This window comes from Corynebacterium pilosum DSM 20521 = CIP 103422 (assembly GCF_000373805.1).
In the GTDB taxonomy this organism is placed as follows: Bacteria; Actinomycetota; Actinomycetes; order Mycobacteriales; family Mycobacteriaceae; genus Corynebacterium; species Corynebacterium pilosum.
Genome location: NZ_KB892444.1, coordinates 1 through 48,179, shown reverse-complemented (window position 1 = coordinate 48,179; position 48,179 = coordinate 1). Strand labels below are relative to the sequence as shown.

The window sequence follows — 48,179 nt, the reverse complement described above, 5'->3', positions numbered from 1 at the left end:
CAGAGGCTGAATACAGCCACCAGGCCATGCGCATCGTGCTGGCCACCACCGTGTGGATGGCCGTGTGGTGGATGACGGAAGCGATCCCGCTGGCTGCGACGGCCCTGATCCCGATTGCCGTCTTCCCGCTCGCTGGGGTGGCATCATTTTCTGATGTGGGTTCGCCTTATGCGTCCTCCACAATCTTCCTCTTCCTGGGTGGCTTCCTGCTAGCCCTTGGTCTGCAGCGCTGGAACGTGCACCGTCGTATTGCGCTGGGTGTTGTTCTTCTGGTGGGTACCTCGCCGAAGCGCCTGGTCTTGGGCTTCATGCTGGCCACCGGTTTCATGTCCATGTGGGTCTCCAACACCGCGACCGCGGTCGTGATGCTGCCGATCGGTATTTCCGTGCTGTCTTTGACCGCGGACACCGTGGGCGGCTGGCGCTACCAGAAGAAGTTCGCAACCGGCCTGATGCTGGCCATCGCTTATGCGGCGTCGATCGGCTCCCTCGGTACCCTGATCGGCACCCCGCCGAATGCCCTGCTGGCTGGCTACATGAAGGAAGCACACGACATCACCATCGGCTTTGGCCAGTGGATGATGGTCGGCGTGCCCGTGGCGCTGGTCTTCACCATTATTGCGTGGCTGGTATTGGTGACCGTGTTCAAGCCGGAAATGGACGAGATCCCAGGCGGCAAGGAACTGATCCGCGAAGAGATCAAGAAGATGGGCCCATGGACCCCGCCGCAGATCATCGCCACGATTATCTTCGTTGTCGCAGCAGTTTCCTGGGTTGTCATCCCGCTGGTAGTGGACAGTTTCGCGCCAGACTTCCCTTACAACGACGCCATCGTCGGCATCATCGCTGGCTTGCTGATGTTCACCCTACCTGCCGATCCTAAGACCGGCGTGCGCGTCCTCGACTGGAAGACCGCCAACGAAGTTCCATGGGACGTGCTGCTGCTCTTCGGCGGTGGCCTCTCCCTGTCCTCCATGTTCACAGCCACCGGCCTGTCGCTGTGGATTGGTGAGCAGGCGAAGGCCCTGGAGGTCCTGCCAATCTTCCTGCTGATCGGCGCCGTGGCACTGTTGGTCTTGGTGCTCACCGAGTTCACCTCCAACACCGCAACCGCCGCAACCTTCCTGCCGATCATGGGTGGCGTGGCCGTGGGTATCGGTCTGACTGGCGACGGCAACGACATGAACGTGCTGCTGCTGACCATCCCAGTCGCCCTGTCCGCAACGTGTGCGTTCATGCTGCCAGTGGCAACGCCGCCGAACGCGATCGCATTCGGTTCCGGTTACGTCCGCATTGGCGACATGATCAAGGGTGGTATCTGGCTCAACCTCATCGCGGTTGTTCTTATCACCCTGGCTACCTACTTCATCGCGGTGCCGGTATTCGGGCTGACATTCTAGCCAGGTTCTAATCTGTGGCACCCCGGTAAACTGCGCGTGAACGGCTGGCCTGACCAGCCGTTTTTGCGTTCTATGGAAGTGGGTGTAAAGTTACAACTCGTTGCCAGCACGGCTGGTGGCGGTTAGCGCCCGTAGCTCAACGGATAGAGCATCTGACTACGGATCAGAAGGTTGGGGGTTCGAATCCCTCCGGGCGCACAAACAAAATCTCGCGACATTGCTTGGATAAACCAAGCGGTGTCGCGAGATTTTTCTTTCTGGTGCTGCGGGCGGCTGTGGGGCGCCACCCCGTTTTGCAAACTGCTGAACCTAAACTGTTGGAACTGGGCGGTTTTCAAGGCCTGGGGCGCCGAAACGCCCCTGTTCCAACATTCCAGCTCCAACACTTTGCGGTGTGGAGTCACAGCGGGCAGGAAACCAGCCCTAGAAGATCTCGATCCGCCCGCCCAGATCCTCTGCCTGGACCAGCTGGCGCACCCACCCAGGGCCACCCGGGTGCAGGCGCATCACAGGGCGCGAGGAGATCTTCACCGGGGACACGGACTCACGACGAGCCCCTGAACGGGCCTCCAGGCGGGTGTGGGCGCGGTGGCCGGCATCGACAAGCTCAGTGATGTTTGGCTCGTCGGAGTCGAGGTTGTCACGTGCCTCCTGCAGGATCCCGATCATCTCATCCAGCGAGTACACGAGGGCCTTGGCGTTGGTCTCGCACATGGCGCGCACCAGCTCGGGCGCGGTTCCGGCCACGCGGGTGGCATCCTTGAAGGAGCCCGCCGCCAGCGACTGCGCCAGAGTACCGCCGTTATCGCCGACGATCGACAGAGCCTCCGCCACCACGTGTGGCAGGTGGGAGACGCGCCCCACGGCCTCGTCGTGTTTGCGCACGGATACCGGGATGGCCTCCGCTTTCGCGCCCAGGATGATCTGGACGACATCGGTGAACAGAGAGATCCACTCAGAAGGTACCGGGGTGCCCTGCTCTTCGCATTCGAGCGCGTAGTCGTAGGTGACCACCCACGCGGCACCGGTGAACAGGCCTTCGAGGGAGCTGCCCCAACCGGACTTTTCGGTGCCGGCCATGGGGTGGCCGCCCACGTAGCGGTTTTCTAGGCCGCGTTCGCGAACAAGGTCGTAGACAGGTTTCTTGACGCTGACCACGTCGGTAATACCGCACGTTGGGGCGTGTTCGACGATGGCGTCGAGGACTTCGGCGACGGCGTGCATGGGCACGGCGATGACGATTGTGGCGGCAACTTCTTCAGCGCGTTGCAGAACTTCCTCGAGGTTGTCGGAAACTTCGAAGCCTTCTTTGACGGCTGAGCGGGTGCCTGATACGGAGCGGTTATAGCCGAATACGGTGTGCTTGGCCTTGACCAGGTCGCGCATGAGCGAACCGCCGATCAGGCCGAGGCCCACAATGCAGATGGGACTGGATACAGGTCGAGAACTCACAGTGACAATGATGTCATAAACCGACTAGTCTCACTAGACATGGATACTTCAACGGGCTACCCGGATGGATTCGCCGTCACTGTTTCGTGGGTGGATGGTTCGTGGAACGTGCGTTCTTTCAAAGACACGTTCACCCGCTTTTCTCATGCCGTGGATACGGTGCGTAATTTGCGCAGCGAGGGTGCCGCGTTGGCGTTGCTCAACGTTGAGGAAGAGTATCTTGTCATCGTGCGCCCCGGCCCGGACCGCGTCCATGCGCTGTTGTCGGATGTGACGATGGCCGTTGACGATGATTATGCCGCCGATATTTGCGATGAGTTGGGCATCGATATCCCGGACCTGGATCCGGACGAGCTCGATGACATCGACGGCTGGGCGGATGGTGATTTCGACATCCTCGATGATTTGGGCGTGTCCGAGGAGCTGCTGAGCGTGCTTGTCGACGATCAGGATTCGGACCCCTCAGAGATCATTGAGCGCATCGCCGAGGAACTCGGGATCGCCGACCAACTTGATGTGGCACTCTAAACTTTCCCAGCCGCAGCGCCGTGCCGACGACCGCATGGCGCGCGCCCTCGAAGTTGCCCGTAGCACCCCAGAACGCGACGTGCCCGTGGGTGCCGTCATTTTCTCCCCCGATGGCAGAGAGATAGCTACCGGGGTTAATCGTCGTGAAGCGAACAATGACCCCACGGCGCACGCTGAGGTAGAAGCGATCCGGGCCGCCGCTGAAGCCCTGGGCACGTGGCGGTTGGACGGCTGTGAGCTTGTGGTCACGCTGGAGCCGTGCACGATGTGTGCCGGCGCGATTATCGGTGCCAGGGTGGACAGTGTGGTGTTTGGGGCGTGGGAGCCGCGGACGGGCGCTGTGGGTTCGACCGTGGACGTGATGCGCGATGTGCAGCAGTTACACCAGGTGCAAGTGCGGGCGGGGGTGCGTGCCGACGAGTGCGCCGCACTCTTGACCGATTTCTTTGACAGCATGCGGTAACTAAATCGTTATCATGCGTTGATCTTTAATTATGTACGGTGGGGTACATAACATTGAACAAACGTAGAAAAGGAGATCAAAATGGCTGATGTTGATAACCAGTTTGAAAAGGCCGGCGGCAAGATCAAGGAAGGTTTTGGCGAGGCTACCGATAACGATTCTGTGAAGAACGAAGGCAAGGCTGACCAGACCAAGGCTGACCTGAAGGACAAGGTTTCTGAGGCTGGCGACAAGGTCAAGGACGCAGCTAACAAGGTTATTGGTTCCTTCCAGGACGACAAGGACAACAAGTAATTTGGTTACTTGGGCACTGAACCGTTAATCTACTTGACGGTAGTGTGTCCGAGCGGCCGAAGGTGTTCGACTCGAAATCGAATGTGGGTAAAACCACCGCGGGTTCAAATCCCGCCACTACCGCCAAATAGTTGAAAGCCTCTGACCTGCAGGTCGGGGGCTTTCTTCCATTTATCCCCTAAGATGGGGTGTCAGCAAAAAGACATACCAAGTGAGGAAGTTGAAAACTCCGTGGCCAAACTTCTCTTCCGGCTAGGTCGCTGGTCGTACAAGCAAAAATGGCGTCTAGTTATTGCCTGGTTACTTCTGCTCGTCGGTGTCGCCGCCGCAGGTTTGAGCTTGGCGAAGCCTTTCACCTCGAACTTCTCGATCTCGGGCACGCCATCGATCGAGGCACTTGAGAACCTTTCGGATAACTTCCCCGACCAGACCAACCCGGTGACAGCGCCCGGGGTGAACCTTGTGTTCAAGGCGCCCGAGGGGGAGAGGCTGACCGATCCGCAGAATTCCGCGGCCGTCGACGATGTCATCGGCTACCTCGAAGACAACCTTGAGATGAAGGGCACGGAGCGCTTCGGCAACCCCGTGGATGTGTCGCCCGCCATGAGTGAGGCCATCGTCGAGATGGAAACGGAGATGGGCCTGCCGGAGGAGACCGCGCGCCAGGACGCCGCGAACGTCGCGATGCTTTCCGACGATGAGACCATCGGCTACACCACGTTCAATTTCGACGCGGAGTCCAACTACACCGTTGAGCAGTCCGATCGCGACATCGTCACCGAAGCCATGGAGATCGGCCGCGACCAGGGCTTGCAGGTAGAAGCCGGCGGTGCCGGTTTTGGCGACCCGATTGAGATCAAGACCACCAGTGAGATCATCGGTCTTATCGTGGCGTTTTTCGTCTTGATCTTCACCTTTGGTTCCCTCGTTGCCGCCTCGATGCCGGTGATTACAGCCGTGATCGGCGTTGGCATTGGCGTGCTTTTGATCGTGATGACCACCCACTGGGTGGAGCTCAACGAAGTCACCCCAGTGCTGGCCGTCATGATTGGCCTGGCAGTGGGCATCGACTACTCGCTGTTTATTTTGTCGCGCTACCGGCAAGAAAGGCAGCGCATGCCAGGGCCCGAAGCTGCCGGTATGGCGGTGGGCACCGCCGGCTCATCGGTGGTGTTCGCCGGATTTACAGTGTTCGTGGCCCTGGTGGCGCTGGCGATCGCCCGGATCGAATTTTTGACGTGGATGGGCCTGGCCGCCGCCGCTACGGTGCTGATTGCCGTGCTGGTGTCCCTAACATTGACGCCGGCCTTCCTGGGCATCTGGGGCGATCGTGCCTTCGGGGTGAAGATCCCCGGCGTGGCAGGCAACCCGCGCCGCGGTAAGACTGCGGGCAAGGACCTGAACAAGAACTCCCTGGGCCGCAAGTGGATCAACTTCGTGCGCCGTTTCCCGGCGCTGGTGATGGCCGTTGTCGTGCTGCTCCTCGGCGCTTTGTCGGCCCCAGTGCTAAACATGGAGCTGTCGCTGCCGTCGGACTCCACCAGTAACAAGGACACCACCCAGCGTAAATCCGCAGACCTTATGGCCGAAGGTTTCGGCGAAGGCGTGAACGCCCCCTTCTTGGTGATCGTCGACGCGCACAACGTCAACCCTGAAGCACCCGTCCTGCAGCCGTACATGGCCGCGATGGAGGACGTTGAGCCGGTCGAGGCGGCCGCGATGAGCTCCTTCATCTACACGGTGGGCGAGATGAAGACGGTCAACGGGGTGAAGCACGCCCAGCTGATCGACGCGAACGACGACATGACTGCCGCCCAGATCCTGGTCACCCCAACCACCGGCCCGGATGATCAGCACACGGTCTCTGTGGCGGAGGCGCTGCGTTCCCAAAGCGAGCAGGTCACTGATGCTACAGGCGTTGAGATTGGCCTGACCGGCCTGACCGCCGTCCAGATGGACATCACCGAGGAGCTGGAGGGTGCGATGCCGCTCTACCTCGCAGTCGTGGTGGGCCTGGCGATCATCCTGCTGCTGTTGGTGTTCCGCTCCATCATGGTGCCTGTGGTCGCAGGCCTAGGCTTCCTGCTCTCCGTGGGCGCTGCCTTCGGCGTGACCGTGTTGGTCTGGCAGGAGGGCCTGTGGGGCCTGGTGAATACTCCGGCACCGCTGCTGTCCTTCATGCCGATCTTCCTCATCGGCGTCACCTTCGGGCTGGCGATGGACTACCAAGTCTTCTTGGTTACCCGCATGAAGGAGCAATACACCAAACGCGGTGGCCGAGACTACGAGAAGGGCGTGATCGCCGCCGTCGAGGAATCCACCGTGGAAGGTTTTGTCCAAGGCGCGCGCGTGGTCACTGCCGCGGCCGTGATCATGATCGTGGTCTTCGTGGCCTTCATCGACCAGCCGCTACCGTTCATCCAGATCTTCGGCTTCTCACTGGGTGTGGGCATTCTTTTCGACGCCTTCTTCATCCGCATGGGACTCGTCCCCGCCACCATGTTCCTCATGGGCCGGGCCACCTGGTGGATCCCCGGCTGGCTGGACAAGATCCTGCCCAACTTCGACGTCGAGGGCGAGGCTCTGGAGCACGAGTACGAAGCAAAGCTTGAGCAGAAGCAGGCAGAGGCGCAGTCAGACTCCGAGGAGGACAGTCACCCGTCTACACTGGTCAACTATGACTGAGCACCCCACCGCGCCCACGCCGGCCCAGGATGAAACCCAGCACGACGATCTCTCATTCACCCTCGGGGCTCGCCTAGAGCAGCGCCCCGGCCGCAACGGCCGCGCCGGCATGATCCACACTCCGCACGGCGATATCCAGACCCCGGCATTCATCCCGGTGGCCACCAAAGCGACGGTGAAGACGCTCACGCCCGAGCAGATCCGCAACACCGGTGCCCAGGCGATCTTGTCCAACGCCTATCACCTCTACCTGCAGCCCGGCCACGACATCGTCGACGAGGCCGGCGGCCTTGCCCAGTTCACGAACTGGCATGGGCCCACCTACACAGATTCCGGCGGTTTCCAGGTGATGAGCCTGGGCGTGGGTTTCAAGAAGGTGCTGGCCATGGATACCGCTAACCTCACCCGCGAGGACATCCGCGCGAAGGATAAGGAGCGCATGGCTCATGTCGACGACGACGGCGTGAACTTTAAGAGCTTCATCGATGGCTCCTCGCACCGTTTTACCCCTGAGTTTTCGATGCAGATCCAGCACGGTCTTGGCGCGGATATCATGTTTGCGTTCGATGAGCTGACGACCCTCGTCGATACGCGCGAGTACCAGGAGGAATCGGTGGAGCGGACCCGCAGGTGGGCGCAGCGCTGCATCGACGAGCACACCAGGCTCACGCGTGAGCGCCCGCACCGCCCGAAGCAGTCGCTGTGGGGTGTTGTGCAGGGTGCACAGTATGAGGATCTTCGTCGTCACGCGACGCGTGGCCTGCTGGAGCTGGACCGCAACGCGCGCGCCGAGGGTAAGCGCGGTTTCGGTGGCTTCGGCATCGGTGGCGCGCTCGAGAAGGAGAATCTGGGCACGATCGTGGGCTGGGTCACCGACGAGCTGCCGGATGAGAAGCCACGCCACATGCTGGGAATTTCGGAACCGGACGATATTTTCCTGGCGGTGGAAGCGGGCGCGGACACGTTTGATTGTGTTGCGCCGACGCGCCTGGGCCGCCGCGGCGGGGTCTATACCTTGGATGGGCGCCTCAACCTGACCGGGGCGCGGTTTAAGCGCGATTTCACGGGTGTCGACGAGGAGTTCGGCGGGTACGTCTCAGAAAATTACTCGCGGGCTTACATCCACCACCTGTTGAAAGCGAAAGAATTCCTGGCTGGCACCTTGTGTACGATGCACAACCTGGAATTCATGATTCGCCTGGTGGACAATATTCGCGAATCGATCCACCAGGGGCGTTTCGAGGAGTACCGGGACCACTTCCTGGGCCGCTACTACCACTCGAAACGCTAGCTGCTACGCCGGGGTGCAGACCAGTTCTTCCTGGGCCACGTTTTCCCGCTTGCGCACCCACGCGATCACCGCGTATGTGATGGGCAGGAGCAGAACCTCCAGCAACGTCTTCCAGACAAAGCCGACGATCACGTAGTTCAGGAAGTCGCCCGCCGTGGCAATGCCGATGACAGACGCGGCGATGGTGCAGAAAATGAGGGTGTCGCCGAGCTCGCCGACAGCCGTGGAGCCGATGAGGCGCGCCCACATGTTGTCCGCGCCCAGCTTCTCCTTCATCTTCACCAGCACCCACGCGTTGAGCAGCTGGCCGACGAGGTAGCCCGCCAGCGACGCCACCACAATCTGGGGGACCAGGCCCAGGATTAGAGAAAATTCTTCTTGGTGCGGGTAGAAATCGGCTGCGGGCAGCCAGATTGCTATATAGAAAGCGATGACGGCGAGGATCGTCGTCGCAAAGCCTGTGAAAATCGCCCGGCGCGAAGCCTTAAACCCGTAGACCTCGGCCAACACGTCGCCTAAGACATAGGAGAGTGGGAAGAGGAAGAAGGCGCCGTCGGTGATCAGCGGGCCGATCTCCACGCCTTTGGAAGCGGTGATGTTGGAGATCAGGAACACGGCCACGAACATGGCCACCACTACTGGGTAGGGGGAGCGCGTCACGTACTTGATGTCGTTCATGCTGTCATTCTGGCACAGTCCTGCGTTAACGTTGGGGTATGACCTCCACTGCTGCCGGACGATACGCCCCATCGCCAAGCGGGGACCTCCATATTGGCAACCTACGCACGGCAACGCTCGCGTGGCTTTTCGCCCGCTTGAGCGGCCGGCGGTGTGTGCTGCGCATCGAGGACATTGATACTGAGCGTTCGTCGATGGAGTCCGCTTACCGGCAGATCGAGGACCTTGAGGTGCTTGGCCTCACCTTTGACGGGGAGGTCCTCTTCCAGTCCGACCGTTTCGCCGCCTACCAGGAAGCCTTGGACACTTTGTCAACGCGCGGGCTGATTTACGAGTGCTATTGCTCCCGCAAGGAGATCCGCGAGGCCGCTTCCGCACCGCACGTTCCGCATGGCATGTACCCAGGCACGTGCAGGGCGCTGTCCGACGAGCAACGCGCGCAGCGTCGTGCCGAACTATCGGCCCAGGGCCGCGTTCCTGCGTTGCGTCTGCGCGCGGAGGTGGACACGTGGACGGTACACGACGAGTTCGCTGGGGAGATCACTTCGCGTATCGACGATGTCATCGTCAAACGTGGAGGGAACCAGAACCAGAGCCACGACTGGGCCTATAACTTAGCCGTCGTGGTCGATGACGGTTTTCAGCATGTTGACCAGGTGGTTCGTGGTGATGACCTGCTGATGCAAGCACCCGCGCAGGGCTACCTAGCGCACGTGTTGGGACTACCGCAGGTCACTTATGCTCATGTGCCGTTAGTGCTGAATTCTGAGGGGCAGCGCCTAGCGAAGCGTGACGGCGCGGTGACACTGCGTGAACTCTGCGAGGATCAGGGTGCTGGTGTGGGGGCTGTCATCGAGTGGATTGGTGCGTCAGTGGGGGTGCCTGGGGCCCAGTCGATGCAAGAGGTCGCCGACAGGTTTAGCCTTGATTCTTTCCCGCGTCGTCCGGTTACATGGTCTGGGGTGGATAGCTAATTAAAACCTCCGTTTGGGGGTGGCCTCACCTTTCTGTGTCTAGGGTTCCTGTGACGTGGGTAAATGCTGTTTCTTGATGGTTGTTGGCGCTCTCGTCGGATGTGAAAACTAGACGAAAACCTAAGGTATCGTTAGACTTTCCTCAGGTTCACTTAAGGGGAATGAGTGGGCATTTCGAGTGAAGTTTTAGGGTTCATCCCTGTGAGAGAAAGGTAATATCGTGGAGATTACTTCCACCGCACCGGCGAGGAGGAGTGGCCGCACGACCGTGACTGTGATCATGACCGTGCTCGCCATGATCGCCTCGGCGCTGCACGCACCGGCCGTTGGCGCGCAAGAAGCGCAGCGTTATGCGCTAGAGTATGAGAAAACCGCGGACAACACGGTGATGATGTGGCTTGATGAGAATCAGCCTATCGTCCGGGCCGACGGTACCGTGGTCTACTGCTATAACCGGCAGAAAAAGTACCCGATGGATAGCGAGAAGTGGGCGGAGGAAGGCGTATTCACCGCCACCAAGACCATCGCTACCGGGGAAGTCTTCGAGAATTCGGCAGACAATCCTTTGTCTAAGACTAAGCCGAAGCTGCTCGGTGAAAAGTCGCTAGAGGACAATGTCCTCGAGGTATTGGAGACTGGCTACCCGACCGACGTGTTGGGCCTGCAGGAGCGCTACGGCCTGACGGACGCTCAGTTCTACAGCGTTACTCAGCACGCGATCTGGTACTACACAGATTCTGCCGTGGGCGCAGGGTCCAGCCGTTCCTTCACCGCGGAAATGCGCAAGGTGTTCAATATTCTGGTCCAGTCGGAGTCCGCGGAGTCTGAGCGTGCAACGACCCCAGAGAACTTGGCGCTGGAGATGTACGTATCCGTAGACAAGAAGCTGCAGAACCTTCTTTCCACCTTTCGCGTTGATAGCGAGACCGGCGAGGAGCTCGAAAAGCCCGAGCCAGTAGAGGGTGGCGAGAGCGGCTCGGATAGCAGCAGCATCGAAAGCGGCAGCGTTGCCGTTGGCGGAAGCAGCATCATTGGCGGAAGCAACACGGCTGGCGGTAGCAGCGGCTCGGGCGATAGCGGCTTGGGCAGCAGCGAAAAATTGATTGACGGCATCCTTGGCAGCAGCGGCTCCGTAGGCGGTTCCTTGGGCAGCAGCGGTGCTGGTGAGAGCAGCGGCTCGGATGGCAGCGGTACCGAGGGTGGCAGCAGCGATTCGGCTGATGGCAGCCTGGGTAGCAGTGGCTCCGGCGACGGCTCCTTGGGAAGCAGCGGCTCGGATGGCAGTAGCACCGAGGGTGACTCGGCTAACCCTGTAGGTTCGTCCTTCCTTGCGAAGTGCGAGGACTCCACTTCGAGTGTCACGAACCCAGTGGCATGGCTTATCCCGCTTGGCCTGCTTATCGCAGTAGGCGGTCAACTGAGCGGTGTCTTCGGACCGCACATCGATGCACTTCTCGGTAAATTCAACGCAGGGTTCGGCAAGAACTTCCCAGACTTTGGCGTCGGCGGCAGCTCCGTTGATAAGCCAAGTTGGGTTGGCGAGATCGAGGGGCAAATCGCTGCCATCAACCAACAGCTGAACAAGATCGACCCGGCCCTCGGTTCTGGAATCGTCGGTGGCCTACTGGTCGCGATCGGCCTAGGAGCTACACAGGCGGAGTGGGACATCTGCGGTGTCGAGGGCCAGATTGGCTCTTCTGGTTCGAGTGAAATTGACGAGGGCTCCGAAGAGGACTCTCCCTCCTACGAGGATTTTGATGGCGGTTCGCGGTAAAGCTACGCGCTAGATGGCGAAAATTCAGGCATGGGCTTCGGAACTTTTCCGGGTCCGTGCCTTTTCGCATTGTCAGGCGAAGTGAAGAAGGGTTAAGCAGAAAAAGTGTGTCCACCGGTGACACGCCGCAAAGACACACATTTCTTTACTTAACCCCTTAACCCGGCCGCGAGGCACTCCACGGGTCTATCGGAAGAGATTTTTCCAAGGCCTATATGCGCACTGCTGATGGTACGAACTCGCCGCGCATGTATCGCTTCGGCACCGAGGCTCTAGGCCGTTGGGAGCTGCCACCTGGGGTGCACAACTCCATGAATTCTCCACCCTCTACCGCACCTGGATGAACGAAAAGACCAAGGTCAAAGATCCCGCAACAGGGCGCCGGACAAGCACCTGGACACATGCAAATGTACGCAAGGCATACAACAGCCTTCATCACTTATGGCGCAGTAACCTGCTGTTTGTCTACCTCGACCCACCCGACAACGTGCTAGATAAACACCGCATCAAATCCACCACCAACAGCCTCGAAGGCGGGATCAACGCACAATTAAAACTCCTCACGCGCACACATCGCGGCAGAANTGGTGAACACCAACGCCGAATGCTGGATTGGTGGCTGTACTTAAAGACAGAATTGCCTGACGATCCAGTAGACATCGCCAGGCAATCCAACTGGGGACAGGACCAACTCGCCAAAGTCTCACTCCTGACCCACAACGAGAACCACGCCGACCACGAAACAGGACGACCGGCCCTCTACGACAACGCTATCGACACCGAGTACACACATTCAATCGGCATCCAAAAAGGCCAGATCTAACCCCACCTACGACACGCCGACCCAGACACACATTTTGACCCTTAACCCCCTTAACCCACCCTTAACCTCCTATGGAGGCAAAGCAAATGCCCCGAAGCTGTGTGCTTCAGGGCATTTGTTCTGCGGAGGATGTGGGATTTGAACCCACGAGGGGATCGCTCCCCGCACGCGTTCCAGGCGTGTGACATAGGCCGCTAGTCGAATCCTCCTAGTGACGTTAACGTCGGGTTCTTAGCTTAGTTCATCGTTGTATATTGGACAAAACGGCAGCTCAGGGCCATCATCGTGACTCTAAAATGGCGTATTTGGCATTGCGGACTGACTTGGCTAAAGTGAGGGGCAGGATCTCACGCGGTGTATATCTTGTGAACTCCCCCAGGGCAGGAATGCAGCAAGGGTCAGCGAGCTCTAACAGGTGCGTGAGGTCCCTTTATTTTGCCCTGATCCGGGGTGGGAGCCGGGGTGAGTTCTCGTGGTTAGTGGTTGAGCAACGTCAACCTTTCCTTTTGTTTGGGGCCTCACTTTAAAATGTTGGACCTAAAATGTTGGAACTGGGGTGCTAGGGCTCCAAAGAGGCTCAAAACGGCCCTGTTCCAACAGTTGAGCTTCGACAGTGTGGGCGTCGAAACGCACCGAAGCCTCAAATGGTTGTTGCGCGGACCTGCTATGCGCCGTTGCGTCGTCGAGCTTGTTGCCAAATCGGGGTGTGTCTCGCCCGCTGATAGCCCAGGCGAGGGCGGGGACTGCCCACCCTCTCGTGTCCAGCCAGCGCCTCAGCCACGTTGGCAATAAAGCCGGCTGGATCACGAAGGATATCCTGCGGAGAGAATCGCAGCACCCAATAACCGTGGTTTTGAAGGTATTTGTGGCGCGCTGCCTCTTTGCGGAGCGTCTCGGCCACGGAGGCATCATCTTTGTACTTGATCCCACCATCGATCTCGATCGCGATAACCCCGTTGACCACGATGTCGATATAAAAGGGACCCACACGCACCTGCAGTGTGATGTTTCGATAACCTGCCTCCAACAACAACGCCCGCGCCCAACTTTCAAAAGCGGATTGAGAGATGTCAACGGCGAAGTGGATCGCCAACCTGGCCTGCGCTACTCCGCGGACACGCCCCATGCTGGCTAGGGTCGCGGAGAGCTCCTCCTGGCTGTAACCGTGCGCGAGGGCCCAGTCGCAGGCGATCAACCCTTCAGTGAAACCACGGAGGCGGGCGATGTCAATGACGGTCCGGAGCGCCGTGGTAGTCCGACACGTCAGCACGGTCTGTTGCTCATGCTCGCGCACGATGATGCCGTGGTACCTCACTCCAGGTTTTCTGTCTCGTTTTGCGGTGATTCTGCCTTTAGGATTCGTAATCTCAACGTGTTCGTCCGTAGTCGACACCACCCAAATTCCTAAGATCCGGCCCGCCGATCTGCCAATGAGCACGCTCTTTTGAGCTTCGCTGCCAACAGCGAGTGCTTCGAGGGTGCGTTTCTGGTGCCATGCAAGCTGCGAGTGGAGTTGCTCGGGGTAGTAGAACGACCCGTGGAGGTGGACAAGGTTACCTGTGTGAATCGCGTTGAGTTGCGCGGTGTCGTGGAGTTTGAGTCTTCGCGTATCGACGAGGGCCGCTGCAAGTTCTTTGAGGGTTAGTTCTTTGTGCATACCCTCTTAGACTTGGAAAAGGGTGGTTCCGTTCCCTTTCGCTCAATATTGCTTTACTGCTGAAGCTGAACTGTTGGAACAGGGGGCTGCGGACACGGTTTCGTCACTTTTTGCCCCAGATCCAACAGTTCAGGTTCGACAGTTTGGGCCTGGCGGGCACAATGGGGCGCCGCGGCATAAACAAAGGCCGGCCTCGCACCTGGTGGGGTGGGAAGCCGGCCTCTGTAGGTGCCGAACTGGCGGCTAGCCGTCGTGGCGCAGGAACTTCAACGCGTAGTCGAAGATCTTGGTCACACAGAAGTCATCTTCAGCGCCGGTCGACGCGGTGATGAGCAGCTCACGGAGCTCTTCGGTGGACTTGTCCTCGATCAGGTTCTTCTCTTCGCTGTCTTCGAGGTAGGTCTTGAAGTGTCCAACCAGCTTTTCCTCTGGAACGTCCTTGAAAATGTCCCACAGATCAACGTGTGCCATTAGTACTTTTCTCCTTCTAGGGTGTCTGCCGGGTGGCGGGGTAATTAGATGTCCAAGACCAGCTTCTCGCCAGCGCAACCGCGGGACACACAGGTCATGATGGAGTTGTTGGCCTGCTTCTCCTTGGCGGTCAGCACCTGGTCGCGGTGCTCAGCGTCACCGGAGATGATGCCCACCTCACAGGTACCACACAGACCCTCGCGGCACTCTGCGTAGAGCTCGACACCCGCGTTTTCCAGGGTTTCCAGGAGGGTCATGTTCGCAGGAACCTCGTACTCGACACCCGTGGAGTTCAGCTCAACGCTAAATGCCTTGTTCTTCGATGGGTCCAGCAGCGTGGTTGCGGTGAAGGACTCACGACGAACAGTGTCCTCTGGCCAATCCTTGGTGACCTCGAGAACCTCGTTGGTGAAGCGGTCTGGGCCACAGGTCAGCAGCTGAACGCCCTCTTCGTAGCGGTCTGCGAACTGAGAGATATCCATGCGGTTATCTTCGTCGGAGATGTAGAGGTGAGCGTTAGCGCCGTGGTCACGAACGATGTCCTCCAGGTAGCTCATCTTGGTCTTGGAAGAACCGGAGTAGTGCAGCTCGTACTCGATGCCTTCGCGCTTTGCCTCGTCGGCCATGGCCAGCATCGGGGTGATGCCGATACCTGCACCAACCAAGATCAGCTTCTTGGTGTCAACACCGAAGCGGAAGTTGTTACGAGGGCCGCGGACCTTGACGATCGAACCTTCGTTGACGTTTTCGTGGATCCACTTGGAACCACCGCGAGACTCGTCCTCAAGTTGGACTGCAATCTCCCAGGACTTAGGGGTCATGCGGACCAGGGAGTACTGACGGTTCAGGCCACCAGCATCGATCTCGATGTGTGCACCAGAGAATGCCTGTGGCAGGTCGATGTCCTCAAGTGGCTCCAGGGTGATGGAGCGGATCTTGTCGGTGACGTCCTGGACCTTGGTGACCTTCATCTCGCGGGTCTTCAGTTCGCGGGATGGGCCGTTGTAGATGATCTCTGGGTTCTCGTCGGAAATCTCGCCGTGGCGCTCAGGGTTCTTCTCTGGGTCCCAGGTGACCTTGATGGTCTGTGGGCCGCGGAAGGACACGGATGGCAGGCGGCCGAAGTCCTGGTTCGGATCCATCTCGATGTGTGGCAGGCGCTTGAGCAGCTGCTGCAGCAACATCTGGATCTGGAGACGTGCCAGGTTGCGGCCCATGCACTGGTGGATGCCGTAGCCGAACAGCAGGTGCTTGGTCACGTTGTCGCGGTACAGGTCGAAGGTGTGTGGATCCGGGAACATCTCTGGGTCGCGGTTTGCCGCAGAGGTGACCAGCAGGACGCGCTCGCCAGCTGGGATCTTCACACCGCGGACCTCAACCTCGTTGAGGGTGCGACGACGCCATGCGTGGGAACCACCGTTGAGACGGAAGGACTCTTCGATAGCGTTCGGGATCAGCTCTGGCTTCTCCTTGAGCAGGTTCCAGAGGTCTGGGCGCTCGGAGAGCAGGTAGATGAACAGGTTCGACGCCGAGTTCGCGGTGGTGTCGTGAGCAGCGGTCACAGCGGACATGGTCTTCGAACGCAGGTAGTACATCGGAACAGACTCTGGATCCTCGCGGTGTGCGCGGATGGAGTGAGGAACCCAGCCGGTGCCTGGCTCTTCTTCCTCTGCCAGCAGCAACTTGTTCAGCACGCGCTGGGAGTGCTGCCAGAACTTACCGTTGGTCACGGCAACGTTGGCCTGCTGCTCCAGGGTCGCCTTGCCCCAGGTGGCAGTGGCGTGGCCGAGGGAGTAGCGGTGGATCTTCTCCATGTCGTCGGCTGGGATGCCCATGAACTTCAGCGCCACGGTCAGTGGGGAGATGTGGAGCAGGTTCTTGAAGATGTCGGTCTCGCCGTCATCGATGAACTCATCGATGTAGGAGTCCACGGTCTCGCGCACCATTGGCTCCAGCTTGCGCAGCTCGTCGACCATGAATGGCTGCTCAAGCGCACGGCGACGAGGGTTGTGAATTGGCTCGTCGGTGTTCACGATGGTGTCGCGGAAGTCGTAGCCGTAAGAGTCCAGCACTGCCTGGTTCTCGTCGGAAAGCTTGACCGTCTTCTCCAGAGCGGTGTGCGCGGTGTAGTTGTCGGTGTCCTTGAAGATCTTCAAGCAGTCTTCGTAGCGGGTGACTACCCAGTAGCCGGTCTTGTGGGAGTAGAAGACTGGCTGGTTCTCGAAGGCGTACTCGGAGTGCTTCCAAGGGTCGTCGACGAATTCCTGGCTGAGGAAGTCGAAGTCTGCGTCCGCACCCTCGCCTGGGGTGCCGAAGATTTCCAGGGCCTCTTCAACAGAGAGGGTGTCCATCTCGCCGTTGAGGTAAGGGCACTTGGTTTCTGCCGCATTTGGGTCGTTTGCCTGGCCAGCGTTGTTCAGCTGGTCAATCATGTTGTTCACGTCGGTCATGATGTACGCCCCTCCTAATGGGGTTGTGTTCTGTACGCCAAGAAGGCGAAGTGTTGTGTCCTGGGTTACAGCCATGACCCTAAGGTGAGGTTCGGGCCATTACAAGAGGGATTTTGTGACCTGTCCGATAGATTGCCCCCTTTTGGGTTTAGAATAGAACTACCTTTATTTGTGAATGTTGCTAGTGGGGGTGCTTGCAAAGTGTAAATGCACTGTTCGGGCGGGTTTCGGGGGTAGGGTCCGGACACGAGCGGACATTTCGGACAAACCGGCGGAGATTAGCCGCCCCAGGGTAGGTCCTAGGGTGTGAGCTCGGGTTACGGGAAGACGCGGATTAGCCCTCACGAGGCCAGCAATCCGGCGCAGCTGGCGGTGTGCCCTCACCTGTACGCGTCCGGCTGTTCTCAGAACTGGCATCGCGGGAGCATATACTTCGGCGCTACGATGGTCCCCATACGTTTCAGATCACGCTCACGACGAGAACAAAGGAAACCACCACATGTCTCTGTTGAACCTAGACGCACAGGCTCTCGACGAGCTGTCCACTCAGGTCCGCGAACAGTACGAGCAACTCAAGGCATCCGGACTCAAGCTGGACCTGACCCGCGGCAAGCCTTCCGCGGGGCAGCTGGATCTTTCCGACGAGCTACTGGGCATGCCCGGTGCCGGCACCTATACCTCTAGCAATGGTGAGGACGTGCGCAACTATGGCAACCTCACCGGCATCGTCGATATCCGTGCGATCTGGGCTGATCTGTTGGGCGTGGACGTGGACAATATTTATGCCGGTGACTCCTCCAGCCTGAACATCATGTTCGATCTGGTCACGTGGTCCTACCTCTTCGGTAACAATGATTCTGAGCGTCCGTGGCGTGAAGAGGAGACGGTGAAGTGGATCTGCCCAGTTCCGGGCTATGACCGTCATTTCACCATCACGGAGAAGCTCGGCTTCGAGATGATCAACGTGCCCATGTTGGAAGACGGCCCGGATATGGATGCCGTCGAAAAGCTCGTCCAGGACCCGCAGGTCAAGGGCATGTGGACCGTACCCGTCTTCGGTAACCCCACGGGCGTGTCCTTCTCTGAGGAGGTCGTCGACCGGCTCGCTGCGATGGAGACTGGGGCGCCTGATTTCCGGATCGTGTGGGACAACGCCTACGCAGTGCACACGCTTACCGACGAATTCCCCACCCTCTACAACGTGCTGGAGAAGTCGGCTGCTGCCGACAATCCGAACCGTTTCTGGGTGCTTACCTCCACCTCGAAGATCACGCAGGCAGGCTCTGGCGTGTCCTTCTTTGCCTCGTCGAAGGAGAACCTGCAGTGGTACTCCTCGATCGCAGGCGTGCGTGGCATCGGCCCGAACAAGGTGAACCAGCTGGCACACGCGAAATTCTTCGGTGACGCCGACGGTGTGCGCGCCCACATGGCAAAGCATGCTGACATCTTGGCGCCAAAGTTTCAGGCCGTGCTGGAGATCCTGGAGAACCGCCTCGGCGAATATGAGGTCGCTCGTTGGACGCACCCGACCGGTGGATACTTCATCTCCTTGGACGTAATTGATGGCACCGCGACCCGGGTGTGGGAGTTGGCGCGTGATGCGGGCATCACGTTGACTCAGGCTGGTTCTTCCTTCCCGCTGAAGGAGGATCCGAACGATCGCAATATCCGCCTGGCACCGTCGTTGCCGCCGCTGGACGAGGTGGAGCAGGCGATGGACGGCGTGGCCACCTGTGTGCTGCTCGCGGCTATTGAAAAGCTACAGGGTAACTAGGTGACGGGCGAGGAGATAGCAGTCTGGCTCTCCAATATCTATGGAGAGCTCGGCCTTGCTGATATCGACGGCCGTCGCGTCGCTTTTTCTACACTTGAGGACGGTGCACGCGCCGCCACGAGTTGCGGGTTTTCCACAGTAGACACTGGCTTGGTCATTGAGAGGGACCAGACGACGGAGGTGCGCGCGGAACTCGTCGTGACGTCCTCGTCGGCAAGCGATGTTGAGCTCGCCTCCGCGCTCCTTGCCGCGTGCGACATGTTGCAAGAAGCAGCTGGTGGGATTCCGGGGCAGCCGGGCACGCTGCTGCCGGGACTGGTGGAGCGTTCCCATCTAGCCGAAGTATCGGGCGGTGGACGGACGGTGCGCCACGGCCTGTTGCGCGAACCGCGCCTATTTGAGCAGGGCACCCCGAATTTCACGGAGCCAGGCCGGATGACATTGCTGCTGGAGCTGGTGTTGCTGACCGACGAAGAATTCGAAATCGCACGTGACCGCGGGCTGGATGGTTTGGAGACCCGACTGCGTCGGCGGGCAACAGACCTGGGTGAGTGGACCCGCGAGTAGGGGGTAGGGTGGACGGCGTGGCTTTATACCGGAAGTATCGTCCCGCATCGTTTGCGGAAGTTGTCGGCCAGGAGCAGGTAACCAGGCCCCTGAGCACTGCTTTAGACACTGGGCGCATCAACCATGCCTACCTGTTTTCCGGTCCCCGGGGATGTGGCAAGACGTCGTCGGCACGCATCCTCGCGCGTTCGCTGAACTGCGTGCAGGGTCCAACATCTACGCCGTGCGGCGAGTGCCCATCGTGTATTTCGCTAGCGCCGGGCGGCACTGGCAACTTGGACGTGACAGAGCTCGACGCGGCGTCGCACCGCGGTGTCGACGATATGCGTGAGCTGCGCGACCGCGCCTACTACGCACCGGCTGAGTCGCGCTACCGCGTATTCATCATCGACGAGGCCCACATGATCACCACTGAGGGCGCGAATGCCCTACTGAAGATTGTGGAGGAGCCGCCAGAGCACCTGATCTTTATCTTCGCGACGACGGAGCCCGAAAAAATCATTGGCACGATCCGTTCGCGGACCCACCATTACCCGTTCCGCCTGTTGACTCCGCAGGCGATGCGTCAGCTGCTGGAGCGCACCGTCGAGGCTGAGGACGTGCGTGTCGACGACGACGTCTACCCTTTGATCATCCGCGCCGGGGGCGGTTCGCCGCGCGATACCCTGTCGCTTCTAGATCAACTTCTTGCAGGTAGCGGGCCAGATGGGTTGACCTATGATGAGGCACTCCCACTATTGGGCGTGACCGATCTTGGGCTGCTCGACTCCATCGTGAACGCTTTGGCAGACGGCGATGGCGCTGGCGCATTCCAAGCGGTCGACGATGTGATCGAAGCAGGCCATGAACCGCGCCGCTTCGCCCTCGATTTACTGGATCGCCTGCGTGACCTGATGATCATTCAGGCTGTGCCCGACAGTTTCGGCCAAGGGCTCGTTGATGCGCCGACGGATCGCGCTCAGGTACTTACTGAACAGGCTTCCCGTTTCACTGGCCCGCGGTTGGCGCAGCTTGCCTCTGAGGTCAATGAGCGGATTTCCAGTCTGCGCGGGGCGACCAGCCCACGGCTGCTGCTGGAAATCATGGTGGCCCATCTGCTCGCTGTGCCTGCAACGTCAGGCGCGACACCGGTCGCTGGGCCTGCTGGTTCGCAGCCTGCGGCGGCAGGGCCGCAGCAACCTGCTGGCCAAGCTTCACGCGGTGGGGGAGCTGCCGCTGCCCAGGCTGCGGCGGCCGCGGCTGCAGGGCGGACGAAGAGCTCGTCGACACCAGCTCCGCGCCAAGCGCCACGGCCAGAACAAGCGAAGCCTGCACCTGCACAGCAGACGCCCGCACAGCAGGCGCAACCTGAACCACAGCGCGAGGAGCAATCGACACCCCAGCAGCCCGAGCAGAAGGCAGAGCCGGAGAAGTCCAAGCAGCCTGAGCAGCGGCCCCGACAGTCGGAGCGTCCGAAGCAGGAAACGCAGCCGAAGACTGCGGCCCCTGCAGCTGATGACAGTGAGGACCTATTCGACAGGATCAGGAAAAACTGGACCCAACTGCGCCAGTACGTCGGCGGGCGCAACAAGGTTGCCGAAATTATGCTCACTGAAGCTCGCCCGCTGGGAATGGAGGGCAACACCCTCGTCCTTGGGCACAATACCGGGGCGTTGGCGGAACGTATCAACGCGGAAAACAACAACGCAGCGATCGTTTCTGCCTTCTCCGAAAAGCTGGGCACGCAGATCGCTGTAAAGTGTGTCATCGGAACTGATCCTTCCGCAGCGGGGTTTCGCCACGTAGAGAAGAAGCCAGAAGTGTGGAATCCCCAAGCGGAGCGCCAGCAGCCTTCTCAAGAAGGCCATCAGAATTCTGAACAGGGAAGTGACCCAGATTCGGATCCTGAGCCGGCCCCGCCGGTTGGTGCTGTTACAGCCCCGTCTGAGGAAGAGGTAACTGCCCCCTCCGATCCGGAACAGAACCAGAACCAGCCCCAAACAGGCTGGGGTGCGCCCGCACGAATTCCCGGTCAGCAGTCCGCAGAAGAGAACGCGCGCCCGGCAGAGAGCGCCGCGCCAGCTCAGCCCGTCCAGCAGCAGCGACCTCAACCAACAAACGCTGAGAGCGCGCATGACTGGAGGTCCATCGCCCGCGAGGCAGCACAGCGGGCCGGGGAACGTCGAAGGCGCGAGCGTGAGGATATTCCGCTGCCCCCAGAACCCATGGATGAGGACGCCCCGCCACCGCCGGACCACTTCGACGCGCCCCAGCGTCCCCGCGGTGGGCACCAGTTCGGGCAGGCGCAGCCTGGGCAACCGGCACAGCAACCTCAGCAGAATCAGCCTGCCCCGAAGCAGCCACCGCAACCACAGCAGCCCTATTCTCAAGACGATGAGGAGCAGGCGATGGCGGACCAGGCGCAGGAACCGGGGCAATTCGATCGTCGTGATGCGACTCAAGTGGCGATGGAACTGCTGCAGAAAGAACTCGGTGCAAAACCGCTATAAATAGCGCTGAACAGGGAAAATGATTCGCTCACCATTACATCATCCCGTGATGATCAGCGCCAATACACCGCAGCGGAATGGGTATCGATGGAATGGTGAGTGAATCGGTGGTGTGGCCGTTCGTCGGCAAGCGCACGTGTTCGCTGAGGGCGCACGCGACTAGTCCACACGGCGGGGAGGTGGCCGGTACACTAGGAAGAAATCTTCACGCGAAACAAGCGAACGAAAGGCACTTAGAATGACCAACCCACAGCAGCCGGACATGAACGAACTGTTCCGCCAGGCCGCAGAAGTGCAGGCACGCCTCCAGCAGGCGCAGCAGGAACTGCTGGAAGCAACCGTGTCGGGTTCTGCCGGCGGCGGCTTGGTAAATGTCACCATGACCGGTGGCGCAGAGATCACCGATATCCAGATCAGCAAGGAAGCTGTGGACCCAGAGGATGTGGAGACTCTGCAGGACCTCATCCTCGCGGCCTACCGCGACGCGCACAAGAAGGCCGCTCAGCTGGCCGAGGAGAAGGTTGGTCCGCTGACCCAGGGCCCACAGGGCGAGACTGACCTGTTCGGCGGCCTGATGGGCTGATCGCCCCGCACTCACACAGCACTAACACACCACACCAACGCCCGGTTCGTCCGGGCGTTTTTGTATGCTTGGCCTTTGGGCTGCCTGCGGACGGCAGCTTTCCGACGAAAGGGGACACCACATGTTTGAAGGGCCTTTACAGGATCTTATCGACGAGCTGTCGCGGCTCCCCGGCGTTGGCCCAAAAAGCGCACAACGTATCGCCTTTCACCTGCTCAGAAGCGAGCCTGAGGAGATTGACCGGCTGCGTGCCGCCTTGGCAGCCGTGCGCGATGGCGTGACATTTTGTCGGATCTGCAACAACGTTTCCCGTGATGATATTTGCCGGATCTGTGCCGATTCCGGCCGTGACACATCTATCGTGTGTGTCGTTGAGGATGCCAAGGATATCCAGGTCATCGAGCGCACTGGCGAGTACGACGGTCGCTTCCACGTGCTCGGCGGCGCCCTGGACCCTTTGGCGAACGTGGGCCCCAAGGACCTGAACATTTCTTCGCTGCTGCAGCGTATCGGCGGTGTGCTGCCTGACCGAGAGGGGGAGGACGCCCCGCAGATCAGCGAGGTCATCTTGGCAACAGACCCCGATACCGAAGGGGAAGCAACCTCAAGCTATCTGGCACGCTTGTTGAAGGACTTCCCAGGCCTAGTCGTGTCTCGCCTGGCCTCCGGTATGCCTTTAGGCGGGGACTTGGAGTTTGTCGACGAGCTCACCCTTTCACGCGCCCTGTCGGGTCGCCTTCGCCTGTAGCGGGACGGGCCCGCGTGGCTTAGCGCAAGCGCTCGAGGCGCAGGCGATCGACCTCAGGCAGCTCGAGGGGCTCCAGCTCGTTGAGCTTCTTCCCCATGGCTTGGGCCAGGAGGAGATCGGCAAGCTGCGGGTTGCGGGCCAGGGCAGGGCCATGCATATAGGTGGCGATCACACTGCCCTGCACAGCACCTTCGGCGCTGCGCTGGCGAGAACCGTCGGCAATCATGTCCGCCGTACTTGCGGAATCGGTGTTGCCAGTGCCGCGGGTGAGGCGGCCCAGAGGTTCCGCACTGGGGCCGAGGACCGTGCCGCCGAGGTGGTTCTCGAAGCCGGTCAAAGGCTCGGTCAGTTCTGCGGTGATGCCGGCGTGGGTGGGGTGCGAGGTTACTTCGCCGGTGGCGCGGGTCGCCATCGGGAAGGTGGTGGCGTCGATTAGCCCGATGCCGTCGACCTCCTTGCCAGAGGCGCGGAAGGATTCACCGAGCACCTGCATGCCGGCGCACACCGCGAAGATGGGGCGGCGATTAATTGCGGCGCGGACCAAGCCATTGTCCTTTGCCAGGTGCTCCGCCGCCAAGGTTTGGGCGGAGTCCTCGCCACCGCCGATGCAGTAGATGTCCAAGTGTTCGGGGATGGCGTCGTCGAGACGAATGTGGAGGATTTCTGCCTTCATGCCCCGCATGCGGGCGCGCTGGCGCAGGACAAGGGCGTTGCCGTCGTCGCCGTAGGTACCCAGCACGTCCGGTAAAACTAGGCCAATGGTCAGTGAATCAGTCACGGTAATCCTCCTGCTTCGCGATGTCACGCTTCAAATCACGGAAGGCTGTGTAGTTTGCCAGCACCTCGATGCGCCCAGGTGGGCACGCGCGAATCGCCTCGATCGGGTCGTGGATGAGCTCGTGGTCGATGTCTGCATACAGCAGGCGAACGGCTAAGTCAGTGCCACGTTCACCAGCCGCCTTCACGGATGCGTCTTCGAAGTCTTCGAAGCGGACATCCCACAGCCAGGACAGGTCTTCGCCGTCAGCGACTTGGCCGTTCACAGCGATCACGAGGCCGTCGGCCTCGCGGTGCAGCATGGACAAGGCCTCCTGCCAGCCGGCGGGGTTCTTCGCCAAGAGGAAGTGCACCTCACGATCACCCAGATGGACGGTGGAGTAGCGCCCGGCCACATTATCCACGCCTTCTGCCGCGGACACGGCCGCCTCAACGTCCACATCAAATGCCTCAACGGCAGCGGCTACTGCCTGCCCGGCGTTGCCGCGGTTCGCATGTCCCGGCAGTTTCAGATCCAGCTCCACCAGCTCACCGTCTGGCGTGGTCAGTCCCTCCGGGGTGACGATCCAATCCGGGGTCGGTCGTCGGAAAGTGCTGCCATTGGGCAGGGGCTTGACCGCGTACCAGTCATCCCCAGTACGCACCACGTGGCCGCCGCCGCGGGGGTTCGTCACGGAATCACCCAGCCAGCCCGCGCCGGCTGAGACCCAAATGACATTCTTTGCGTCCCACGCCACCGAGGTCATCAGCACATCGTCACAGTTGGCGATCACCGTCATATCAGGGTGCGCCGTCACCGCCGAGCGCAGAGCGCGCTCGATCGAATTGATCTCGCCGACGCGGTCCAGCTGGTCACGCGACAGGTTGAGCAGCACAAGCGCCTGCGGGTTGATCTTGTCGGCCACCGCCGGCACGTGCAGCTCATCAACCTCCAACACGATGTGGCTGGCATCTGGGGAAGCCATCAGCGCGGAAATGATGCCCGCGTCCATGTTGTCGCCGCCATCGTTCGTGGCCACCGTGTACTTTGTCCGCATGGCGGCCGCCAGCATGCGGGTGGTGGTGGACTTGCCGTTGGTTCCGGTGACCAGGACCGCGGGGCGATCGTCGGCAAGCGAAGACATAATGTTCGGGTCGATCGCACCGGCGATGAGGCCACCAATCATGCCGCCCGCGCCACGTCCTGTGGCGCGCGAGGCCGTCGTGGCGGCTTTCGCGGCGGTGGTGGCCACGCGCGTGCGTAGCGACTTCAACCGGCCTAAAGGTGAGGAACTCATGCGTCCACGATAGCGAAATTATGCGCCGGACTTGAGTTCTTCCACCGCTGCCAGGAAATCTTTATCTGTCACCAGGGGAATCTCTTTCCGATGCGCGTGCATGGCCTTTCCCCGCAAGTCAGTGCGCAGATTGGTCACCACCAAAGACGCCGTTCGCGTCAACTTTTCCGTGTAGGTCAACCCGGCCTCGCGCCCAGCGTTAATCAGGTCCTCCGGGGCGATCTGCACATCGTCACTCACGACGAACTCCATGCCTGGCGCGAGCCCCCGCGCAGCGTCATAGACCCCAGGGTTCTCGTGCTCCGGCTCGGCCTTCTCCGCCTCCACGCGGATGTGTGTGCGCTGCAGGCCGAAGCGGTCGGGCTTCAATTCCTTGGGGCCGAAAGAGACGGTAGGGCCGCTGGACCCAAGGGTGCGGTACAGATCGATCAGCACGAGCGTTGCCTCGCGCGAAGTCTCCTCCTCCGGGCGTCCAGCTCGGTCCACGCTGGCGATGGGGCTGGGCGCATCAACTTCCAGCTTGGCGGCCACCGCGTAGAGGCGTGTATCGGTCAGCGCGACCCCGCGACGCCGGGTTGACGCAAGCGTATCGACGATCGCCTCAGGCCGTGGGACGTGGCCGACCCTCTGGCGACGCCTGCCCCGCCCGCGGTTGCGGGAGCGGTTGGCGCGTGCCGCTGCGTTCATGGCGCGGCGTGCCTCTGAGACGATGAAACCCCACACTTGGGGGGCGTCATGCACGATCAGGGTGCGGCCGTCGATGAGCTTGTCCAATGTCTTGAGGTGGGAGGAGAAGCGTTGGGCCTGGGAGAATTCGGAGTAGGGCACACCGTGGCGGTGGATCGGCCCAGGATCGCCCCCAGTGTTGAAGATGGTGTGAAACTCTTCGCCCGTGTTCCCGTCGGCGTCAAAGGTCACCGCGTCGAGAGTGAGCAGGCGCCCCGTCGATGGGTGGATCCCCGTCGACTGCACATGCACCGCAATAAACGGGTGCGAAAACTCCTGCTCAGTGGTCATTGTTCAGATTGTAGCCAACCGCGGTTCAACACATTCCATAGCCATCGCTAGTCGCGTCAGTGCCGGCCTAGAAAGTTTGCTGCCACGGGTTCTGGCCCAGGTCCCAGTTGGAGCGGATCTGGCCGCCGGGGACGTCCACCACGTACTCATCCGGGATCTGATCCCCGTTCGCGGGGGCCGGTGCAGGCGCAGGTGCTGGCGCTGGGGCGGGCGCGGGAGCAGGAGCCCGGTACTGCGGCGCTGGCTGCTGAGGTGCAGGTGCCGGGGCTTGGTACTGCGGCGCAGGGGCCGGTGCGGGCGCGGGTGCCGGAGCAGGCGCCGAGTTCTGCGCTGGCTGCTGAGGTGCAGGTGCCGGGGCTTCAGCAGGTGCTTCACGACGAGCCCTCTCAGCCTCAGCGCGCTCACGTTCTGCGGCGCGTTCGGCTTCCTCGCGGGCCGTGGGCGCGTCCGATGCTCCGGCCTCACCTTCCTGGTCTTCTTCCTTGTTGGTGTCTGCGCGTTCGGCGTCGCCAGATGAGTATGGGAAGAACCGATTATTCGGGTCACGGTCTGGCCCGCCGAAGGTAGCGGCGATATTATCCGCTGTTAGTGGCAGGGAACCGGTGATTCCCAGCACGGCGGTTGTGCCCAGCACCACCGCGCCGATGGCTGCGGCTACGCCCAAGAACCGGCGGCGTGACTTCTTCTCATTGGGAAGGGCGTCCTCTTCAGATTCCTCGTCGGCAAGGCGCGCGGCTTCCGCAGCATCTTGATCGGCTTTGAACTGTGTGATTTCCGGCGCCACCTGCGGAACAATCGCAGTGTCCTCGGGTGCTTCAGAAACTTCAGGATCCGGCTCGGTAACGACCGCCGGCATCATCATGGTTGGCGCGGAGGCCTCTTGGGCAATCTTCACCTCGCGCTTTTCGACGAGGGGAAGTGGCGATACTGCCAGCGAATCGATATCGAAAAAGTCATCGGCGTAGACGACTAGCTCCGGTGTCCCCGCCACAGGCGCGTGATAGGAACGCGCCAAAGTGGCCAGTCCGCGCCTGGACAGTTGGGAAACCGTGGGGTGCAAGGCCTGCGAATCTGCCGGGGAGAGGTCACCGACGTAACGCCCGCCAATAGAAGCAGTGAGTCTGCTCTCGCCCTCGGGATGTAACTCGACGAGCAGGTGCATGCGCTCATCGTGTTCCCCCTCGGCCGCATCATCAGAAAAGTTCACCGTGCGGCTGGGGCCTTCGTCGAGAAGCACCCAGGGGGATTCCGGCGGATTATTGCGCGGAAGGCACAGGCCCGGGCGCGGCAGGCGCAGAGCGATCGTCGGTTCCGCACCTTCGTTGGTGCAAGAGATACGGGCGGTGACCTGCGGGGTGAGCCCAGCGGAGATGATCCAGTCCAGCTCGGGATACTCGCGGCGGTCATATTCGCTAACGCAGCCAAGGATCTGGCCATCAAAGTGTAGGTGGAAACCGCCAGTGTGCTCTGCTGGAGCTAAAGAGGCAGCGACATCGGCCACCTCGGCGCCGGATTCCTCCAGGACGGAACGTGCCACGTCCGCGTTGATATTTTCCACTGGGATATTTCGGACGGCACCGAGACCGTGATCGGGAACAACATACTGCGTCATTGGTCCATCACTACTTCCTCGGTTCGTTTCTGTGTGCAATGCATCGGGAAAGTATCGGTGTGATACATCCCGTCAATCTTACACTTCCGGACATTAGTCTAGAGGAATTCATCGTGAAAGCCTAGCTGCGCAAAAGTAAAATCGCAGGTCACAATGCGCGTGGGGCGGGGCCCGACAGTTTTGCTTAATTCTAAGAAAAATTAAGTAAAATACACATCATGCGCATGGCTAATTTAAGTGAACTCTCAGGTATTGGCGTATCGACGATCAAGTTCTACCTCCGCGAAGGTTTGCTTCACCCAGGGGTGCGGACCCAGGCTAACCAGGCCCGATATGACAATGGCCACCTAGCTCGTCTCCAACTGATTCGAGCTCTCTCCGATGTCGGTCGACTCTCCTTGGCTGAGATCGGGAAGGTGCTTCGCGTGTTTGACCAAGGTGGGTCACCGATCCAGGGGCTTGCCACGCTGCGTGAAAACTCCACTGCAGAATGCGGGCGCGAAGAGTCTGAACGGCAAGCATCCATCAGTCTGGACAGTCTTTGTGAGCGCCTGGGCTGGAATGTGTCAAAAAGTAGCCCCGCCTACCGGGCCGCAGTCCACTCCTTGGGTGCATTGGCCATGGTTGACGGGGAGTTGCCGGAAGACACGCAGCTGGAGGCTTTCGCACAAGCCGCTGAAACCGTGGTGGACAACGACAATGCCTCCCGCCGATCCGTCTGCAGCGACACCGCTGATGTGGAGACAGGTGATTGCGACTACCACCGCCTGCTCGTCGGGGCGATGCGCCGCGACCAGTTGCTCGCAGCGTTGGCCCTGTTGGCAACAGAGAGCAAACTGGCCGGCTAGCCCGCCTCGGCGGAGGCCATCGTCGTGAAGCGAACTGCTACATGCCAGGCGAAACCTGGACCTTCAGTCCACGGTTGACGGCAGAGACGATCGCCTTCACCGATGCGCGGGTGGTGGAACCGGCGATGCCCACGCCCCAGGCCTTAGCACCGTCGACGTCCGCGTAGATGTAGCAGGCGGCGTCAGCGTCATCACCGGCGGAACGAGCCTGCTGGGAGTAATCCTGCACCTCAACATCAATCTTAAGCTGCTCCAAAGCATTGGAGAACGCGGAGATCGGGCCGTTACCGGTTCCAGTGATCGTGGATTCCTCACCGTTAAAGATGACATTCGCCTCGACGGTCGCGTCCTCATCGTCGGTCTCCGCATTCTTCACGCGCATGGAGACCAACTCTAAAGGCTCCTCCAGATCGAGGTACTCACCCGCGAAGATGTCCCACATCCCCTTCGAGTTAACCTCGCCGCCTTCCGCGTCAGTGATCGCCTGGACTACCGACGAGAACTCAGGCTGCATGCCGCGCGGCATATTGATCGCGTGGTCCGTCTTCATGATGTAGGCCACCCCACCCTTGCCGGACTGGGAGTTCACGCGAATCACGGCCTCGTAGTCGCGACCGACATCCTTCGGGTCGATCGGCAGGTAAGGAACCTCCCACACTGTCTCGCGCAGCTCCTCCCACGCGACCTCGGTGGAATCCGCGCCCGGGCGCACCTTGGCAGCCAGCGCATCCAAGCCCTTGTTCACAGCATCCTGGTGGGAGCCGGAGAAAGCGGTAAAGACCAAGTCGCCGCCGTATGGGTGGCGCTCATGAACGCGCAGCTGGTTGCAGTACTCGACCGTTTCGCGGATCTTGTTGATGTCAGAGAAATCGATCTGCGGATCCACGCCCTGGGTCAGCATGTTCAGACCCAAGGTGACCAGGTCCACATTGCCGGTGCGCTCACCGTTGCCGAACAGGCAGCCCTCGATGCGGTCCGCGCCGGCCAGGTAGCCCAGCTCCGCAGCCGCGATGCCTTCACCGCGGTCATTGTGAGGGTGCAGGGACAAGATGATGGAGTCGCGCTTGGCGAAGTTGCGGTGCATCCACTCGATCTGGTCAGCGTAAATATTCGGGGTGATCATCTCCACCGTGGCAGGCAAGTTGATGATCATCGGGTGCTCGGGGGTCGCCTCCATGATGTCTACCACCGCGTCGCAGACCTCGACCGCGAAGTCCAGCTCAGTGCCGGTGAAGGACTCCGGCGAGTACTCCCAGCGCCAGTTGGTGTTCGGGTAGTCCTTCGCGATCTCCTTGATCAGCTCCGCAGCGTCAGTAGCCAACTTCTTAATCGCCGGACGGTCCTTGCGGAACACAACCTCGCGCTGCAGCTTAGAGGTGGAGTTATAGAAGTGCACAATCACATTCGGGGCGCCCTCGCAGGCCTCGAAGGTGCGGCGGATCAGGTGCTCGCGCGCCTGCACCAGCACCTGGATGGTCACATCCTCGGGGATCATGTTCTGCTCAATGATCTCGCGTACAAAGTCAAAGTCTGTCTGCGAAGCGGACGGGAAGCCGACCTCAATTTCCTTGTAGCCCATCTGCACCAACAGGTTAAACATGCGGCGCTTGCGCTCCGGACTCATCGGATCAATCAGCGCCTGGTTGCCGTCGCGCAGGTCCACGGCACACCACTGCGGTGCCACGGTGATCTTCTTGTCCGGCCACGTGCGGTCCGGCAGCTGTACGTCTTCTACTTCCTCAGCAAAAGCGAGGTAGCGCTGGTGCGGCATCTGCGATCCACGCTGCTTGTTCCACACGGGTTGGCCTTCGTTGCGTGGGCCATTCGGGGTGCGGATTTCCGATGGTGCGGAGATGAAAGAATCAGATGGGGTCATGTCGCTCAATATCCTTCGTGAGAGTGCGCTATCTAGCGTCAGTGTCGGTTCTGGGTGATCCACGACCGGCAACGCAAACTCCGCGACGGGGTGCCGGCCGTGTTTTAGACCTGATTCCCGCCGCGGCGTAGAAGGAGAAGACGCGCGTTGATAGAAGCGACGCTACGCGGAGCGTTTGACATAGCTCACACTCTAAACGCGGAACTAGAACTTGTCCACCTCATACACGCGTTAAAAGGCGAAAAGGCACAAAAAAAGGGGGAGTAGCTGCGAGCAGCTACTGTTACGCCTGGCTTGAAGCGAGACGGACGGTGGCCAGGAACATCGTCGCCAACGCCGCAAACATCACCGCCATCCCGGCCACGGAACTGACCGCGAACTGTTCGCCCAACACCGCATAGCCCAGTAAGAACGCAACCACCGGCTCGAACACCTTCATCGCAGGCAGCGACCACTCCAGTGGCCCCGCCGCAAAGGCGTATTGCTGCGCGGCCGTGCCCGCCACCGCCGCGACCACCAACACGTACACAGGCCAGGTGCTAAAAATTGCCGGGAGCCCGCCGGACACATAAAGATCTGCCACCGTCTTCGACAACACGGCCACGTAGCCGAAAATAATGCCGCATACCGCCCCCATGAAAAGAGAAATGGTGCCAGGCGATCGTCGATAAGCAACAAGCGCTGCCACGCCGCACACCGCAACGCCGACGGCGACCGCAACCCACCACGCGCCCACGTCGGGTTCTTGCGCGCCGGGCACGGGCCTTCCTAACACGATCAAGACGATGACGGCGGCGGTCAGTAGCGCGGACCATGTCGCGTCACGACGATCCATGCTGCCCTTGCCCAGGTAAGCACTGAGCATAAGCGTGAACATCAGCGACAACACCAGCACGGGCTGGACGACGAGCAACGTGCCGAACCCGAGGGCCACCACCTGGAGCAGATATGCCGCGAAAGCGGAAAAGATGGATAACCACCACGCGGGGTTGGTCAGGCCGCGGGTCAAGACCGAATCGGTGCGGGAATATGTAGCCGGGGAGGTCACGATGCGGTGGCGGGTGACCGTGCCCCATGCGATGGTGAACGCCGAGGCTAAGGCGAACAACACGGCAAGAACAAGGCTAGGCACGCCCATGATGGTATGGCGTACGAAAAAATAGTGCACCTCAAGGTGTTAGGCGAGGGTAATGCAGGTAACATAACGGCGTGAGTCACGTTGAAAGCTCAAAAACTCACGTTCCCCCGACCTCGACGGAAAGGTGGCCCACCTGTGGCACTGGTCGTACAGAAGTACGGAGGCTCTTCCCTGGAGAGCGCCGAGCGCATCCGCGCGGTAGCAGAGCGGATCGTCGCGCGAAAGAAACAGGGCGATGATGTCGTGGTGGTCTGCTCCGCAATGGGTGATACCACTGACGAATTGCTGGACCTGGCGGAACAGGTCAACCCCGTCCCGCCTGCCCGCGAGATGGACATGCTGCTCACCGCAGGCGAGCGCATCTCGAACTCCCTGGTGGCAATGGCAATCGCGTCCTTCGGCGCGCCGGTGCAGTCCTTTACTGGCTCCCAGGCCGGCGTCCTCACAACGGAGCGTCACGGCAACGCCCGCATCGTCGATGTGACCCCAGGGCGCGTGCAGGAAGCGCTTGACGACGGCAAGATCGCCATCGTCGCTGGTTTTCAGGGCGTCAACCGTGACACTCGCGACGTGACCACCCTGGGCCGCGGCGGTTCCGACACCACCGCGGTGGCGCTGGCGGCAGCGCTAAACGCAGACGTGTGTGAGATCTACTCCGACGTCGACGGCATCTACTCCGCCGACCCACGCATCGTGAAAGATGCCCAGAAGATCGAGCAGCTCTGCTTTGAAGAGATGCTGGAACTGGCCGCCGCCGGTTCTAAGATTTTGGTCCTGCGCAGCGTGGAATATGCGCGCGCATTCAACGTCCCGATGCGAGTTCGCTCGTCTTATAGCAATGACCCCGGCACCCTAGTAACCGGATCGATGGAGGATACCCCCGTGGAAGAAGCAGTCCTGACCGGTGTAGCAACCGACAAGTCCGAAGCAAAGATCACCATCCTGGGCATCCCGGACAACCCAGGCGAGGCAGCCAAGGTGTTCCGTGCCCTAGCGAATGCTGAGATCAACATTGACATGGTGATCCAGAACATCTCCTCCCTCGACGACAACACCACTGACATCACCTTCACCCTGCCTACAGAAGACGGCCCACGCGCCGTCGAGCTGCTGACGAACCTGCAGAACGAGAACGGTTGGGCGAACGTTACCTACGACGACCAGATCGGCAAGGTTTCCCTAGTCGGTGCTGGTATGAAGTCTCACCCAGGTGTGACCGCAGAGTTCTCCGAGGCGCTGCGCGATGCTGGCATCAACATCGAGATGTTCACCACCTCCGAAATCCGTATCACCGCTGTGGTTCGCGAAGCCGACCTTGACAAGGCCACGGTAGCGATCCACGACAAGTTCGAGCTCGGTGGCGACGAGGCCGCCACTGTGTACGCCGGTACCGGGCGTTAAGCCTGCCGGGGCCGTGTAGTGCGCCGACCTGCACACGGGGTACTGTAGGTAGAAGTTCATTCACCCTACGAAAGTGAGTTATACGCACATGACCACCATCGCAGTTGTAGGCGCCACCGGCCAGGTCGGCCAAGTGATGCGCGAGATCCTCGCTGAGCGTAAGTTCCCGGCAGACAAGGTGCGATTCTTCGCATCCCCTCGTTCCGCTGGTAAGAAGCTGGAATTCCAGGGCCAGGAGATCGAGGTGGAGGACCTCACCCAGGTCACCGCAGACTCTGTGAAGGACATTGACATCGCGCTGTTCTCCGCAGGCGGTTCCACCTCTAAGGAGTGGGCGCCGGTGTTTGCTGAGGCGGGCGTGAAGGTTGTGGATAACTCGTCGGCATGGCGCAAGGACACCGATGTGCCGCTGGTGGTGTCTGAGGTCAACCCGGACACCGTGAAGGGCCTGAAGAAAGGCATCATCGCGAACCCGAACTGCACCACCATGGCGTGCATGCCGGCGCTGAGCGCCCTGCACCAGAAGGCTGATCTGAAGGTCCTGCGCGTCGCCTCCTACCAGGCTGTATCGGGTTCTGGTCTGGCCGGTGTGCAGACGCTGGAGAACCAGATCAAGGCTGTTGGAGACAACGCTGAAGACTTGGTCTACGATGGCTCTTCCCACGATCTTGGGGAGAACGGCCCCTACGTCGCCCCGATCGCCTACAACGTGCTGCCCATGGCCGGCGCGTTTGTCGACGACGGCTCTTTCGAAACCGATGAGGAGCAGAAGCTGCGCAACGAGTCGCGCCGCATTCTGAACATCCCTGAGCTGAAAGTCTCTGGCACCTGCGTCCGCGTCCCCGTGATGACGGGCCACACCATGGTTGTCCACGCAGAGTTTGCTCAGTCCATCACGCCTGAAGAGGCGAAGGCAGTTCTGGAGGCCGCACCTGGCGTGACGGTGACCGAGGTACCTACCCCGCTCGCCGCCGCCGGCAAGGACGATTCCCTGGTGGGGCGCATCCGCCAGGACCAGACCATCGACGATAACCGCGGCCTCGTCTTCGTAGTCTCCGGCGATAACCTGCGTAAGGGCGCTGCCCTGAACACTGTTCAGATCGCGGAGCTTCTCGCTTAACGACGACCACTTCGTCAGAATGCCACTTCTCACCCCAGGGGAGTGGCATTTGTATTTTATTAACATTCGATCTCAATGCGGTAACACCGCTTGCAAGGACTCGATGACAGAGACACAATATGGGGAGGTCAAAGAAAGGTCCCGATCTCTCCGCTATCTCAAGGTAGGTAATTGCTCATGGCATCGAAGGCTGGGTGGCTCGCCACCGGCATCGCAGCGATCATGGTCGCCTGCGCGCCGGTAGCAGCAGCGAAGCCAGATCTTGCCTGGGATGATGAGACCGCCAAGCCTGGAGAGACGGTGGTCCTTGAGCCTACGGGCGAACCTTCCTCCTTGGAGTCTGGGCGGGTACGCATCAGCGAGGACACACACCTGCCTGCTGGGTGGAGCGTCTGGGGGCAGAACGGTACCTTCCGCGTCGCCGTTCCCGCCTCCGCAGAGGAAGGCGAGTGCGTCACCCTTGACCTGGTCGCCGAGGACGGCTCGCTGATCGACGAGGTAGAGATCACCGTGACCAACAAGGTGAGCCCGGAAAACACCATGGAGGCAACTCCTACGTCGCAGCCTCCATCCTGGGTAACCGGTTTGGTAGCCACACTGGCGCAGATCTTCGGATAGTTTCAAGGTTTCAAAGAGGAATGGCCCGCCCCACATGGGGCGGGCCATCGTTATTTCTCTGCTCCGCGGGCGCTCTCGGCCGCTAGAAACTGCAAACTGCTGGAACTGGAATGTTGGAACAGGGCGGTTTTCTCCGTTTAGGACACCCAAACGCCCCAGTTCCAACAGTTGAGGTTCGACAGTGAAGCGCGGTGGCGCAGGGCGGCGGGTTATTCGTCGTTACGCGAACGCTCCTCTTCCTCCTCGCGGGCTTCACGCTCCCACTCGGCGAACTCTTCGTCAGTGATCTCGTCCTCGTCCTTGCTCAGAGCATCATCGCGTGGCGGGGTGGTCAGGTACTCCCCGTGCGTGACCGGAGCGGTGTGGGAGACAACGACAACGTCAGATGGCCCATCCTCCGGGTCAAAGTCTGGCAGCTCCTTGTCGGCGGCGAGCTCTTTGGAAATCTCTTCGGAGATGGACTCCTCGAAGATGTCGTTGGCAACAGAGGACGCGGCGGTGAGGCGGGCAAGCTCGCGCTCATTGCGCTTAGTGAAACGCAGGCGGGGATCCATCTTGCGGCGGGTCAGGTCCATCGCGCGGATGCGGATGCGACCTTCCTTATCCAGCTTGGAGCGACCGCGCAGCCATGCGGCAGCGACAACCACGATCATCAACAGGCCCATGTAGCCCAGGATCGGGTAGACGTAGCCGACCAGCTTCTGGAAACCGATGAACGACAAGACGAAGCCAATCAAGCAGCTGGCCACATAAACGATGCGGAACTGCTTCTCGCCCTTCCCGCGGGTCAGCCGCTTCGCCAGCGCATAGAACATGGACACGGCCGTGTTGAACACCATGCCGAAGATCACCACGGCCATGAGCGTGCCCAGTACTGGGTGGATCTCATTGATCAAGGTTAGAACTGGCATGTCGTCGCCATTGACGGTTTCCACCTGGACGTACAGGGAAGAGACCAGCAGAAGCAGCATCACCAGGTAGGCAAGACCGCCCATTAGGCCACCCCAGCCGGCTGCCTTCGTGTCGAACTGGTTGCCGCCGATGACCAGGGCCATGGAGACCACGCACATGACGTTCAGCCCGGTGTAGTTCAGCGCTGAAATCCACCAATTAGGCAGGGTGGTGGCCACCTCGCTGGTGGCGTAGGAATCAATCACGGACCAGTCAGGTGAGGACACCACGAGTGTGTACACGCAGGCGCTAATGGTGAACAGGAGAATGAACGGCGTGAGGGCGCCGATCACGGTGGTGACCTTATCCACGTTGAGGAAACCGGTGGCGATCACCAGCGACAGCATGAGGAAGGTGCCGATCCACAGAGGCCAGCCAAACTGTTGGTTCAGGTTCGAGCCACCACCGGCGAACATCACAAACCCAATGGAGAACAGGGTGATCACTGTGGCGATGTCCAGAATCCAGGAAACGATTTTCGACGAAATATTGCCCAGTACTGCCATGTGCTCTTTGGCCTGGAAGTAACTGCCCAGCTGCAGAATGGATACGCCCATGATGAGCATGAGGAGGGCACCGACGATGGCACCAACCAGTCCCCAGTTACCGAATGCAACAAAGTACTGCACGGCCTCTTGGCCAGATGCAAAGCCGGCGCCGACAACGACGCCGATAAATGCCATACCAATCGCTATGGACTTCTTAAGCATGTGAATACTCCACTATTTAAAAGTAACAATAGTGCGCTCTAGTTAACTCATTTTCGAGTCGAATGGGGAGCGGTATGGGAATACCTAAACCTTGCAAATGGTGCGGATAGTGGGGAATGCCCAGTTGGCGGGCAGGCGGTGCCAATGTTGCTAATGGGTAACAATTTAGCTTTCCTGCGTACCGCCCAGGCGCAGGCGGCTTAGTTGTTGTCTTTTTCGGCGGGGGCCTCAGTGGCTGCGATGAGGTCGCGCCGGGCGCGCGCCACCCGTGAGCGGATCGTTCCCACGCGCACGCCCGCAATCCTCGCGGCTTCCTCATAGGTGTACCCCAGGACCTGGGTAAGGATGAGCGCTTCACGACGCTCCTCCGGCAGCTGATTGATCATCGTGCGCAGGTCAATCATGTCGCTCCACGTGTTGGGGTTGTCCCGCGTTGGAGTGTTGGCCGCAACGTCGTCATACTCAGTGGCGGATTTGCGTGGCCGGGCCATATCGTGGCGCACGCTATCAACCCAGACGCGCCGGGCCAGGGACAAAAGCCAGGTGCGTGCCGACGACCGCGCGGCGAAACTGGGCAGTGACCCCATCACGCGGAGGTAGGTCTCTTGGGTGAGGTCGTCGGCATGCTCGCGCCCTGCGAGGTGGGCCAAAAGGCGCCAGACGTCGTCGTGAGTTTCTTCGATGAATTGTGAAAGCGCACGCTTGTCACCTCTGCCGGCCTTCAGGGCCAGGGAGGTGACGTAATCGTCGTTTCGCCTGCTCACGAAAGTAAAGGTTACCAGCTGCGCCTTTTCGGTACGCTGGGGGCGGAGCGGAAACTCCTTGCCAAGCCCTACCATTTCCCGTAAACTATCAATTGCTACCAATTAATAACCCAAACCTTAAGGAGGCTGTAATGGCTGATAAGTCAGCAGCAGAAAATGTCGTTTCCCGTGGCGAGCGCGCCGCAGGTGACGGCACCACCACTCGCTTGAATGGTGCGCCAGTTCCTTCCGAGAACATCTCCGTCACCGCTGGCCCACAGGGCCCGAACGTGCTGGATGATATCCACATGATCGAGAAGCTCGCGCACTTCAACCGCGAGAACGTTCCAGAGCGTATCCCTCACGCTAAGGGCCACGGCGCTTTCGGTGAACTGCACATCACTGAGGATGTTTCCCAGTACACCAAGGCGAAGCTGTTCCAGAAGGGCACCGTCACCCCAATGGCGGGTCGTTTCTCCACCGTTGCGGGCGAGGCAGGCTCCCCAGATACCTGGCGTGACGTGCACGGTTTCGCACTGCGTTTCTACACCGAAGACGGCAACTATGACATCGTTGGTAACAACACGCCAACCTTCTTCTTGCGTGACGCGATTAAGTTCCCTGACTTCATCCACTCCCAGAAGCGCAACCCAGCTTCCGGCCTGCGTGACGATGAGATGCAGTGGGACTTCTGGACCCGCACCCCAGAGTCTGCACACCAGGTGACCTACCTGATGGGCGACCGCGGTACCCCGAAGACCACCCGCAACCAGGACGGCTTCGGTTCCCACACCTTCCAGTGGATTAACGAGGAAGGCACCCCAGTCTGGGTGAAGTACCACTTCAAGACCCGCCAGGGCTGGGACTGCTTCACCGACGAAGAGGCAGAGGAGATGGCCGGCAAGAACGCCGACTACCACCGCCAGGACCTCTACGAGGCAATTGAGCGCGGCGACTACCCAATCTGGGACGTCAAGGTGCAGATCATGCCATTCGACGAGGCAGAGAACTACCGCTGGAACCCATTCGACCTGACCAAGACCTGGTCGCAGAAGGACTACCCGCTGCACGATGTGGGCTACTTCGTGTTGAACCGCAACCCGAAGAACTACCACGCACAGATCGAGCAGATGGCGCTGGACCCATCCAACCTGGTTCCCGGCGTGGGCCTCTCCCCAGACCGCATGCTGCAGGGCCGTGTGTTCGCATACGCTGACCAGCAGCGTTACCGCATCGGCGCGAACTACCGCGACCTGCCGGTGAACCGTCCGATCAACGAGGTCAACACCTACTCGGAGCGCGGCTCCATGGCTTACTTCTTCAACAACGAGGGTGAGCCAAACTACAGCCCGAACCGCACCGACAAGGGCGCTGGCTACTTGGACAATGGCGAGGATTCTTCCTCCAACCACACCACCTACGGCCAGGCGGATGACCTCTACGTCAACCCAGACCCACACGGCACCGATCTGACCCGTGCTGCTTATGTCAAGCACAAGGACGACGATGACTTCATGCAGGCAGGTATCCTGTACCGCGAGGTCTTCGACGATGGTGAGAAGGAACGCATCGTTCACAACATCACCAACAAGATGCTGCCAATCAAGAACAAGGATGTTGAGGAGCGCGTCTACGAATACTGGACCAACGTCGATGAAGACTTGGGCAAGCGTGTTCGCGAATCCCTGGCACAGAAGCGTGCACAGCAGTAAAGCAATAACACTGCATTAACGCATAAGAACTCCGGCCCGGCTACCGAAATGGTGGCCGGGCCGGAGTTTTTCTTGGGTCACGGGCCAAACTGTCGAAGCTGAACTGTTGGATTAGGGGCGTTCGGGCCTTTGAGGTCGCAAAAACCGCCCTGTTCCAACAGTTGAGTTCCAACAGTTTGCGGGGACAGGGCGGCGGTGGGTCCAGCGAGGCCGGGTTATTCTTCGATCCCGTGCTTCTTATCGACGATGGTCACGCCGTACATGGAGCGGCCCATGATGAAGGAGCCGACCGCGGCGATCACCCACATCGCAGCGATGGCGATGATGGCGCGGATGAACAGGTGCCACTCAAAACCAGTGGTAGACCAGTCGATGACAAGCTTTGCCACGATCAACAGCGGGACTCCCACGCTGGTCAAAGGACCGAGTAGGTTGACGCGGGTGAGCGCGTCGGGTGCGCGGAACTGCAAAATAGTGGTGGAGACCGCCATGACGGTGGCGATGATGACCAGGATGGATGCGATGATTTCGGCGATGGTCATTAGCGTCGCCCCTTCGAGATGATGCGTGCCATCGACATTGTCGGCAGCACACCACCGACAACAGCGGCGAGAAGTGCAACCTCATAGGCGATCAACGAGTCATTGAACAACGTCCATGACAGGAAGATGGCGATCATCGAATAGAAAACAAGGTCGGACAGCACGGCCTTCGTGAAGTTGTCAGGGGTGCGCACGATCAGATACAGGCCAGCGATGAGGCAGCCTGCCATGATGCCGATGCACACGGTGATGATGGTGGTAAACACTCTAGACCTCCTTGCCTGAAGCGGTGATGTCGGCTGCGGGATACTCGTAGTAGACCGTTGTCGGATCCAGCGGTGTGTCCTTGACTCGTGGCGCCATGCGCTCCTCCATGTCAGCGAAGGACGCAATATCATCCAGCGGGTCAGAGCCGAAGGCGGACTGGACGATCAGGATCCGTGGGTCCCCCTCCTTGGTGGGTTCGCGGAAACCCAGCGACAACGTGGTCGGTGTCGCAGTCACGGAGACGGAGAACCAGAAGAGCTCCCAGTCGCTGGTGACGCGAAGCGGGTAGTAGATCACGACCGGGTTGAGCTCATTGGTGGGTTTCAAGCCCTTCCACGCAGCATCGAAGCCGGCGACGAAGATCTCTTTAATCAGCCAGAAAATGTATCCAATGACGTGCATTAGTTACCTCCCTGTAGTTCGGCCACGTTGGGAATGCCGATGGCATCGTCGCCAAGCACTGCTTGTACGTAGGAGTCTACGTCGAGCAGGCCGTCGACACTGGTCAGCACCGACTCCCACAGGAAGCCTGCGCCAAAGAACATCACGAGCGAGACCACCATCAGTGCAGCCGACGGAAGCCACAGGCTCGTGCGTACGCGCAAAGTCTCGGGGAAGCGCTGCATTGGCTTGCCCCAGAACACTTCGCGCCACACCCGCATCATCGCCAAGAGTGCGCCGAAGGACGCGCCGATGATCGCGGTGATGACGACCCAGCTGCGGGCATCGCCCGGTGCGGCCGCGGCGAACACGATGGTCAGCTTGCCCCACAGGCCGGAGAACGGTGGGAAGCCCACCACGGAGAATGCGCCGGCGGCGAAGATCGCGGCCGTCATCGGGTCGCGGCGCATCAGGCCCGCCAGCTTGGATAGGGTGCCTGTGCCGTAGGTTTCCTCGATGGCGCCCGAGTTGAGCACCAGCGAGCCCACGGTGACCATGTGATGCAACGTGTACATCAGGCCGCCGGCCAGCGCGTAGCGCGGATTCTCCGCCACGAAAGCCAGCATGATCAGGATGAACGGCATACCGTTGACCATCTGGTAGGCGAGTACGCGGCGGATCGAGTTCTCCGCCAGACCAGCGAACGCGCCCACCAGCATGGAGATCACCATGATGACGATGATCAACCACTCCCAGCGGCTCTCCAGATCGAAGATGACCACGTAGATGCGGAAGATCATGTACACCGCCACCTTGGTGTGCAGGCCCGAGAAGAGGCCCATGACTGCAGCCGAGGAGGACGGGTAGGTCCGTGGCAGCCAGGTATGCAGCGGGAATACGCCTGCTTTCGCGGCGATGGCGATCATCACGATGCCCATCGCAACCGTGACAGGGCCGTTGCCGGCAGCAGCACCAGCAAGGGAAGCGATATTCACCGCGCCGGTCACGCCGTACACATAGCCCACACCCAGCACCAGCAGTGTGGATGCCGCCAGGTTCACCAGCACGAAGGTGCGGGCAGACAGCAGGCGGTCGCGGGTACCGGTCATTGCGATCAGCCCGTAGGACGGCAAGAGCATGACCTCGATCATCACGAAGAAGTTGAACAGGTCGGCGGTGAGCAACGCACCCGACACACCGGTGATCAACACCAAGGTCAGCGCGGTGTAGAAACGTTCGCGAGTCTCACCGGCCACGGCCGCAAACCAGTTGGACACCAGCGCGATCAACATGGTGAAGATGATCATCAGTGCCGAGAACTCGTCGGCAGCAAAAGAGATACCTGCGCCACCCTTGTACAGGCCGATTACGTGCGCGATCGCGCCGTGGGTCGAGGTGTACCAGTACAGCCAGATACCGCCGGCCAGGTTCACCGCCGGAATGAGCAGCCCAAGGAAGTCATGGATTGGTTTGGACTTGGCCAGTGCCGCCACCGCAGAGGTGATCAGGGGCACGGCCACGAAGAGGGGCAGCATGGCTGCTGCAGTTGTCGTATCCATGGTCTACGCCTCCTTCTTCTGGGTCGGCTTCTGGGCGGTTGCGCGTGCGGTGCGGCCAGCCGTCGTCAAGCTATCGGGCCCCACCACGGCGGCGTCCGGATCGTCGACACGTCCGGCCAGGGTATCGGTATCCTTGGCGCGCGCGTTATCGGACTGGTCGTCGCTCGTGTCATCGTTGCGGCCGAGTGCGGCCAGCATCAGCAAGATGGTGGTGGTGGCCATCGCGATCACGATGGCGGTCAGCACGAACGCCTGGGGGAGGGGATCGGCCATGTCCTCAACGTCGGTTGTGGAGGGGAAGACCTGGCCACGCCACGCGCCCACACCTGCTGCCAGCAGGGTGAGGTTGGAGGCGTGCCCGAACAAGCTCATGCCGAAGACAATGCGGACCATGCCGCGTTGCAGAATCAGGTAGACAGAACCTGCCACCAGCACTGCGATTGTTAATGCCATAATCATCGGCCGTCCTCCTTCTCATGTGCAGAGTTGGTGTGCGTCGCGCGTGCGTTGTGCCCGCCGGCCCCAACTGGTTGTGGGTTGTCCGCCGGGTTGATCGGATCGGGGTACGTCTCAGTCGGGTTCTCCGGCTCCTCCGGCTCCGGCGCGTTCGGCAGCGGATTATCTGGTTCGCTGCGCGTGTAGCTGAGCTCGTCCATGCCCACACCTGGGCGAAGGTACCCACCAAGAGCGTTGATGGCCATGGTCAGCATGCCCAGCACGGCCATGTAAATACCGGCATCGAAGATCAGGGAGGTGGTCAGGTGCTCGCCGGCGATCTCCCCGTGGATGGCATAGAGGAAGCCGCCTTCGATATAGCCCAGGAAGCCGGCGCTGATCGCGACGATGATGCCGATGCCAGTCAGCCAGATCGGGACTTGCTTGCCGACGACGTTCCCGTCCGCACCCTTGGAGATATAAGACAGGGCGAAACCGGTCGCAAGGATGAGTGCTGCCACGAAGCCGCCGCCCGGGAGCTGGTGGCCACGGTAGAACACCAGGATGCTCAGCACGATCAGTACGGGCCAGATGAATGTCAGCGCCTTGCGCAGCGGGATCGAGTTCAGCTGCGACTGGCCGAACGGGCGAGGACGTGTGCCTTCCTCGAAGTTGTGGCGTGGCATCGAGGAGGTCACCGCGGCGATCACCACGGCCGCCATGCCCAGCACGGACAGCTCGCCCAAGGTATCGAAACCACGGAATTCCACGATGATCACGGCGACGATATTGTCGGCCGCGGCCATCGGCCCGCCCTCGTTGATGTACCACATTGCCAGGTCCGAGCGCTCGCGCCGGCCCAGCAGCGTGAAGACACCCAGGAAGGCGGTGATACCTGCCAGGATGGCGATGATTCCGGCGACCACTTTTCGACGAGTGGACGTGTCTGGGAAGAGCCGTGGCTGGTACCGCACCACCATCATGATGACAACGACGGTGAGCGATTCCACCAAGAACTGGGTGAGCGCCACGTCGGGAGCGCCCAGCAGCAGCATCTGCAAGCTCATGCCCACACCCGCCGTACCGATGAGCACGGCGGCGGCGAGGCGGTGGCGGGTGGTGATCAGGCCGATCACCGACACGGTGATGATGGCAAACGGGATGAGGTCCCACCAGTTGTCCAGCCCAGGTGCGCGGTCTGCCATCGGCATGCCGTCGATGCCAGTGGACAGCAGCAGCGTGCCCATTCCCAGCGCGATCACGGTGAGCACCAGCCACACCAGGTGACGCGAAGGGTTGAAGGAGTTAGCCATCTCACCCATGCCACGGCCCAGGGCCTTCATGCCGGTGACGAGGCCATGCAGCAGATCGTTGCCGGACTTCGGCAGGAGTTCCTTGTTCTCCAGGGCCTTCCACACCGGTTTGCGGACGAAGAGGAAAGCGATGCCTGCGACGAGAACGATCATCGACACGATGAACGGGGTGTTCACGCCGTGCCAGATGGCCAGGTGTGATTCGTAGTCTGTGGTACCCGTAATCGCGTGCACGGCAGCGTTGATGGGGGAGTCCACGGCGCCAAGAAGGAAGATGAGCACCAGGGACATCCAGCCAGGTAGTGCTGCCGGCAGCCACAGCGAGACCGGGGCTTCCTTCACACCGCTCATATCGCGCGGGCCATCGACGAAGGCGCCGAAGACGATCTTGGCCGAGTACACGAAGGTGAGAAACGCCGCGATGCCGGCCACGGCGACCAGAACACCGGAGGCTGGCGCCTCCATGAACGCTGTGAGCATGCCTTCCTTCGACACAAAGCCGAACAGCGGAGGTACAGCGGCCATCGACGCAGCCGCGACCACCACAGAGACGAAGGTAAACGGCATCTTGTCGTACAGCTTGCCCAGGCGGCGCACATCGCGCGAGCCGGCTTGGTGGTCCACCACGCCGATCAGCATGAACAGCGAAGACTTGAACAGGGCGTGCGCCAAGGTGTGCACCAGCGCGGCTGCCAGAGCGAACTGGGTGCCCACACCGATGGTGGCCACGATCCAGCCCAGGTGGGACACCGTGGAGTAGGCCGTCAGCTGCTTCAGATCCGTCTTCGTGATCGCGAACACCGCCGAAATGAGGGCGGTACCCATACCGAAAACAATCAACATCGTGTTCCAGGCGGGGACGTCATGGAAGATCGTCGAAAAGCGAAGCAGCAAGTAAATGCCGGCTTTGACCACTGCGGCTGCGTGCAGGAACGCCGAGACCGGGGTGGCCGCGGCCATCGCCTCGGGCAGCCAGAAGTGGAAGGGGAACTGCGCAGCCTTCGTGAATGCAGAGGTGGCGACGAGGATGGCAACGATCGTCGTCAAGCCTGGGTCCTGTGCCCACACATCTGACGAAAGGATCGTCGAAAGACTTGTCGAACCCGCGTTGACCGAGGCCAGCGCAAGGGCGGCCAACAATGTCAGGCCGCCGATGAAAGTCAGGGCCAAGGTGCGGTAGGAGCCGGCCTCGCCACTCGAGCCCGAGCGGGCGATCAGCATGAACGAGGCGATGGAGACCAGCTCCCACGCGATGAACAGGACAACGGCGTCGCCAGCCAACACGAGCAGCAGGACAGACAGCGTAAACGCCGTCATGATCGTGTAAAAACTCGTGTTGCCCTCACCCTTGGGCAGGTAGGCCGCCGAATAGATGAAGACCACAGCACCGATCACCAGCGCCAACAACGCAAAGAAAACACCGAGGCCGTCGCCATTGAGCGACACGGTGACCTCGGTGCCTGGGCCCAAGAGATCGCGGGCCCACACGGCCTCAAAGTTCAGGGCTTGGCCGTTGATGACAGCCGGCAGCTCGCGGCCGATCACGGCAGCTGCGACAACATAGAGGACAGCCAGGGGCCAACCAGCTCCCCGGTCGAACAGGCGCACTGACAGCGGGGCGAGGATCACCGCCACTGCTGCCAGTGCGACTGCGATAAGCAATGTCACGGTGAATCACACCCAACTAGTAGCTGAAAATACGTACACAGTAAGTCCATTTAGCCTACCAACTGGGGGTATGCCGGTGTGCCTACACCCTTTTACCAGTGCAAAGATGTAGGTTCCACAACATGAAAACCCGCTTGGTCCTCGCATTGGTCATCCTCGCCATCGGCGCTTTTATGCCGTTGAGCCCGGCCACCACCTGGAATACCGGCGAGGAGGTCCAGGGGGCACCCGCCATCGCAGGCACGGCAAGTTCGAACGCGCTTGTCGACGCCCGCCGTGCCGCCGGCGAGGCGGGATCCCAGGCCGGGTTCTTGACCAATGGGACAGGCCAGCTCAAAGATGGGGCCGAAGAACTTAAAGATGGCATGACCGAACTAGCCGATGGCGCCGAAACCGCACATTCGGGCGCAGAATCCCTGGCAGGGGGGTTGAGTGAGCTCAACGCGGGGATGGGTCAGCTCGGTAGCGGAGCAACCCAGGTCGCCGATGGTGTAGGCACTGCCGTGGATACTGTCGTCGGTTTCGAAGCGGTCAAAGGACAGGTCATAGCGACGATTGATCGAACCCTTGAAGAAACCAAGGATTCCACCGACCCGGCCATCGTCGATACGCGTGCCACGCTCCAGGATCTGCGAGGCCAGGTTGAAACGGCAGAGTTACCTGCGGATATCGTCAGCCAACTCAACCAGTTGCGCGATGGCTCCCGCGAAATATCGAATCAGCTGACTACCCCTGGCTACGCCTTCTATGACGGGATGAATACTGCAGCCTCCGGCGCCAGCGAGCTTTCCTCTGGGATGACGGCGCTACGTGACGGCACCGCGACCGCCCGCGACGGATCACAGGAGCTTTACGACGGGGCCTCCCAAGTAGATACGATTGCGGGCAACACGAAATCGAAGATCCAGGACGTCCAGACTGCCATTCCTGGGCCCTCCCCGCAAGAGCAAGCAGCCGCGGCCCCGGGTGAAGAGGTTGCGCCAAGCGCGCTGTCCCCGCTGGTTGCCATGCTGATCGCGGCGCTTATGCTGCTGGGCGGTTTCGCGCTTGCCCTCGCCGCGTACGTGGTCGATGGGTCGCGTTGGGCCATCGTCGGCGGGGGCACCGCGTTTCTGACCGTGGTGGGCCTGGTCCTGGTGATGGTGCTGGGAACGGGACTTTCGCCTGTGGCGATGATTGCGATTACCGCCGGACTTGCACTTGGGGCACTCGCCTCAGCCGGCCTGACGTGGATTCTGCTCGCTGCGGTCGGACCACGCATCGGCGCAGGAGTGGCCGCGCTGCTGGCTGCGGTGCAGGCGGGCGTTGTCGGCTGGGTGTGGAATTCCGCAACCACGGGCGCGGTGGGCACAGCCTGGCAGATCGCGGCGAGTGCGATGCCGGCGCACTGGACGACGACCACTCTGTCGGCGGCCGGCAACGCAGGATCGGCGCAGGCCTTGTGGATTTCCCTGGCCCTGGCCGCGGCGTTGGCCATCCTGGGCAGCGTGGCTGTAACCCGAGGCCGCGCAATTGAGGCGGATGCTGATTCACCAGAGTAGACAACACCATTGTCTGAAGTCATCGTCGGAGTTCTTATCTGGACGATCACAGCTTGGGCAGCATGTCTGTTTTGGAAGACCCTGCCACTAACAGCTCAACCAGTGTTTTGCTCATGATTTTATCGGTTGTGCCATGGTTTATGTCTGGGAGGATCGTTTTCCAAAATATTGTGGGTATTGCCTAGTTCATCTCTGGCCGCTTAGATACCCTTTTCCCTCCGTTACTCTGTAGCTCTGCGAGATAAAATAGGTCTGGTTTTCTATACTTTGAGTCGATGCTTTTACTTACCATAGAGCGTTTCCATAACCGACTAAACTGGTAACCAACATCAGTGCTTGGATGCAATTCCGCTTGTTGAACTGGCGGGAAGTAACCGCATGCACGCTGGCGTGACGAGAAAAGTGATGGGGCACTGGATCACCTTTGTTTGGCCAAAATGACTCATGGGCGTTCCAGATAGGTAGCCACACTAAAGCCTCCCGAATATTCATTTGGTCGAATTCCTCGGAAGCGTCTTTGTCCTTCTGACGGTTTCTGATTCGGCGTAAATTTTCCTGATCCGGATACAAGCGCGTGATCAGTGTGTCCAGCGTGACAGTAAACATTGCTTGTGCAGAGGGAGTATACCCCGCACGCAATGCGCCGATGCCATCGCGAATAAAACTAACTTGGTCAGCAATACTCTCTGCCCGTGATTCAGTTAATATTTTTTCGCAATCATCGACGATCGAGTTGAAGCAGCTATTTAGAACTTTTCTCCTGGCCTGTCGATCTTTGGCGCGAATGAGTCGGAGCGCCGTCCGACCCTTCGGGACAAGATAGAGCGGGATTGCTTCTTTTTCTACGAACCGGTTAACTTCTTCTGCCGTAATCTCGTCTGCAAGTTGGCGGAGATTTGGAGGAAAAAGCGTACGGCGGAATCCCGTGGTGGTTGCGACGAGACGGGCCTGCAAGTCCTCCACCCATGAATCGTGAATTCGCATTGCGTCTTGTAGCTTGTCGAGGGCGATCGATTCAATCGCAGGAAAACTGAGTATGGGCGGCAGGGCATGCCCTTTGAGATCGCGTAGGAGGTTGGAAGTTTCAACAGCCCGCATAGTATTAGTCAGGCCTGCGGTGAAAGAAGGAAAATTGTAGAGAGCCGATCCCAGTCTCTCCTGCACTTCCGCAAAAACAGGTTGTAGTGCTTCAGTTACGATCTGGGCATTAGCTGGATGTAGATCTGCCAAATCTTCGGCCATATGCTGGTCGTTCTTTCCACAAAGGGGATCAGCGAGCATGAGCGTGTCAAGTTGTTTGTGTGTGGGGCGTGATTATTAGAGGTAGGGCTCGAAGCGGTCAGGGTAAGCCACAGACATCTGGTTGATGGCCTGCTTCCAGTTCGTCNCCCGCCTGCCCTCGATCAGCCGGCCGCTGGTCGCCGCGACCCGTTTGCCCTGCTTAGCGCGCTTGGCGGCCCGTTTGTCCTCAATGTTGCAGATCATCAACCACAAGGTTTTGATCGCAGACTCATCGTTGGTGAACTGCACCCGATTCCGGGTGGCTTTACGCAGCTCGTTGTTCATCGACTC

Annotated in this window: 39 protein-coding genes, 3 tRNA genes, 1 other RNA gene and 2 pseudogenes; 23 read left to right on the top strand and 22 right to left on the bottom strand. The window is 60.3% G+C overall.

The genetic code is table 11. The features are described from left to right. Both B097_RS0104130 and B097_RS0104125 read left to right on the top strand, forming a co-directional pair. The coding region (locus tag B097_RS0104130) for an SLC13 family permease (RefSeq protein ID WP_018581284.1) at window positions 1–1,400 on the top strand (1,400 nt) is incomplete at its 5' end. Window positions 1,401–1,525: 125 nt separating this feature from the next. Continuing rightward, window positions 1,526–1,598, top strand: a tRNA-Arg gene (locus B097_RS0104125). Between the two features lie 225 nt (window positions 1,599–1,823). On the opposite strand, the gene B097_RS0104120 is transcribed toward B097_RS0104125, so the two are convergent. Then, window positions 1,824–2,852, bottom strand: coding sequence for a prephenate dehydrogenase (locus B097_RS0104120; RefSeq protein WP_026254295.1), 1,029 nt, complete (start codon window positions 2,850–2,852; stop codon window positions 1,824–1,826). Window positions 2,853–2,891: 39 nt separating this feature from the next. Here B097_RS0104120 and B097_RS0104115 point away from each other — a divergent pair, with 39 nt between their 5' ends. The 6 genes from B097_RS0104115 (at window position 2,892) to tgt (ending at window position 8,113) form a co-directional block, all read left to right on the top strand. Beyond that, window positions 2,892–3,380 (top strand): tRNA adenosine deaminase-associated protein, encoded by a 489-nt coding sequence (locus tag B097_RS0104115; RefSeq protein WP_018581282.1) that lies wholly within the window; start codon window positions 2,892–2,894, stop codon window positions 3,378–3,380. After that, the gene (locus B097_RS0104110; RefSeq protein ID WP_018581281.1) at window positions 3,367–3,843 is read left to right on the top strand and encodes a nucleoside deaminase; all 477 of its coding nucleotides are present in this window, start codon (window positions 3,367–3,369) and stop codon (window positions 3,841–3,843) included. Before B097_RS0104115 ends, B097_RS0104110 begins: the two co-directional genes overlap by 14 nt. Before the next feature lie 81 nt (window positions 3,844–3,924). Then, entirely contained in the window at window positions 3,925–4,137 is a 213-nt protein-coding gene (locus tag B097_RS0104105; RefSeq protein WP_018581280.1) for a CsbD family protein, read from the top strand. 38 nt (window positions 4,138–4,175) lie between these two features. Then, window positions 4,176–4,263 (top strand) — tRNA-Ser (locus B097_RS0104100). A gap of 105 nt (window positions 4,264–4,368) precedes the next feature. Further along, complete coding sequence (locus B097_RS0104095) at window positions 4,369–6,822, top strand: MMPL family transporter (RefSeq protein ID WP_018581279.1); 2,454 nt, start codon at window positions 4,369–4,371, stop codon at window positions 6,820–6,822. Beyond that, window positions 6,815–8,113, top strand: coding sequence for a tRNA guanosine(34) transglycosylase Tgt (tgt, locus tag B097_RS0104090; protein ID WP_018581278.1), 1,299 nt, complete (start codon window positions 6,815–6,817; stop codon window positions 8,111–8,113). The genes B097_RS0104095 and tgt overlap by 8 nt, the downstream gene beginning before the upstream one ends. Window positions 8,114–8,116: 3 nt before the next feature. Here the strand turns inward: tgt and B097_RS0104085 are convergent, their stop codons facing one another. Further along, window positions 8,117–8,791, bottom strand: a complete 675-nt coding sequence (locus B097_RS0104085; RefSeq protein ID WP_018581277.1) for a queuosine precursor transporter — start codon at window positions 8,789–8,791, stop codon at window positions 8,117–8,119. A gap of 38 nt (window positions 8,792–8,829) precedes the next feature. Between B097_RS0104085 and gluQRS the strand changes: the two genes are divergently transcribed. The 3 genes and pseudogenes from gluQRS to B097_RS12455 form a co-directional block, all read left to right on the top strand. Beyond that, window positions 8,830–9,765 (top strand): tRNA glutamyl-Q(34) synthetase GluQRS, encoded by a 936-nt coding sequence (gene gluQRS, locus B097_RS0104080; protein ID WP_026254294.1) that lies wholly within the window; start codon window positions 8,830–8,832, stop codon window positions 9,763–9,765. A gap of 220 nt (window positions 9,766–9,985) precedes the next feature. After that, window positions 9,986–11,539 (top strand): thioester-forming surface-anchored protein, encoded by a 1,554-nt coding sequence (locus B097_RS13100; protein ID WP_147287108.1) that lies wholly within the window; start codon window positions 9,986–9,988, stop codon window positions 11,537–11,539. A gap of 286 nt (window positions 11,540–11,825) precedes the next feature. After that, window positions 11,826–12,362: pseudogene (locus tag B097_RS12455) on the top strand (transposase family protein); the annotation flags it as partial. 123 nt (window positions 12,363–12,485) lie between these two features. Here B097_RS12455 and B097_RS0104065 read toward each other — a convergent pair. Then, a tRNA-Ser gene (locus tag B097_RS0104065) sits at window positions 12,486–12,571 on the bottom strand. Window positions 12,572–12,700: 129 nt separating this feature from the next. Here B097_RS0104065 and ffs point away from each other — a divergent pair. Next, window positions 12,701–12,797, top strand: an RNA gene (gene ffs / locus B097_RS13250) — signal recognition particle sRNA small type. 229 nt (window positions 12,798–13,026) lie between these two features. Here ffs and B097_RS13095 read toward each other — a convergent pair. The 3 genes from B097_RS13095 to B097_RS0104050 all read right to left on the bottom strand — a co-directional run bounded on the left by B097_RS13095 (window position 13,027) and on the right by B097_RS0104050 (window position 16,940). Beyond that, window positions 13,027–14,019, bottom strand: coding sequence for an endonuclease domain-containing protein (locus B097_RS13095; RefSeq protein ID WP_018581273.1), 993 nt, complete (start codon window positions 14,017–14,019; stop codon window positions 13,027–13,029). Window positions 14,020–14,262: 243 nt separating this feature from the next. Further along, entirely contained in the window at window positions 14,263–14,490 is a 228-nt protein-coding gene (locus tag B097_RS0104055) for a hypothetical protein (protein WP_018581272.1), read from the bottom strand. Window positions 14,491–14,534: 44 nt separating this feature from the next. Further along, the gene (locus B097_RS0104050) at window positions 14,535–16,940 is read right to left on the bottom strand and encodes a cytochrome P450/oxidoreductase (protein ID WP_018581271.1); all 2,406 of its coding nucleotides are present in this window, start codon (window positions 16,938–16,940) and stop codon (window positions 14,535–14,537) included. Between the two features lie 499 nt (window positions 16,941–17,439). Between B097_RS0104050 and B097_RS0104045 the strand changes: the two genes are divergently transcribed. From B097_RS0104045 to recR, 5 genes are all read left to right on the top strand, one after another. Then, window positions 17,440–18,714, top strand: coding sequence for an aspartate aminotransferase type Ic (locus B097_RS0104045; protein WP_018581270.1), 1,275 nt, complete (start codon window positions 17,440–17,442; stop codon window positions 18,712–18,714). Continuing rightward, window positions 18,715–19,281, top strand: a complete 567-nt coding sequence (locus tag B097_RS0104040; protein ID WP_018581269.1) for a suppressor of fused domain protein — start codon at window positions 18,715–18,717, stop codon at window positions 19,279–19,281. It abuts the gene before it with no gap. Window positions 19,282–19,298: 17 nt separating this feature from the next. Beyond that, entirely contained in the window at window positions 19,299–21,770 is a 2,472-nt protein-coding gene (locus B097_RS0104035) for a DNA polymerase III subunit gamma and tau (RefSeq protein WP_026254293.1), read from the top strand. A 238-nt stretch (window positions 21,771–22,008) separates the two neighbouring features. Next, a complete protein-coding gene (locus B097_RS0104030; RefSeq protein WP_018581267.1) occupies window positions 22,009–22,353 on the top strand; it encodes a YbaB/EbfC family nucleoid-associated protein in 345 nt (114 codons plus the stop codon). A 121-nt stretch (window positions 22,354–22,474) separates the two neighbouring features. Continuing rightward, window positions 22,475–23,101 (top strand): recombination mediator RecR, encoded by a 627-nt coding sequence (gene recR / locus B097_RS0104025; RefSeq protein WP_018581266.1) that lies wholly within the window; start codon window positions 22,475–22,477, stop codon window positions 23,099–23,101. Window positions 23,102–23,120: 19 nt separating this feature from the next. Here the strand turns inward: recR and B097_RS0104020 are convergent, their stop codons facing one another. From B097_RS0104020 to B097_RS13555, 4 genes are all read right to left on the bottom strand, one after another. Further along, window positions 23,121–23,879 carry a type 1 glutamine amidotransferase gene (locus tag B097_RS0104020; RefSeq protein WP_018581265.1) on the bottom strand — a complete coding sequence of 253 codons (759 nt, stop codon included), beginning with the start codon at window positions 23,877–23,879 and terminating at the stop codon, window positions 23,121–23,123. Next, entirely contained in the window at window positions 23,872–25,155 is a 1,284-nt protein-coding gene (locus tag B097_RS0104015) for a Mur ligase family protein (RefSeq protein ID WP_026254292.1), read from the bottom strand. Before B097_RS0104015 ends, B097_RS0104020 begins: the two co-directional genes overlap by 8 nt. 18 nt (window positions 25,156–25,173) lie before the next feature. Further along, window positions 25,174–26,172, bottom strand: coding sequence for a hypothetical protein (locus B097_RS0104010; RefSeq protein WP_018581263.1), 999 nt, complete (start codon window positions 26,170–26,172; stop codon window positions 25,174–25,176). Window positions 26,173–26,239: 67 nt separating this feature from the next. Beyond that, window positions 26,240–27,784 carry a hypothetical protein gene (locus B097_RS13555; protein ID WP_018581262.1) on the bottom strand — a complete coding sequence of 515 codons (1,545 nt, stop codon included), beginning with the start codon at window positions 27,782–27,784 and terminating at the stop codon, window positions 26,240–26,242. Window positions 27,785–28,008: 224 nt separating this feature from the next. Between B097_RS13555 and B097_RS12440 the strand changes: the two genes are divergently transcribed. Beyond that, window positions 28,009–28,632 carry a MerR family transcriptional regulator gene (locus B097_RS12440; protein WP_161795917.1) on the top strand — a complete coding sequence of 208 codons (624 nt, stop codon included), beginning with the start codon at window positions 28,009–28,011 and terminating at the stop codon, window positions 28,630–28,632. Between the two features lie 37 nt (window positions 28,633–28,669). Here the strand turns inward: B097_RS12440 and leuA are convergent, their stop codons facing one another. Both leuA and B097_RS0103990 read right to left on the bottom strand, forming a co-directional pair. After that, entirely contained in the window at window positions 28,670–30,508 is a 1,839-nt protein-coding gene (gene leuA / locus B097_RS0103995; protein ID WP_018581260.1) for a 2-isopropylmalate synthase, read from the bottom strand. A 283-nt stretch (window positions 30,509–30,791) separates the two neighbouring features. Beyond that, window positions 30,792–31,646 (bottom strand): DMT family transporter, encoded by an 855-nt coding sequence (locus B097_RS0103990; protein WP_018581259.1) that lies wholly within the window; start codon window positions 31,644–31,646, stop codon window positions 30,792–30,794. A gap of 135 nt (window positions 31,647–31,781) precedes the next feature. Between B097_RS0103990 and B097_RS0103985 the strand changes: the two genes are divergently transcribed. The 3 genes from B097_RS0103985 to B097_RS0103975 all read left to right on the top strand — a co-directional run bounded on the left by B097_RS0103985 (window position 31,782) and on the right by B097_RS0103975 (window position 34,785). Continuing rightward, window positions 31,782–33,047 carry an aspartate kinase gene (locus B097_RS0103985; RefSeq protein ID WP_018581258.1) on the top strand — a complete coding sequence of 422 codons (1,266 nt, stop codon included), beginning with the start codon at window positions 31,782–31,784 and terminating at the stop codon, window positions 33,045–33,047. 88 nt (window positions 33,048–33,135) lie between these two features. Then, window positions 33,136–34,167: an aspartate-semialdehyde dehydrogenase gene (locus B097_RS0103980; protein ID WP_018581257.1), complete on the top strand. Its 1,032-nt coding sequence runs from the start codon at window positions 33,136–33,138 to the stop codon at window positions 34,165–34,167. A 177-nt stretch (window positions 34,168–34,344) separates the two neighbouring features. Beyond that, the gene (locus B097_RS0103975; RefSeq protein ID WP_018581256.1) at window positions 34,345–34,785 is read left to right on the top strand and encodes a hypothetical protein; all 441 of its coding nucleotides are present in this window, start codon (window positions 34,345–34,347) and stop codon (window positions 34,783–34,785) included. Window positions 34,786–34,994: 209 nt separating this feature from the next. Here B097_RS0103975 and B097_RS0103970 read toward each other — a convergent pair whose 3' ends face one another. Together B097_RS0103970 and B097_RS0103965 are read right to left on the bottom strand one after the other, a co-directional pair. Further along, window positions 34,995–36,446, bottom strand: coding sequence for a YkvI family membrane protein (locus B097_RS0103970; RefSeq protein ID WP_018581255.1), 1,452 nt, complete (start codon window positions 36,444–36,446; stop codon window positions 34,995–34,997). A gap of 200 nt (window positions 36,447–36,646) precedes the next feature. Then, window positions 36,647–37,210: an RNA polymerase sigma factor gene (locus B097_RS0103965; RefSeq protein WP_026254290.1), complete on the bottom strand. Its 564-nt coding sequence runs from the start codon at window positions 37,208–37,210 to the stop codon at window positions 36,647–36,649. Window positions 37,211–37,341: 131 nt separating this feature from the next. On the opposite strand from B097_RS0103965, the gene B097_RS0103960 reads away from it, so the two are divergent. Then, window positions 37,342–38,901 carry a catalase gene (locus B097_RS0103960; protein ID WP_018581253.1) on the top strand — a complete coding sequence of 520 codons (1,560 nt, stop codon included), beginning with the start codon at window positions 37,342–37,344 and terminating at the stop codon, window positions 38,899–38,901. A gap of 215 nt (window positions 38,902–39,116) precedes the next feature. Here B097_RS0103960 and B097_RS0103955 read toward each other — a convergent pair whose 3' ends face one another. The 6 genes from B097_RS0103955 to B097_RS0103930 are packed head-to-tail and all read right to left on the bottom strand — an operon-like array spanning window position 39,117 to window position 45,066. Then, complete coding sequence (locus B097_RS0103955; protein WP_018581252.1) at window positions 39,117–39,443, bottom strand: Na+/H+ antiporter subunit G; 327 nt, start codon at window positions 39,441–39,443, stop codon at window positions 39,117–39,119. Then, window positions 39,443–39,673: a cation:proton antiporter gene (locus B097_RS0103950; RefSeq protein WP_048402832.1), complete on the bottom strand. Its 231-nt coding sequence runs from the start codon at window positions 39,671–39,673 to the stop codon at window positions 39,443–39,445. Before B097_RS0103950 ends, B097_RS0103955 begins: the two co-directional genes overlap by 1 nt. Before the next feature lie 37 nt (window positions 39,674–39,710). Next, window positions 39,711–40,112, bottom strand: a complete 402-nt coding sequence (locus B097_RS0103945) for a monovalent cation/H+ antiporter subunit E (protein WP_018581250.1) — start codon at window positions 40,110–40,112, stop codon at window positions 39,711–39,713. Continuing rightward, window positions 40,112–41,650, bottom strand: coding sequence for a monovalent cation/H+ antiporter subunit D family protein (locus B097_RS0103940; RefSeq protein WP_018581249.1), 1,539 nt, complete (start codon window positions 41,648–41,650; stop codon window positions 40,112–40,114). The genes B097_RS0103945 and B097_RS0103940 overlap by 1 nt, the downstream gene beginning before the upstream one ends. Before the next feature lie 3 nt (window positions 41,651–41,653). Beyond that, the gene (locus tag B097_RS0103935; protein WP_018581248.1) at window positions 41,654–42,109 is read right to left on the bottom strand and encodes a sodium:proton antiporter; all 456 of its coding nucleotides are present in this window, start codon (window positions 42,107–42,109) and stop codon (window positions 41,654–41,656) included. After that, on the bottom strand, window positions 42,106–45,066 hold the full coding sequence (locus tag B097_RS0103930; protein WP_018581247.1) for a DUF4040 family protein: 2,961 nt from the start codon (window positions 45,064–45,066) through the stop codon (window positions 42,106–42,108). Before B097_RS0103930 ends, B097_RS0103935 begins: the two co-directional genes overlap by 4 nt. Before the next feature lie 122 nt (window positions 45,067–45,188). Between B097_RS0103930 and B097_RS0103925 the strand changes: the two genes are divergently transcribed. Continuing rightward, on the top strand, window positions 45,189–46,607 hold the full coding sequence (locus B097_RS0103925) for a hypothetical protein (RefSeq protein WP_018581246.1): 1,419 nt from the start codon (window positions 45,189–45,191) through the stop codon (window positions 46,605–46,607). A 285-nt stretch (window positions 46,608–46,892) separates the two neighbouring features. Here the strand turns inward: B097_RS0103925 and B097_RS13090 are convergent, their stop codons facing one another. Together B097_RS13090 and B097_RS12430 are read right to left on the bottom strand one after the other, a co-directional pair. Continuing rightward, window positions 46,893–47,849, bottom strand: a complete 957-nt coding sequence (locus B097_RS13090) for a hypothetical protein (protein WP_018581245.1) — start codon at window positions 47,847–47,849, stop codon at window positions 46,893–46,895. A gap of 75 nt (window positions 47,850–47,924) precedes the next feature. Then, window positions 47,925–48,179: pseudogene (locus tag B097_RS12430) on the bottom strand (IS256 family transposase); the annotation flags it as partial.

What these genes read in the sequence shown, in the direction of transcription:
- B097_RS0104115 (WP_018581282.1), top strand. Translation starts at nt 2,892, where the DNA reads ATGGATACTTCAACGGGCTACCCGGATGGATTCGCCGTCACTGTTTCG.
- B097_RS0104110 (WP_018581281.1), top strand. Translation starts at nt 3,367, where the DNA reads ATGTGGCACTCTAAACTTTCCCAGCCGCAGCGCCGTGCCGACGACCGC.
- B097_RS0104105 (WP_018581280.1), top strand. Translation starts at nt 3,925, where the DNA reads ATGGCTGATGTTGATAACCAGTTTGAAAAGGCCGGCGGCAAGATCAAG.
- tgt (WP_018581278.1), top strand. Translation starts at nt 6,815, where the DNA reads ATGACTGAGCACCCCACCGCGCCCACGCCGGCCCAGGATGAAACCCAG.
- B097_RS0104085 (WP_018581277.1), bottom strand. Translation starts at nt 8,791, where the DNA reads ATGAACGACATCAAGTACGTGACGCGCTCCCCCTACCCAGTAGTGGTG.
- gluQRS (WP_026254294.1), top strand. Translation starts at nt 8,830, where the DNA reads ATGACCTCCACTGCTGCCGGACGATACGCCCCATCGCCAAGCGGGGAC.
- B097_RS13095 (WP_018581273.1), bottom strand. Translation starts at nt 14,019, where the DNA reads ATGCACAAAGAACTAACCCTCAAAGAACTTGCAGCGGCCCTCGTCGAT.
- B097_RS0104055 (WP_018581272.1), bottom strand. Translation starts at nt 14,490, where the DNA reads ATGGCACACGTTGATCTGTGGGACATTTTCAAGGACGTTCCAGAGGAA.
- B097_RS0104050 (WP_018581271.1), bottom strand. Translation starts at nt 16,940, where the DNA reads ATGACCGACGTGAACAACATGATTGACCAGCTGAACAACGCTGGCCAG.
- B097_RS0104045 (WP_018581270.1), top strand. Translation starts at nt 17,440, where the DNA reads ATGTCTCTGTTGAACCTAGACGCACAGGCTCTCGACGAGCTGTCCACT.
- B097_RS0104030 (WP_018581267.1), top strand. Translation starts at nt 22,009, where the DNA reads ATGACCAACCCACAGCAGCCGGACATGAACGAACTGTTCCGCCAGGCC.
- recR (WP_018581266.1), top strand. Translation starts at nt 22,475, where the DNA reads ATGTTTGAAGGGCCTTTACAGGATCTTATCGACGAGCTGTCGCGGCTC.
- B097_RS0104015 (WP_026254292.1), bottom strand. Translation starts at nt 25,155, where the DNA reads ATGAGTTCCTCACCTTTAGGCCGGTTGAAGTCGCTACGCACGCGCGTG.
- B097_RS0104010 (WP_018581263.1), bottom strand. Translation starts at nt 26,172, where the DNA reads ATGACCACTGAGCAGGAGTTTTCGCACCCGTTTATTGCGGTGCATGTG.
- B097_RS13555 (WP_018581262.1), bottom strand. Translation starts at nt 27,784, where the DNA reads ATGACGCAGTATGTTGTTCCCGATCACGGTCTCGGTGCCGTCCGAAAT.
- B097_RS12440 (WP_161795917.1), top strand. Translation starts at nt 28,009, where the DNA reads ATGGCTAATTTAAGTGAACTCTCAGGTATTGGCGTATCGACGATCAAG.
- leuA (WP_018581260.1), bottom strand. Translation starts at nt 30,508, where the DNA reads ATGACCCCATCTGATTCTTTCATCTCCGCACCATCGGAAATCCGCACC.
- B097_RS0103990 (WP_018581259.1), bottom strand. Translation starts at nt 31,646, where the DNA reads ATGGGCGTGCCTAGCCTTGTTCTTGCCGTGTTGTTCGCCTTAGCCTCG.
- B097_RS0103980 (WP_018581257.1), top strand. Translation starts at nt 33,136, where the DNA reads ATGACCACCATCGCAGTTGTAGGCGCCACCGGCCAGGTCGGCCAAGTG.
- B097_RS0103975 (WP_018581256.1), top strand. Translation starts at nt 34,345, where the DNA reads ATGGCATCGAAGGCTGGGTGGCTCGCCACCGGCATCGCAGCGATCATG.
- B097_RS0103970 (WP_018581255.1), bottom strand. Translation starts at nt 36,446, where the DNA reads ATGCTTAAGAAGTCCATAGCGATTGGTATGGCATTTATCGGCGTCGTT.
- B097_RS0103960 (WP_018581253.1), top strand. Translation starts at nt 37,342, where the DNA reads ATGGCTGATAAGTCAGCAGCAGAAAATGTCGTTTCCCGTGGCGAGCGC.
- B097_RS0103955 (WP_018581252.1), bottom strand. Translation starts at nt 39,443, where the DNA reads ATGACCATCGCCGAAATCATCGCATCCATCCTGGTCATCATCGCCACC.
- B097_RS0103950 (WP_048402832.1), bottom strand. Translation starts at nt 39,673, where the DNA reads ATGGCAGGCTGCCTCATCGCTGGCCTGTATCTGATCGTGCGCACCCCT.
- B097_RS0103945 (WP_018581250.1), bottom strand. Translation starts at nt 40,112, where the DNA reads ATGCACGTCATTGGATACATTTTCTGGCTGATTAAAGAGATCTTCGTC.
- B097_RS0103940 (WP_018581249.1), bottom strand. Translation starts at nt 41,650, where the DNA reads ATGGATACGACAACTGCAGCAGCCATGCTGCCCCTCTTCGTGGCCGTG.
- B097_RS0103935 (WP_018581248.1), bottom strand. Translation starts at nt 42,109, where the DNA reads ATGATTATGGCATTAACAATCGCAGTGCTGGTGGCAGGTTCTGTCTAC.
- B097_RS0103925 (WP_018581246.1), top strand. Translation starts at nt 45,189, where the DNA reads ATGAAAACCCGCTTGGTCCTCGCATTGGTCATCCTCGCCATCGGCGCT.
- B097_RS13090 (WP_018581245.1), bottom strand. Translation starts at nt 47,849, where the DNA reads ATGGCCGAAGATTTGGCAGATCTACATCCAGCTAATGCCCAGATCGTA.